The sequence below is a fragment of the Hymenobacter sp. B81 genome (assembly GCF_044628455.1).
GTDB lineage: Bacteria > Bacteroidota > Bacteroidia > Cytophagales > Hymenobacteraceae > Solirubrum.
On sequence record NZ_JBIYZW010000003.1, the window covers coordinates 534,072 to 591,742 of the forward strand.

Sequence of the window (57,671 nt, forward strand, 5' to 3'; positions counted from 1 at the left end):
CGGCTACCTGGCCTACACCAACGCCGGCACCGCGCTGACCTTGAGCGTAGCGGGCGGCGCCAACGGCACCACCAGCTCGACCTCGCTCACGGAGTTTCCGCCCAACGGCGCCACCCGCGGCAACAGCGGCCTGACCGACGTCATCAGCTTCGGTCTGCAGTGCGCCGCGACGGTCGACCTGGTGTCGACCATCAGCGGCCCCGCCACGGCCAACGCCGGCAGCACCATTACCTACACCGTAACGACCACCAACAACGGCCCGAACCCGGCCAGCGGTGTGGCGCAAACCGTGCAGCTGCCCACCGGCCTCACTTTCGTAACCCTGCCCACCAACGCCACCTACAATTCGGGCACGGGCGTGCTGACCCTGGAACCGGTAAGCACCCTGAACAGCGGCGCCAGCGTGGTGACCAGCTTCCAGTTTACGGCCCCCACTACCACGCCCATCAGCGGCGTAGTCAGCAGCACGACGACCAGCAACGAGTCGAACGCTGCCAACAACAACGGCACGGCCCCGGCCGCCACGGTAACGACGGTGATTAACCGCGCGCCGGTGGCCGCCAACGTAACTACCACAGCCCTGCCGGGCAGCAACGGCGCTACCCAGATTGCCAACTTCAACGTAACCGACCCCGACGGCAACGCCACCATTGCTACCTACACCTTCGTGTCGGTACCCACCGCGGCGCAGGGCCTGCTGTACGCCTACAACGCCACCTCCACGGCCTTCGTGCAGATTACCACGGCCGGGCAGACGGTTAACGCCGCTACCTACCCCAACCTGGTGTTTGACCCCTCGGGCACTTCGTCGGGCAACGTGGCCTTCCAGTACTCGGCCACCGACAACGGCGGGCTGAGTTCGAACACGGCTACCTACACCATCCCGGTCAACAACGTGGCCCCCACGGCCGCCAACCTGACGGCGCCCATTCTGCTCAGCAGCTACGGCCCCACGCTGCTCACCCCGGCCCTGGCCGGCGCCGACACCGACGGCACCATCACGGGCTTCACCATCACCAGCATTCCGAACACCACCACTCAGGGCGTACTGGCCCTGAACGGCAACGCGGTAACGGTGGGTCAGCCCATCAACCCGGCCCAGGCCGCGCAGCTGACCTTTGACCCCGTGGTCGGCTTCTTCGGCAACGCCACGTTCGGCTACACCGCCACCGACAACAGCGGCGCCGTGAGTGCGGCCGCTACCTACGCCATTCCGGTGAGCAAGGCCACCTGCGGCCAGGAAAACCTAGTGAACTTCGCCACCCGCAGCACCGGCGAGAACTGGGCTACCGGCCAGAGCGTAACGGTGCAGGGCGTAACCATCACCTCGAGCGGCTACACCGCCCCGGCCGGCACCAGCCTCGTCGTCGACGACCAGGCCGCCCTGCCCGGCAAAGGCCTGGTGTGGTCGACCGACTACGGCACCGGCACCACCAAAACCGCCACGGTCACGCTGACCTTCAGCCGCCCGCTCACCAACTTCTCGCTGAATGTGGGCGACATTGACCTGGGCACCGGCTACATCGACGAGCTGACCGTGGACGGCTACAACGCCTCCAACGCGCTCATTACCCTGGCGGCTGCCGACGTGGCCCTGGGCTCGAACAGCACCAACGTGTACAGCGGCAGCAACCGCATTACCGGCTCGGCCAGCAACACCAGCGCGGCCGGCAACGTGATTGTGACTTTCCCGCAGGCCGTGTCGCGCCTGGTGCTGACCTACCGCAACACCACCGCCGTCACCGACCCGGCCTTCCAGTTCCTGGATATCACCTCCCTGGCCTGGTGCGCCGAGGCCAACCTAGCCACCACCATCAGCGGCCCGACCCGGGCCCTGGCCGGCAGCACCGTGACCTACACCGCCACGACTACCAACGCTGGTCCTGATGCGGCCGACAACGTAGTAGCTACCATTCAGCTGGCCACGGGCCTGACGGTACCCGCCAGCCCCAACTACACCTACAGCAGCAGCACCGGTCTGGTGACGTTTACGGCCGTGAACGGCCTGGCCAGCGGCGCTACCCTCACCAACCAGGTGAGCTTCACCATGCCCGCCACCAACACCACCGGCCGGGCCGCCAGCACCACGCTGGCCATCGACGCGGTGCTGGCTAACAACAACGGCTCGGCTGCCAACGCCAACATCACCACGGTGGTGGACCAGGCGCCGGTAGCGGCCAACGTGACTACCTCCCCGGCTATTCCGAGCAGCGCGGCGGCCACGGCCATTCTGCCCCTGAGCGCCACCGACCCCGACGACGCGGCCAGCACGCTGACCTACACCCTGGTAACACTGCCCACGGGCGGCACCCTGGCGGTGAACGGTACGCCCGCCACGCTGGGCCAGACGCTGACGGCCACGCAGATTACCCAGCTGACCTTCGACCCCACGGGCACCAGCAACGGCAGCTTCACCTTCACCTACCGCGCGCAGGATCCGCTGGGCGCCGTATCGAACGTGGCTACCTACACCATTCCGGTGAGCAACACGCCCCCGGTAGCGGCCAACGTGACCAACACGCCGGTTATTCCGAGCAGCGCGGGCGCCACGGCCATTCTGCCCCTGAGCGCCACCGATGCCGATGGCAGCATCAGCTCGTACACCATCCTGAGCCTGCCCGCGGGCGGTACGCTGTTCGTGAACGGCGCCCAGGCGACGGTGGGCCAGCCGCTGAACGCCACGCAGATTACCCAGCTGACGTTTGACCCGGCGGGTACCAGCAACGGCAACTTCACCTTCACCTACACCGCCGTCGACAACCAGGGCGCCAGCGGCAACACGGCCACCTACACCATTCCGGTGGGCAACGTGGCTCCGGTAGCCCTGAACGTGACCAACGCCACGCTCTCCGACGCGGCCCCTGCCACCACGCTGTCGGCCCTGAACGCCACCGACGCCGACGGCAGCATTAGCTCGTACACCATCACCAACGTGCCCAACGCTACTACCCAAGGGGTGCTGGCACTGAACGGCAACCCGGTGACCAACGGTCAGGTAGTGCTGGCCGCTCAGGCCGGGCAGCTCACCTTTGACCCCGTAGCCGGCGCCGGCGGCGACTACCGCTTCACCTTCACCGCTACCGACAACAACGGCGCGGTGTCGGCCAACACGGCGGCCTTTACCATTCCGGTACGCGCCGCGGGTCCGGCGGGCTGCGGCACGCCCTACGCCGGCGGTGCGCCCACCAGCGGCCTGTACTCGCAGTACTACGCGGGCTACTACGCCGACAACCTGAGCTACTTCAATACCCGCACGCCGGGGCTGGTGCGCAACGACGCGCAGCTGAACTTCGCCAGCAACAACACCAACACGGTAACGGGTTGGGGCAGCATCATTCCGCCGGCCACGGCCGCCGCTACCGATGCCACCAACCCCGAGCAGTACACCGCCCGCATCCGCGGCAGCGTGTACTTGCCGGTGTCGGGCCAGTACACCTTCTACCTGACTTCGGACGACGCCACCTACCTCTGGCTCGACGGCGCAGCCCTGGCCACCACCCCGGTTGCCACCAACGCCACCATCAACGCCAGCGGTGCCCACGCCGTGCGCACCGACCAAGTGACGGTGGAGCTGTCGGCGGGCCTGCACAACCTGATGATTTTCTACGGCGAGCAGGCCGGTGAAAACCGCCTGGTGCTCGAATACAGCAACACCGCCGCGGGCATTGCCCGCCAGGTGATTCCGAACACGGCCTTCTGCGCCGGCGCCACCAACGTGCCCCCGCTGGCCAGCAACGTAACCACCGCCCCGGTAGCCAACACCAACGGTCCGACGCTGATTGCGGCCCTGGCCGGCACCGACCAGGACGGGACCGTGGACGGCTTTATCGTGGCCACGCTGCCCGCGGCTTCGGCCGGCGTGCTCTCGCTGAACGGCGTGAACGTAGTAGCCGGGCAGCAACTCACGGCCGCCCAAGCCGCGCAGCTGCGCTTCGATCCGGTGCTGGGCTTCAGCGGCTCGGCCACGTTCACCTTCTACGCCGTCGACAACACCCCGCAGCGTTCCAACACGGCCGCTACCTACACCATTCCGGTGGGCACGGCTCCGGTGGCCGTGAACGATGTGCTGACGACGCCGCTGAACACGGCGCTGACCTTCAATCCCACCCAGAACGACACCGGCAGCTTCGTGGCGGGCTCGGTGGACCTCGACCCGAATCAGGCTGGCCAGCAAACCAGCCGGACCCTCACGGGCCAGGGTACCTTCGTGGTGAACACCAGCACCGGGGCCGTAACCTTCACCCCCGTGACCGGCTTCGTGGGCACGGCTTCACTGCCCTACCAGATCAGCAGCGCGACGGGCGTGGTATCGAACCAGGCCAACATCGCCGTAACCGTGCAGGCCCCCACGACCGACGTAGCCACGAGCATCACGGCCCCGGCCGGCGGCTCGACGGTGGTAGCCGGCTCGCCGGTAACCTTTACGGTGGTGGCCACCAACAACAGCGCCACCGCCGCGGCCGACGTGGTGCAAACCCTGCAGTTGCCCGCAGGCCTGACGGGCCTCAGCTTCAGCAACGGCGGCAGCTACAACCCAACAACCGGGCTGGTGACCTTCCCGACCATTGCCTCGCTGGCCGGCAACGGCAGCGCCACGTTCGGCGTGACCTTCAACGCCCCGGCCTCGGGACCCTTCACCGGCGCGGCCAACATCCGCACTGCCACCAACGAGTCCGACGCTACCAACAACGCCGCTTCGGTGCTGGTGAACGTGAGCAACAGCTACGACCTGGCCACGGCCATCAACGGTCCGACCACTACCGTAGCCGGCCAGCTGGTGACCTTCGGGGTAGTGACGAGCAACAACGGCCCGTCGTCGGTCAGCAGCGTGGTGCAGACCGTGCAGCTGCCCATTGGCCTGACCAATGTGTACGTGACCAACAACGGCACTTACACCTCAAACAACGGCCGCGTAACCTTCCCGAACGTGACCCTAGCCGCTGGCCAGAGCGTGAACAACTCGGTGAGCTTTACGGCCCCGGCCACTGGCTTCACGGCCACGGCCAGCGTAACGCCCACCGCGGCTGATACCAACCTCGGCAACAACACCGCCTCGGCCCCGGCTACCACGGTGAGCCCGATGCCGACGCAGCAAGCCAACCTGTTCGTGGCCCTGGCGGCCTCGCAGGCCAACCCGGCTCCGGGTCAGCAGTACAGCTACACGGTAACCTTCGGCAACGATGGCCCGGCCGCCGCTACCAACGTTACGGCCCGCGTATTCCTACCCCCCGGTCTCACCGTGACGGGCCTGCCCTCGGGCAGCAGCTACAACCCCGCCACCGGTGAAATCACCAGCACGGCCCCGCTGCCCAGCCTGCCCAGCGGCAGCTCGCAGGCCTACACCTTCCAGGTGGTAGCACCCGAGTACGGCAGCGTGGTGGCTTCGGCCAGCATTGCCGCCGCCACGGCCGACCCCATGCCCGGCAACAACGTGGCCACTACCACGGTAACGGTAACCCCGCAGGCCGACGTGGCCACGACCATCAGCGGCCCGACCACGGCCGTGGCCGGCCAGCTGGTAACCTATACCGTGACGACCACCAACAACGGCGAGGCTTCGGCTACCGGCGTGGTGCAAACGGTGAGTTTGCCCGCCAACCTGGCCGTGGCGCCCACGCTTTCCTCGGGCACCTACAGCGCTACCTCGGGCCTGGTAACCTTTGGCAACATTACCTTGCTGAGCGGCGCCAGCCGCACCTACACCGTCACCTACGTGGCGCCGCCCGCCAGCTCGTTCGTAACCACGGCGGCGGTGCGCAGCACCAGCGTCGACGACGTGGCCAGCAACAACGCGGCTTCGGTGGTAACCACTACCAGCCGCACCTCCGACGTGGTCGTAACCCTGGCCGGCCCGAGCACGGTGGTCAACGGCAACACGGCCGTATACACCGTAACGACCGTGAACAACGGCCCCTCGCCGGCAGCTTCGGTGACGACGCAGGTACAGCTCGCCACCGGGCTGGCTGACGTGGTGGTTTCCGACGGCGGCAGCTACAACCCGGCTACCGGTCTGGTGACCTTCCCGGCCCGTACCGACGTGGCGGTGGGCATCCCGGGCGCTCAGACGAGCACTATCTCGCTGACGGCTCCCAACGCCACGAGCCTGAACGCCACGGCTACGGCCGTAACCAGCGCGGCTACCAACGACCAGCAGCTGGCCAACAACACGGCTACGCTGACGACGACGGTAAACCAGCCGACGACCAACGTAAGCGACCTGGCCGTAGCCATTACCTCGAACTTCGCCACGCGCCCCACCGCTCAGGTCATCAGCTACACCGTGACGCTGACCAACAACGGGCCGACGACGGCCGGCAACGTCACCTCGCAGGTGGCCCTGCGCCCCGGCCTGGTAGACTTTGCCCCTGGTACCAGCGGGGCTACCTACGACGCCGTCACCGGCATCGTGACGCTGCCCACGACTACCAGCCTGGCAGCCGCCAGCGGCTCAAACACGGTTAGCTTCACCTTCATGGTGGATGCGCCGGCCGAAGGCCCCCTGGTAGCCACGGCCAGCGTGAGCTCCGACAACTCGGACAACGTGCCCGCCAATAACGTGGCCCAGCGCACGGTGACCATTTCGCCCCGCGCCAACGCTGCCACGCGCATCAACGGTCCGGCTTCGGCCCTGCCCGGCGCCCCGGTAACCTACTCGGTGGTGACGCTCAACAGCGGGATTTCGGCCGCGGCCGACGTGGTGCAAACGGTGCAGCTGCCCACCGGCCTGACCGGCGTGACAGTATCGGGCGGTGGTAGCTACGACCCCGGCACGGGGCTGGTGACCTTCCCGACCATTGCCTCGCTGGCCCCGGGTACGGCCAGCCAGCTGACCAATACCATTACCTTCACCTTCGGCACGAGCAGCATCACGCCGGTGGCTTCGGTGACGACCACCACTACCGAAACCAGCACCAGCAACTCGGCTTCGGTAACGACCAGCGTGGCCAACCTGGCCCCGCAGGCCCTGGCCGTGACCAATAGCGTGACGGCCCCCGACGGCAACACGGCCGTGGAAGCCCAGGCGCTGTCGCCGCTGACCGGCCGCGACGCCGACGGTACGATAACCGCTTACACCATTGCCACGCTGCCGCCGGCAACCCGTGGCGTGCTGTACCTGAACGGGGTGGCCGTGGTAGATGACCAGGAGCTCACGCCCGCCGAGGCAGCGCAGCTGAGCTTCGTGCCGGCGGCCGGTTTCGTGGGCAATGCCTTCTTCACCTTCACGGTGACCGACAACAGCGGGGCAACCTCGGGCACGGCGTTCTACACCATTCCGGTGGGCCTCGACAACGCCTCGACGTACACCAACGCCCCGGTGCGCGGCGGTACCAACAACGCCTACCAGAACGGCGACCTGATCAGCAGCGTGTTTGACGTGAACGGCGGGGCCTACAACGCCTCGGCTCAGGTTACCGACAACGGCGTGCGCTCGGCCGTGCTGGCGGCCGGCAGCAACCCGCTGCCCCCCGGCACCAGCCTCAACCCGGTTACCGGAGCCATTACCGTGACCAACCGCCAGCTGCTGGTGGCCGGTACCTACACGGTGAACATCACCACCACCGACGAGTTTGGCGGCACCACCACCCAGCCCCTGACTGTGAGCATCGGGTTGCTGCCGCTGCCGGTGGAGCTGGTGACGTTCGAGGCCCGGGCCAAGGGCGTGGATGCGCTGCTGACCTGGGAAACGGCATCGGAGAAAAACAACGCCCGCTTCGAAGTGGAGCGCTCGACCGATGGCCGCAGCTTCGTGAAAGTAGGGGAGGTAGCCGGCAACGGCACCACCGCGGCCCGGCAGCGCTACAGCTTCGTCGATGCCAACGCGGCTGCCGTGGCTGCCACGGTGTACTACCGCCTCAAGCAGGTCGACTTCGACGGCACGAGCAGCACCTCGCAGCCGCGCACGGTCAGCTTTGAGGGCACGACCGCCCAGGCTGAGCTGCGGCTGTTCCCGAGCCCGGCAACCGACGTGCTGAACGTGCAGGTGCTGGCCCCGGCCCAGCAGGCTACCGTGACGGTGTACGCCACCACCGGGGCGCTGCTGCTGACCCAGGAGCTGGGCAGCTCGCTGCGCACGGTGCTCGACGTGAGCCAGCTGCCCACCGGCGCCTACGTGCTGAAAGTGCAAACCGCCAACGGGCTGCACTTTACCCGCCGCTTCGTGAAACAATAAGGGTGGATGGACCCCTCACGAACGGCAAACGGCCGCTACCTCCGGGTAGCGGCCGTTTTTTTTGCGGGGCCTTAATATTGGCTTAACTCCATATTCTTTCAGGCCGTACCTTAGGTAACGCCGGCCGCCAACATTCCGGCCGGCACCGCACCTTTATGGCTAACAACCAAAAATCCACCAACCAGAACACTCCCCAACCCGGCGACCCGCTTTTCAACCTGAAGCACGCCCAGGTCGAAGCCGAACTGCAGCAGCAAAACGGCGGCCTCGGGCCCATCACCAACGACTACATGAGCACCGACGAGGACGGAGAGCTGGACGAAGGCCCGCGCGACAGCCAGGGCCTGCGCCGCGGCGAACCGGATAACATTACGGGTAGCACGGCCGGCAAACACTAGTCGGCCCTGCACCCAATTCGGCCGCCTTCCCGCCACCACGGGGAGGCGGTTTTTTTTATGGCCGGGCCGGAGTGCGGTTGAAGCGGGCCGTACCTTTGCCGGCGCTATGCTCCTTGCCTCCTGCACCGACCAGCCCCACGAAGCCGGCCTCGACGAAGCCGGCCGCGGCTGCCTGGCCGGGCCCGTTTTCGCTGCCGCCGTCATCCTGCCGCCCGACTTCCACGCGCCCGGCCTCAACGACTCCAAGCTCATTCCGGCGCGCCGCCGGGCGCAGCTGCGCGAGCTGATTTGCCGCGAAGCCCTGCACTGGGCCGTGGCCCAGGCCTCGCCCGACGAAATTGCCGCTTACAACATTGCCCAGGCCAGCTACCTGGCCATGCACCGCGCCGTGGCCCAGCTGAGCGTAGCGCCCACCCACCTGGCCGTCGACGGCAACCGATTCAAGGCCTACCCCGGCATCGGGCACAGCTGCGTGGTGCGCGGCGACGCCACTTACCAGCACATTGCCGCGGCTTCGGTGCTGGCCAAAACCTTCCGCGACGAGCACATGCACGCCCTGGCCATCGAGTTTCCGGCCTACGGCTGGGTCCGCAATGCGGGCTACCCCACCGCCGAACACCGCGCCGCCATTCGTGCCCACGGCCCCACCCCGCACCACCGCCTGGGCTTCCGGCTGCTGTAAGTCAACCTGCTTTCAAAGTCGAACGGCCCCGGTAACCAGCGTTACCGGGGCCGTTTGGCGTTATCAGGCGAGGCGCGAGCCGAGTGTCAACCTACCACCTCACCACTAGGCCTGCTCTTGGTCTTTGAGCTTGAGCAGGTCGAGAAACAAGCTGAAGCCGTCGACGGTAGAGCCGCCCTCGCCGAAGCGGTCGAAGTTCAGGGGCTTGATGATGTAGCCGCTCACGGCCAGCTGCTGGGCTTTCAGGCGGTCCGACTCGAGGTCGGAGGTGGTCATGATGAACACATTCAGACCCACGAACTCGGGGTCGGAGCGCAGGATTTCGAGCAGCTCCAGGCCGTTCATGCGGGGCATGTTCAAATCGAGCATCACCACGCTGGGCTTGGGAATGGGCGTTTTACCGTTTTCACCCCGCAGCAAGCTCAGGGCCTCGCGGCCGTTGCGGGCAATGTGAAGCGGCACGTCGATGTTGTGCTTGCGCAGTTCGCGCTGCACATTCATGGTATCCATCTGGTCGTCCTCCACCAGCAAGATGCTGGCGGACGTCGGGGATTCTGTTGACATGGCGGCAGGAAGAGAGGCAGGAAAATGAGTAGGGAAGCCGGGGTTATACGACAGGGGGGGCACGACAAGTTATCCAACGGTCGGGCGGGCCACGCCGGCGGTTGGTTTTTTGGGCCAGGAGAGCGTGAAGGTGGCGCCAAAGCCCTCGGCCGAATCGAGGCGGATGGTACCGCCGTGGCGCTCCACGATCTTGCGCACGATGGCCAGCCCCACGCCGGTGCTTTCCACAGTGTCGCGCTCGTTGAGCGTCTGAAACAGCACGAACACCCGCTCGTGGTACTCGGGCGCGATGCCGGGGCCGTTGTCGCCCACCGTGAACACGTAGTCGTCGGCGGTTTCGCGGTAATTGATGCGCGCCAGGCCGTGGGCCGGGTCGTGGTGGTACTTGAGGGCGTTGCTGAGCAGGTTGCTGAATACCTGGTGCAGCTCCACGCGCGGGGCCAGCATCACCGGCAGGTAGGAGGGCAGCAGCACCTGGAAGCCCGCGGGCGGGGCCAGCACGTCCACAATTTCCGTCAGCAGCTCGCGCACGTCCACGCGCTCGTCGAGCTGCTCTACCCGCCCGATGCGGGCCAGCTCCAGAATGCCGCTGATCAGGTTTTCCATGCGGTGCACCCGCACGCGCATCAGCAGCAGAAACTCGCGGATGTGCGGCGGCAAATCCTGACCCATGTCTTCCTCAATCCAGCGCGAGGCGCTTTCGATGCCTCGCAGCGGCGCTTTCAGATCGTGCGACACCACGTAGGCAAACTGGTCGAGCTCCTGGTTGCGGCGCTCGAGCTGGGTGATGGTAGTGCCGATGGTGCCGGCCATGGAGTTCAGCGAGGCCGCCAGCTCACTCAGCTCGTCGTGGGCCGGGTCGGCCACGTTCACGTGGTAGTCGCCCTGGGTAATGCGGTGGGCCAACTGCACCATGGTGTTGATGCGGCGGGTGAGCAGGCGGGTGAGCAGCAGGGCGCTGAGCAAACCCAGGGCCAGGGCCACCAGCGTGAGCACGATGGACAGCACGCGGGTCTGGCGGATGCTGTCGGCGAGCTTTTCGCGCTGCTTCTCGCGCGAGGCCAGCTCCGTGCGGTCGAAGCCGCGGAACAGCACCCGGATCTGGTCCATCAGGCGCTTGCCGGTGAGGTCGGCGGCCAGGTTGCGGTGTTCCATGCCGTCGAGGCCTTCCTGCACGGGATTGCGCTGGCGGGCGGCCCGCTTTTCGGCCACCAGCAGGTGCGAGTAGGCCGACCACTGTTCGTAGAGGCGCTGGGCCCGCACCAGGCGCTGGTACTGCGGGTCGTTGGGCAGAAATTCGTTGCGCAGCAGCGAAAAGCTGCCCAGCAGCTGCCGCTCACCCTCGTAGTAAGAGTCCAGCAGCCGCTCGTTGCCCACCAGCAGGTAGCCGCGGAAACCCGCCTCCATGTCCACAATGCTGCGCAGCATGCGCGTCGACTGGGCCGTGCGGTTTTGGGACTGGGCCACCCGCTGCGAGTTGCGCAGCACCATGCGCGAGAGTTGGTAGTTGACGATGACCACCGCCAGAAACAGCAGCGCAATGGCCAGGAAACCGATGAAAATGCGGGTGGAGAGCTTGAGCTTCATGCAGCGGGAAAAGGCGCGGGGCGTTAGCGGCCTTCTCTACGCGAATTCTCCTCAATGATGTGCAGCAAGCTCATCATTTGTTCGGCAATGCGGTCAACCTCGCTCAAACCGGCCACCGCGGCCTCGGCTTGCCCGGCCTGGTGCAGGTCGAGCAGGCGGTTGGCGGTGGCGTGCATGGCCGTGTGCACGCGCTCGAGCTGCTGCATGGCGGGCAGGTGCCCGAGTTGGGGCAGGCCCACCTGCAGCAGCCACTGGCCAAACGAGCACACCTGCGCGTCGCGAATGGGCTGCTCGTCGGTGCCGCTGCCGTAGAGAAAGGAGCGGAGCTTGGCTTTGAACACGCGGTGCTTGAGCCGGGCCGTGTTGAATTCGCGCTGGAGGTCGTCGTGGGTCATGGGGTAGCCGGTCGGGGCGGGGCCGGGAGCCGGGGCCGGAAAACAGGGGCCGGAAAACAGGGGGCCGGGGCCAGGGAACCCGCGAAGATACGGTTGGGTGGCCGGCCGGCCGAATTGGCTACTTTTGCCCCGCCGCTCCGCCGCGGTGCGTTTTCCCCACTGTTCTTTCCGTATCCCGATTCCATGAGCGACCTGAAGACCGTTGTGCTCAACGACGTGCACCAGCAACTCGGCGCCAAGATGGTGCCCTTCGCCGGCTACAACATGCCCGTGCGTTACTCCTCCGACCTCGACGAGCACCACACCGTGCGCCGCGCCGTGGGCATCTTCGACGTGTCGCACATGGGCGAGTTCCGCGTGCGCGGCCCCAAGGCGCTCGACCTGATTCAGCGCGTGACCAGCAACGACGCCAGCAAGCTCGCCGACGGCAAGGCCCAGTACTCCTGCCTGCCCAACGAGCAGGGCGGCATCGTGGACGACTTGCTGGTTTACAAGCTGGCCGATGAGGACTACATGCTGGTGGTCAACGCCTCCAACATCGACAAGGACTGGAACTGGATCAGCCGCTTCAACGAGGAATTCGGCGCCGAGCTGGAAAACGTGTCGGACCAGCTGAGCCTGTTTGCCGTGCAGGGCCCCAAGACCGCCGACGCGCTGCAAAGCCTGACCGACGTGGACCTGAAGAGCATTCCCTACTACTCCTTCGTGCAGGGCACCTTCGCGGGCCAGCCCAACGTGATTATCTCGGCCACGGGCTACACCGGCGCCGGCGGCTTCGAGCTGTACATTCCCAACGAGTCGGCCGAGCAGGTGTGGAACAAGATTCTGGAAGCCGGCCAGCCCTACGGCCTCAAGCCCATCGGCCTGGGCGCCCGCGACACGCTGCGCCTGGAAATGGGCTTCTGCCTCTACGGCAACGACATCGACGATCAGACTTCCCCGCTGGAGGGCGGCCTGGGCTGGATTACCAAGTTCACCAAGGACTTCGTGAACTCGGCCGCACTCAAGCAGCAGAAGGAGCAGGGCGTGAGCCGCAAGCTGGTGGGCTTCCTGATGGACGGCCCCGGCATTCCGCGCGCCCACTACCCGCTGGTGAACGAGGCCGGCGAGGTTATCGGCGAGGTTACCTCGGGCACGCAGTCGCCGAGCCTGAGCAAGGGCATCGGCCTGGGCTACGTGAAAACCGAGCTGAGCGCGCCCGGTACCCCGATTTTCGTGCAGGTGCGCGGCAAAAACCTGCCCGCCACCGTCGCCAAGCTGCCCTTCGTGAAAGGCACGGAGGAATAATTCGGGTTGGCAGTTGCTAGTTGCCAGTTGTCGGGTCTTCGGGCCCACGGCTGGCAACTGCTTTTTACTACATGCTCAACCCTCCGCTGACAACTGGCAACTGACAACTTCAATCATGCCCTCCGTCGACATTTGCTTTTCGCCCGAGCTACTGCCACTCTATAGCCTGCAAGGCAAGGTGGCCGTCATCGTGGACATTCTGCGGGCCACCTCCAGCATCGTCACGGCCCTGGCCAACGGCGTAACCCACGTATTTGCGGTGGCCGAGCTGGCCGAGTGCCAGGCCCTGGGCCGCCAGCACAGCTGCCTGACCGCCGCCGAGCGCGACGGACGCCAGGCCGAGGGCTTCGACCTGGGCAACTCGCCCTTCGGCTACCTCGACGGCGCCCTCGACGTGCGCGGCCGGGCCGTGGTCATCAGCACCACCAACGGCACCCAGGCCCTGCGCCGCTCCTTGGCCGCCGATGAGGTGGTCATCGGGGCCTTCCTGAACCTGCAAGCCGTGGCCGACTTTGCCCGCCGCCAGCAGAAAGACGTGCTGGTGGTGTGCGCCGGCTGGAAGGGCATGTTCTGCCTCGAAGACACCGTTTTTGCCGGCGCCCTGGCCGAGGAACTGGCCGCCGACTTCGACGTGAGCAGTGCCGACGCTACCCTGGCCGCCCGCCACCTCTGGCAGCAGGCCCAGGCCGATTTGCCGGCCTACCTACTGCAGTCTTCGCACGTGCGCCGGCTCAACTCCCTGGAAGCCCACAAGGATTTCGAGTTCTGCTTGCGCCTCAACGAGTACCCCACCACGCTGCCCGTGTGGCGCGAAGACCGGCTGGTGTTGCTGGGTAACAGGTGATGAGGTGACAAGTAACACGTTGGGACGACCAACCTGTCACGTGTCACCTGTTACTTGTCACCCTTGCCAAACAGCTTCTCGTTCTGCTTGTGCCGATCGGCGTCGCGCTGGGTTTTCTTTGCCAGGTTGCGCTGCAGAGCCTCGGTCAGGTTCACGCCGGTCTGGTTGGCCAGGCAGATGACCACGAACAGCACGTCGGCCAGCTCGTCGGCCAGCACCTTGTCGCGGTCCGAAGCTTTAAACGACTGCTCGCCGTACTGCCGCGCGATAATGCGGGCCACTTCGCCCACTTCCTCGGTGAGCATGGCCATGTTGGTCAGCTCGTTGAAATAGCGCACCCCGGTGGTCTGAATCCACTGGTCCACGGTCTGCTGGGCTTCTTCGATAGTCATTTTTTCAATGAGTGAATGACTGAATGGGTGAATGACTGAATGAGTGAATGAGTGAGCGAATGGGGGACATGGCCGAACGACGCTCGATCATTCAGTCATTCCTGCATTCAGGCCTTGTTGCGGTCGAGCACGATGGTCACCGGGCCGTCGTTGAGCAGGCGCACTTTCATGTCGGCCCCGAAGCGGCCGGTGGCCACGGGTCTGCCCAGCAGGGCCTGAAGCTGGCGCACGAACTCCTCGTAGAGCGGAATGGCAATGGGGGGTGGGGCGGCCTGCACGTAGCTGGGGCGGGTGCCCTTGCGGGCGTCGGCCAGCAAGGTAAACTGGCTGACCACGAGCAGCTCGCCGCCCACGTCCTGCACCGAGAGGTTCATCTTGTCGTCGGCGTCGGCGAAGATGCGCAGCTGCACCAGCTTGCGGGCCATCCAGTCCAGCTCGGCGGCGGAGTCGGTGGGGGTGAAGCCGGCCAGCACCAGCAGGCCCGGCCCGATCTGGCCGGTGATTTCGCCGTCGACGGTAACCGAAGCTTCCGTGACGCGCTGCACAACTACGCGCATGGCGGGGGAATGGGTGAATGAGTGATTGAGCAAATGAGTGAATGGGCAGACGGAGGAACGAGCATCACTCATTCACCCATTCGCTCAATCACTCATTGGCAAAGAAACGGCACAAATGCCCATCTTCGCCGCCCTGCCCGGGTGAAGCACGCCCCGCTCACTAAGTCGCCGAGTCACTCATTCACTCATTCACTGCTTCGTGTCGCTGCGCCCCGTACCGTTTGAGCTGCCCGCCGCTGCGCCCGCCGCCCCGCTGCGCTGGCTGCTGCCCGCGCTGCTGGCCGTGGCCGGGCTGCGGCTCTGGCGCCTGCCCCCGGCCGCCCTGCCCGACTACGACTCGGTGCGCAACTGGCAGATTGTGCAGGAGGTGGCCCGCTTCGACTTCACCCACCTGTTTCACCACGGCAGCCCCGGCTTCTACCTGCTCTATGCGCCCGTGGCGGCCCTCAGCGCCGACCACCGCGTGCTGTTGGTGCTCAATGCCCTGGTGGCCGTGGCGGCGCTGGGTCTGCTCCTCGACTGGGTGGCCCGCGCCGCCCGCCTCCCCGGTCCCGAAACCGCCCTGCTCACCTTGCTGGCCGGCACGTCGGTGTTTCTCACCTTCTCGGGCCGCGACTTCACCATGAGCTCCTGGAGTTTGCTGGCGCTGGCCGGCCTGCTGCGGGCGCACTGGCGGCGGCTGCACCAGCCCACGCCCGGGCAGCTGCTGCGGGTGGCCGCCTGGCTGGCGTTCGGGCTCAGCATCAACTACAAGTTTCTGCTCACCGTGCCCATCCTGGCCGTGCTCGAGTGGCAGCGGGCCGACGCGCTGGCCTGGCGCGGCAACGGGTGGCGGGTAGTGCTGGTGCTGGCCGCCCCGTTCGCGGTGCTGGGCGCGCTGGCCTGGCTGGTGTCAGGCGTGCCGCTGTACCGCTGGCCGGCCGTGTACGTCGTCATTCTATTCCCCGCCGCCGCCAACGCCGCCGGCCGCCAGGGCACCCTGCAAATCGATTTCGACTACTACCTGCGCTACCTCACCGAGTTCGAGTCGCCCCTGCTGCTGCCGGCGCTGGCGGCGGCGCTGGTGTGGGTTGGCCCGGCGCTGCGGCAGCGGCCCCTGCCGGTGGCTACCTACCTGCTGGTGTGGGCTGCCTGCACGCTGGCGGGCATGTCGCTGCTGGTGAAGGCGCCGCGCGGGCTGCTGTTTGCCTACGTACCGCTCTACGCCCTGCCGGTGCTGCTGCTGCAAAAGTGGCCGCGCCCGGTGGCGCTGGCTTTGCTGCTGGCGGCCGTGGGCTACAACGGCTGGCAGGTGCAGCGGCAGGTGCTGGCCTACGCGCCCTCCAGCTACCCGCAGGTGGCCCGCTGGCTGCAGCAGCGCCGCATTCCGGCCGTGGCTACCTCAGTGGGCCTGAGTTTGGCGCCGGCCGCGCAGGAGCGGGGCGTGGTGGTGGCTTCGGCCAAAAGCCTGCAGGAGCTGGCCGCGCTGCGCCGCCGGGGTTTCCGCTACCTGCTGCTCGACGACTACTACCGCGTAGCCGGGGTGCCGGCCTTCGATTCGCTGCGCCGCCAACCCTACCTGGCCGCCTGGCCCGAGCCGGTGCTGGCCTCGCCGCTGCTCTACCTCGAGCACTCCGAGTTCACCGGCCTGGGCTACCGCGAAACCCGGCGCCGCCAGCAGCAGGCCGCCCACGATTCGCTGCAATTGCGCCTGATTCGCCTGCCATAACTGCCCGACTGCGGCAGAAAACGCTGAAAAGTCCGGGGTCTGGTTTCAGTCGTTCCGGCACTGGACTCAATCGTTCCGGTACCGGATTCAATTGTTCCGGCACTGGATTCAATCGTTCCGGGTCCGGACGCAGTCGTTCCGGGTCCCGCCTCGGTCGTTCCGGTATCGGACGCAATCGTTCCGGCCTTCGCCCCAGCCCTTCCGGTACTCGCCGCAATCGTTCCGGCACCCGCCCCAGTTATTCCGGCATACGCCGCAACCGTTCCGGGCCTGGATTCACTGCTTCCGGCAATGGAATCAGTGGTTCCGGCATCCGCCGCAGTCGTTCCGCCTACGGATTCAGTATGCCCGACCTAAGCACCAATCAACCATTAACCAATCACCGCTTGATGTTCAGGCTGTCGAGCCAGCGCTGGTAGCGGCGGGCGTTGCGCTTGTGCTCGGCAAAGGTCACGGCGAAGTCGGAGTAGCCCGAGCCGCCGGCCTGGGCGCAGAAAAACAAATAGTCGTGGGCCGCCGGCTTCAGCACCGCGTCTAGGCTCGAGCGGTTGGCCGAGGTGATGGGGCCGGGCGGCAGGCCCTTGTGTTTGTAAGTGTTGTAGGGCGAGTCCACCAGCTTGTCGCGGTTCAGCACCCGCTTCACCCCAAAGTTGCCGATGGCCCAGAGCAGCGTGGGGTCGGCCTGCAGGCGCATGCCGCGGCGCAGGCGGTTGAGGTACACGCCCGCAATCAGGGGCTTGTCTTCGGGCTTGGCCGTTTCGCGCTGCACAATGCTGGCCAGCACGTGCACCTCGGTAGGAGAGAGGCCCAGCGAATCGGCCCGCTCGCGGCGCTTTGCCGTCCAGAACCGGCGGTGCTGCGCAGCCATGGAGTCGACGAACTGCCCGGCCGAGGTGTTCCACAGCAGCCGGTAGCGGCCGGGAATAAACAGCGTGAGCACGGCCGTGGTGTCGGTGGCGTAGCGCTGCCGCAGCCAGGCCGGGCGGTTGAGCAGGCGGCGCAGCTCGGTGCTGTCGGCCTCCAGCTGCCGCGCGGCCTGGCGCACCAGCTGGGGCTTGTACTTGAAGGCGTCGAGCACGAACTCCAGCGTGTCCTGCTCGCCGCGCAGCAGCCGCTCGAGCAAAGCCTGGTTGCCCAAATCGAAATCGAGGCGGTAGCGGCCGGGCTTTACCTGCTGCGGGTAGCCGCGCTGCTCGGCCAGCCAGGCAAAGGTGGCCGGCTCCTTGAGCAGCTCGTGGCGCCGCAGCGAGTCGAGCACATCCTGGTACGTGCCGCCAGTGCGGATGAATAAGTAGGCCGGCCCGTAGGCCGAGGGCGTCACGTTGAGCCGCCACAGCACCCGCCACGCGCCGTACAGGCCCGCACCGCCCAGCACCAGCAAGGTCAGCAGCACAATGGTCAGGATGCGCGGCCAGCGGCGGCGCGAAGCAGGGGAGGAAGCGGCAGACAAGCAGGCGGCGCGGGTGGTGGAAAGGCGAAGATACGGCCGCGCCGTGGTGCCCCGGCCGTAGTGCGCTAAGGCAGCGGCGCGTGGCGGCGGGATACGGGCATCCAACTCCAAAAGAAAGGCAGCATCTTGCCGCAATTCCACCTGCATTATGCTCCGCATACTGCATTCACTGTTGCTGCTCGGCTGTAGCAGCTGTTTTATGGGCAAAACTGCCAGATGTCTGCCACCCGCGCAGCTTCAACTCAATCCCATTGAACGGGTCCGGATTATGCGGTTCGTAGCCCGGCAGGAGGCAATGACGGCAGACAAGCGGCGCTCCAACATCTGGGGCACCTATTGCTTCCGGATGGTCGCCGCCGATGGCCGCAACAAAGGGTTGATTGAGCTGAGCAGCCTCGGCAGCCACCAGCCCACGCACTACTTCATCAACGGCCGGTATCGGCTCACGCCGCTACGGTTTTCGACGCCGCCTTATCCGGCGTATTACTCCCCATCTCCGACAGCCGCCGAACGGCAGGCCCAGCGCGCAGTACTGGAACGCGCCCTTACGCGGCACGCCGCCGAGCTGCCAGATACCCTCCAGCAGCGCATCCGGCGCTACTTCCCGTTTAACCGGTAATAATTACTGCCCCTGCACCAGCGCGGCCACCGCCGCGGCCAGCTCCCGGCGGCGGGCTTTGCGCTCGATTTCCACCGGCGGGGCGGCACGCACTTCGCAGTCGGGAATGGAGCACCGCTCGCAGGTTTCGTTTACCCAGCGCACCGGAATGGTGTCGTCGTCGAGGAACTTCACCTGCTGGCGCAGCTTGTCGTCCACGGGCAGCCCCACCGTAACGCTGGTGGCGTGGCCCGAGGCGTCGAAGCGGGCCACCGTCAGGCACAGGTACTCGTCGGGCGTTTGCCAGTAGCGCGAGCGTTGCGCGGCCACCCGCAGGCCGGGGCTGCCCGCCTGCCGCGACTGTTCCATCAGCCACAAACTCACCCAGCGGCGGCAGTAGTGCTCCTGCAGCTCGTTGGCGTGGGGGTTGTGCAGGCGCGAGAGGTGCAGCTCCTTGGTTAGTTCGAAGCGCGTTTCGCCGGCGGCCTGGTCGAAGCGTAGGAAAAACAAGCTGCCGATGCCGAAGTGCCGGGCCAGCAGGTTGGTCACCCGCTGCAGCAGCATCTCCGGCGACACCTCGTAGCGGGTCAGGAGGCCCAGCAGCAAAGCCGCGTTCCAGCGCGGGTACGAGAAAAACGCCTGCAGATCGGCCACCAGCTGGCTTTCCTCCATCAGCAAGGCCACCGCGAAGTACGAGGCCCGAAAGTGATTGAGCACCTGCTCAAACGAGCCCGGCGTGGCGGCCGGCACGTTGGTGTAGGGCCGGTCCTTCAGGCCCAGGTAGTTGAAGGCCACCTCGCGGCCCAGCACAAACGCCTCCTGGGCCCGCGTGAGGCCCGGGCGCAGCAGCAGCCGCTGGGCCGCGGGCTGGTACACCGCGCGCAGCCCCGCCAGCTCGGGCCGCTCACCCAGCGTGTGCCGGTCGATGAGGTAGCCGTATTCCTGGCCCAGCACCTCCTCCAGCTGGTGCAAATCGAAGGGCGCGTCGGTGCGCAGCCGGAAGCGCGCCACGCAGCTGCGCACCGCATCCTCCAGGTCGTCGAAGTAGTTGTCGTGCATCTCCTGGTAGGAGCGCAGCGCGGCCAGGTAAAAGTGCTCCTGGCGCATCTCGTAGTTGCGCGCCAGTTCCCAGAGCGTGCTGATGAAGGCCATCACCCGCGTGGGCGCGTCCGAAATCAGCTCCACGAGCCGGCTGGGGTCGAGCCCGAACATGTCCAGCGGAAACTCCCGCAGCACGCTCGACTGTAGCAGCTCCGAAATCGGGGCCAGCCGCTTGCCCAGGTTCAGCGAAATCAGCTCGTCGTAACTCACCCCCAGCACCCGCGCAAAGGCCAGAATCTTGTCGGCCTTGGGGTACTTCTTGCCCTTCTCAATCTCGTTGAGGTACGACACTGACACGTCGACCGCCTGGGCCAGGGCCGCTGGCGTGAAGCTCTGTTCCTGCCGCAACTGCCGCAGCTTAAGGCCAAAGATTAAGCGAACGACCTGGGTTTGGGTGAGCATAGGGCGAAAAGAAAGCAGCTGCCGCGCCTCGGGCCAAAAACGGCCCGGGCAGTCAGTAGCGCAAAGAAAACAAACCCGGTGGGAAGCCGAGAATAAACCGCTTTCAGCTAAATTTTTACTATTAGCGAAAATTCGCTTGACAAAAGTCTTTCGCTCCCGTATGTTTGGGCACGCTTCTTACCCGCTGACCCTCAACCAAACCATCTGATGGAAACCCTAGACCGCCGTCCGTCCACGGTCCCCGCCGCGTATCGCTGCCCGCAGCGCGTGAAAGTGCTGGGCAGCTACCAGCCCGCCCACGCCGAAATCCTGACGCCCTCGGCCCTGTCGTTCGTGGCGGCGCTGCACCGCCGCTTCGAGGCCACGCGCCAGCAGTTGCTGGCCCGCCGCCGGCAGCGCCGCGCCGATTTTGCCGCCGGCCGCTTCCCCGACTTCTTGCCCGAAACCGAACAGCTGCGCCGCAGCGACTGGCAGGTAGCCCTGTTGCCCGCCGACCTGCTCGACCGGCGGGTGGAAATCACCGGCCCCACCGAGCGGAAGATGATCATCAACGCCCTGAACTCGGGGGCGAAGGTGTTCATGGCCGACTGCGAGGACTCGCTCGCGCCCACCTGGGCCAACGTGGTGCAGGGCCAGGTAAACCTGCGCGACGCCGTGCGCCGCACCATCAGCCTGGAAACGCCCCAGAAAACCTACCGCCTGCACGAGCGCCCCGCCACCCTGATGGTGCGCCCCCGCGGCTGGCACCTCGACGAAAAGCACCTGCTGGTCGACGGCGAGGAAGTGAGCGGCGCCCTGTTCGACTTCGGCCTGTACTTTTTCCACAATGCCCACGAGCTGCTGGCCCGCGGCTCGGGGCCCTATTTCTATCTGCCCAAGCTGGAAAGCCACCTCGAGGCCCGGCTCTGGAACGAGGTGTTCGAGTTTGCCCAGTGGGAGCTGAAAATTCCCAAGGGCAGCATCAAGGCCACGGTGCTGATTGAAACCCTGCCCGCCGCCTTCGAAACCCACGAAATTCTCTGGGAGCTGCGCCAGCACTCGGCCGGCCTGAACTGCGGCCGCTGGGACTACATCTTCTCCTACATCAAAACCCTGGGCGCCCGCCCTGAATACCGCCTGCCCGACCGCGCCCAGGTAACCATGACGGTGCCCAACATGGCCGCTTACGTGCGCCTGGTCATCGACACCTGCCACCGCCGCGGGGTACACGCGATGGGCGGCATGGCCGCGCAGATTCCCATCAAGGACAACCTCGCCGAAAACGCCCTGGCCCTCGACAAAGTGCACACCGACAAAGTGCGCGAAGCCCGGCTGGGCCACGATGGGACCTGGGTGGCCCACCCCGCGCTGGTGCCCATTGCCCTGGGCGTGTTCAACGAGCTGATGCCGCAAGCCAACCAGCTCGACAAGCCGCGCTCCGCCGAGCCGCTGCCCACGGCCGCCGAGCTGCTGCAGGCGCCGCCGGGCAGCATCAGCGAAGCCGGCCTGCGCCAGAACATCGACGTGGCGCTGCGCTACCTGGGGGCCTGGCTGGGCGGCAACGGCTGCGTGCCGCTCTACCACCTGATGGAAGACGCCGCCACTGCCGAAATTTCCCGGGTGCAGCTCTGGCAGTGGCTGCACACCCCCGGCACCGTGCTGGCCGACGGCCGCCCGGTAACCCCGGAGCTGTACCGCGAGCTGCTGGCCGGCGTAACTGAGCAGCTGCGCCGGGAAGTGGGCGAGGAGCTGTACGCCGAACACTACCGCCCCGCCCTGCACCTGCTCGACCAGCTGGTGCTGGCCGACGACTGCGCCGAGTTTCTTACCCTGGCCGCCTACGAGCTGCTGCCCTGACGTAGCGCGCCGCCAAACACGCATTGTCCCAGCTATTACCGGATTTTGCCGACGCCCGAAAAGCGCCGTCCGGCCTCGCCTTGTCCTTTCAATCCTCTTTTCCACAACCCAAACTCCCACAACTATGAACCGCACCGAGCGCGCCGCCGCCCTGGCCCAGGACTGGGCTACCAATCCCCGCTGGCAGGGCATCCAGCGCCCGTATTCACCCGAAGACGTGGTGAAGCTGCAGGGCACCGTACGCATCGAATATTCCCTGGCCCGGCAGGGCGCCGAGCGGCTCTGGCAGCTGCTGCACACCCAGGAGTACGTGGCCGGCCTGGGTGCCCTCACCGGCAACCAGGCGGTACAGGAAGTACAGGCTGGCCTCAACGCCATTTACCTCTCGGGCTGGCAGGTGGCCGCCGACGCCAACGGCGCCGGCCACATGTACCCCGACCAAAGCCTGTACCCCGCCGACTCGGTCCCCGCCGTGGTGCGCCGCATCAACAACGCCCTGCTGCGCGCCGACCAGATTCAGCACCTCGAAAACCCCAATGGTGGCGAGGGCCCGGTGCACTGGCTGGTGCCCATCGTGGCCGATGCGGAGGCCGGGTTCGGGGGCAACCTGAACGCCTTCGAGCTGATGAAAATGATGATTGAGGCCGGGGCTGCGGGCGTGCACTTCGAGGACCAGCTTTCCTCGGCCAAGAAGTGCGGGCACCTGGGCGGCAAGGTACTGGTGCCCACCCAGGAGGCCGTGCAGAAGCTGGTCTCGGCCCGCCTGGCCGCCGATGTGCTGGGCGTGCCCACCCTGGTGGTGGCCCGCACCGATGCCGACGCGGCCGACTTGCTGACCGCCGACGTGGACCCGCGCGACAAGCCCTTCGTGCTGCAGGAGGCCGAGCGCACCTCCGAGGGCTTCTACCGCGTGCGCTGCGGCGTGGAAGCCTGCATTGCCCGCGGCTTGGCCTACGCGCCCTACGCCGACCTGCTGTGGATGGAAACCTCGCACCCCGATTTGGAGCAGGCCCGGCAGTTTGCCCAGGCCATTCACGCTTGCTACCCCGGCAAGCTGCTGGCCTACAACTGCTCGCCCTCGTTCAACTGGGCCGCCAAGCTGAGCGTGGAGCAGATGGAAACGTTCCGCGAGGAGCTGGCCGCGTTGGGCTACAAGTTTCAGTTTATCACCCTGGCTGGCTTCCACGCCCTCAACACCAGCATGTTTGAGCTGGCCCGGGCCTACCGCGAACGGGGCATGGCGGGCTACTCCGAGCTGCAGCAGCGCGAGTTTGCCCTCCAGCAGCACGGCTTCCGGGCCGTCAAGCACCAGTCGTTCGTGGGCACGGGTTACTTCGACGCGGTGCAGAACGTGGTGACCAGCGGGCAAGCCAGCACCGCCGCCCTGGTGGGCTCCACCGAAGAAGCCCAGTTTCACGGGCATTAACTTCCGCTAGCCAAACAACAAAAGGCCGCTCTGCGCTAGCAGGGCGGCCTTTTTCGTTGGTGGTCGGGCGGCAGTTAGCGGCCCGAAACGTCGAGGGGCTGACTCAGGCTGTTGTACTCGATGCCCTGGCGTTGGCAGGCTTCGTGCAGCAGCTTTTGCTGCCAGGGCCGCAGCACGTTGCGGGCACCCTGCTCCACAATGTCGGCAATGATGCGGTTGGAGAGGACCAGGTTGGCTACGTAGGTGTTGAAGTCCTCGGCCAGCTGGCTTTTCAGCGTCATTAGCTGCTGCTCGCGCTGGTCGGCGCGGGCGGCGGCGGCCCCGGTAAGGCGACGGCGCGAGGGAAAGCGGCGCTCGGAGTGCTGCACCGGTGCATCGGGCTTGGGCGTGTAGTGGCCGGGCGAGAAAGAGGCCAGGCGCTCGAGGTAGGGGCTGCGTTTGAGTTCGGGGTGCAGACCGCGGGCGTTGCGCCAGGCCCCCGCGTCGGTGGGCGTGTCGCGCACCAGCTCAGAGAGCCGGTCGTTGGCAAACACCATGTAGGGCGGGCGGTCGATTTGCCGGGCTACTTCCTCGCGCAACTGGTACAGGTCGCGGAACAGGGGCATCTCGCCGGGGGCAATGCGGTAGCGGCCAGCAATCTTCATCCAGGGCCGCTCGTCGCGCTGGTAGCGCACGTCTTCCAGGGCGGCGCTTTCCTCGGCGGCCCACTGGCTGCGGCCCAGGGCTTCGAGGCGGGCGGTGAGGCGCTCGGCCAGCTCAAACAGGTAGATGACGTCGTTGGCGGCGTACTCCAGCTGAGCGGGCGTAAGGGGCCGCTTCAGCCAATTCGACTTCTGCTCACCCTTGTCCAGCTCCAGGCCCAGCTCCTGCTGCACCAGGCGGCCCAGGGAGATGTTGTTGTCGGCCTCGCCCAGCAGCTGGTACTGCACGCTGGTGTCGGTGATGCGGCGCACGTGCACGCCGTAGAGCTCGTCGAGCAGCAGGATGTCGGAGCGGCAGCTGTGAAAAATTTTCTCGACGTCGGGCGAGCTGAACACGTCCCACAGCGGCTGCAAATCCTGCGCGGGCTGGGGCAGGGGCAGCGGGTCGATCAGGTACACGCGCTGGCCGTCGAACACCTGGATTAAAGCCAGGTTGCGGCCGTAGCGGTGACGCATATCGTCAAATTCGAGGTCGACGGCGATGCGCGGGGCAGTGCGCAACAGGGCCACGGCCTCGTCGATGGACGCGGGAGTGGTCAGATAGAGGAGTTCGGGGACAGACATTCCCAGCAAAAATAGGATGATCGGCAGCTATACCAAGCGGGCCGGCCGGCAAGGTAAACCCCAAAACCGTGGCAGCGGGCCCAGGCAACGCCGGGGCGGGCCGCCGCGAGTAGCAAAGAAGCCGGGGCAATTTCGCTAGTCAAGCCAACCGGCGGTGTGGAATTCGGCGGGCCGCGGCATCCATATCAGATGGAAACCAACCGAATTTCTGGCGATGCAACATAAAAAGATAAATTAACCCCGGTAAAAGCCTGTCGGCCCATCACTGGTAAGGGTGGGCTGCCGCCGCAGCGGGCCTACCAGCTTCCGCCTGACTTCCACGCTCTTTGCTTTTTTTCACCCTAATCCAGCCGCAAGGCACTACTATGAAGCACAGACTTTTACTTTTCCTGGTGCTCTACCTGCTCCTGGGAGCGGGAGCGTGGGCACAGTCGCGCACGGTGAGCGGGCGGGTTACCGCGGCCGGCGACGGTACCGGCCTGCCGGGCGTAACCGTGCTGGAGCGCGGCACCACCAACGGTACCAGCACCGACGCCAGCGGCAACTTCACGCTGACGGTGCAGCCCGGGGCGGCGCTGGTGTTCAGCTCCATTGGCTTTGCCACCCAGACCGTGCCGGTGGGCGAGCAGACTTCCCTGGCCATTAAGCTGCAGGGCAACGAGACCCTGCTGGGCGAAACCGTGGTGGTGGGCTACGGCACCCAGACCAAGCGCGAGCTGACCGGGGCCGTCACCCAGCTGGGCAGCAAGGAAGTGGAAAACGTGCCCACCGTGAGCTTCGAGCAGGCCATTCAGGGGCGCACGCCGGGCGTGCAGATCAACCAAAGCTCGGGCAAACTAGGCGCCGGCGTGCAGATTCGCGTGCGCGGCTCCTCGTCCATTACGGCCTCAAACCAGCCGCTGTACGTCATCGACGGCATCGTGGTGACCTCGCAGGACTTTTCCGACCAAGCCTTCGCCGCCAACACCGAGCCCATCAACCCGCTGGCCGACCTGAACCCCAACGACATCGAGAGCATCTCGATTCTGAAAGACGCCGCCGCCGCCGCTATTTATGGTTCGCGCGCTTCCAACGGGGTAATTCTGGTGACCACCAAAAAAGGGCGCCAGGGGGCTACGCGCGTCAACGTGGGCTTCTACGCGGGCCGCAGCGAGCGGACGCGCATCCGTGAGTTTCTGAACGCGGCCGAGTACAAGGAACTGTTCACGGAGGCCGCCATCAACGGCGGGCTGGTCGACCCCAACGACCCGGACCTGTACCCCACCGCCGCCGCGGCTTTGCTAGGCGAGGCGGGACTGGATTTGAACTCGCCCTACGACACGCCCTGGAACGAGCTGGCCTTTCGTAAGGGCAGCGTGATGCAGTACGACGCCAACGTGAGCGGCGGCGACGCCAAAACCCGCTTTTACCTCAGCGCCAACTACAACGACCAGAAGGGCATCATCGTGGGCAACCGCTACCGCCGCGGCTCCCTGCGCACCAACTTCGACCACACCATTTCCGACAAGTGGAAGCTGGGGCTGAACCTCTCGCTCACCCGCTCGGTGAACGACCGCGTGCCCGACGACAACGCCTTCTCCAACCCCATTCAGCTGAACGCCCTGCCGCCCATCCAGACGCCCTACGACGCCGAGGACCCCACGGGCTTCAACCGCAGCACGCTCTACTACAACGCTCTGGTGGAGGTGGATAACGCCACCAACCGGGGCGGCACCTTCCGCTCGTTCAGCAGCGCCTTCGTCACCTTCGAGCCCATCCGCGGGCTGGTGCTGCGCTCCGAAATCGGGGGGGACTTCCTGAACGTGCGCGAGGAAATCTACCGTGGCCGCTACACCGAGGACGGCGCCCCCGACGGCTATGGCTACAGCAACCAGCTGCAGGCGGTGAACTGGACCAACAACAACACGGCTACCTGGTTCCGCACCTTCGGCGAAGACCACGGCCTGGAGGTGCTGGGCGGCTTCACCTTCCAGCGCTTCGATCAGGAGCAGACCTCGGTGGAAGCCCGCGGCTTTCCCAACGACCAGTTTCGCAAAATTGCCTCGGCGGCCCGCATCACCACCGGCAGCACTGCCGGTACGGCCTACACCTTCGTGTCTCTGCTGAGCCGGGTGAACTACACCTTCCGCGACAAATACCTGCTCTCGGGCACCCTGCGCGGCGATGCGTCCTCACGCTTCGGCCGCGACAACCAATGGGGCCGGTTCCCCGGGGTGTCGGCCGGCTGGGTGATTTCCGAGGAAAGCTTCCTGCAGGACAACGCAACGCTAAATATGCTGAAGCTGCGCGCCGGCTACGGCCTGACCGGCAACGCCGAAATCGACAACTTCGCCGCCCGCACGGTGTACAACGTGAACCCCTACGGCACGGCCCCGGGCATCATTCCCTTCACTACCCTAGGCAACGAGCGGCTGGGCTGGGAAACCACCAAGCAAGCCAACATCGGTCTGGAATTCGGGTTGTTTACCAACCGAATCAGCGGCGAGATAGACGTGTACCAGAAGCAGACCAAGGACAACGACCTGCTGCTGCTCGACCAGCTGCCCTACACCGGGGGCTACTTCAACTTCTACAACAACATCGGCACGCTGCGCAACCGCGGCCTGGAAGTGGTGCTGAACACCCGCAACCTGGTGGGCGAGTTCAACTGGTCCACCAACTTCAACATCTCCTTCAACCGCAACGAAATCCTGGACCTGAACGGGCAGGAGCTGATTGCCGGGGGCCGCAACCTGGGCCGCGTGCGCGAGGGTGAGCCCATCGGGGTGTTCTGGGGCAAGAAGTACGCCGGCGTCGATCCGCAGAACGGCGACGCGCTTTACTACACGGCCGAGGGCGGCAAAACCAGCAACTACAACGCCGCCTCCGACCAGAAGCTGGGCAACCCCAACCCCGACTTCACCGGCGGCTTCACCAACACCTTTTCCTTCAAGGGCTTCGAGCTGAGTTTGCTTAACCAGTTCAGCTACGGCAACGACATCTACAACATCGGCGGCGTGTTCCAGTCGGTAAACGGGGACTTCTTCGACAACCAAACCCGCGACCAGCTGGAGCGCTGGCGCACCCCCGGCCAGATAACCGATGTGCCCCAGGCCCGCCTCTACGGGGCCAACGGCACCTCGCCCTCGTCGCGTTGGATTCAGGACGGTTCGTTTCTGCGCTTCAAGAACCTGACCCTGGCCTACAACCTGCCCAAGGCCTGGGCCGAGAAAGGCCACCTGCAAAACGCTCGCATCTACGTAACGGGCCAGAACCTGATTACCATCACCGACTACGATGGCTACGACCCCGAGGTGAACACCACCGCCTTCGGCCTGCCCACCTACCTGCTGGGCCACGACTTCTACACGCCGCCGCTGGCCAAAACCTGGCTGGTGGGCGTCAACCTGGGCTTTTAATCGTTGACCGCTGTCTGCCTTATGAAACTTTCCTTTCTCCGCGCCGCTACGGTGGCGCTGCTGCTGGGGGCCGGCCTGCTGACTTCGGCCTGCGAAAAGCAACTTGAAATCGAACCCGAGCAGTCCATCGACGCGGCCACGGCCCTGACCGACGCGCAAGCCGTGGAAAGCGCCGTGGTGGGGGCCTACTCGCGCCTCTACGACCCGGGCCTCTACGGCACCAACCTGCTGCTGGTGCCCGAGCTGCTGGCCAACGCCGGCTACATCAACTGGCAGGGCACCTTCCAGAGCTACCGCGAAATTCAACTTAAGCAGCCCATTCCGCAGATCAACGTGGAAGCCGAGCGCACCTGGCGCCAGGCCTACCGGCTCATCAACATCACCAACCTGATTGTGGACGCGCTGCCGGTGGTGCGCGACGCCGACCAGCGCAACCAGTACGAGGGCGAAGCCCGGCTGCTGCGCGGGCTGATGTACTTTGAGCTGGTGCGCCTCTACGGGCAAAACGATGCGGCCAGTCCGCTGGGCGTGCCCATCGTGCTGTCGGGCAACACCACCGTGGCCGAATCAAGCCAGCGCGTGGCCCGCTCAACGGTGCAGCAGGTGTACACCCAGATTCTGGCCGACATGGAAGCGGCCGAGGCCAAGCTGCCCGAGAGCAACGAAACCGGCCGCTTCGACCTCTACGACGCCAAGGCTCTGCTGGCCCGGGTGCACCTGCAGCGCGGCAACTACGCCCAGGCCCGCGACCTGGCCGATGAGGTCATCGAAAACAGCGGCGCGGCCCTCAACGGCTCCGTGCTCGACGCCTTCACCAGCCGCGGCACGGCCGAGGTGCTCTTTGAAGTGGTGCAGAACGACCAGAACAATGCCGGTGCTTCCAACGACGGCCTGGCCACCTTCTTTTCCAGCAATGCCGAGGGCTTCGGCGGCCGCGGCGACGTGGAAGTAATTCAGGCGTTTGCCAACCAGTACGACGCTACCGACGAGCGGGGCCTGGCCGGCCAGGCCGGCATTGGCACTAGCGGCCTGTACATCGGCGACGGGCGCCGCGTGGGCGGCATTCACACCTACAAGTGGAACGAGCCGGGCCAGAACATTCCGCTGATTCGCCTGGCCGAGATGCTGCTGATCCGGGCCGAAACCAACCTGCGCCTAGGCACCAGCGTGGGGGCTACGCCCCTGGCCGACGTCAACGCCATCCGGCAGCGGGCCGGCGCCACGCCACGGCCCGCCGTTACCCTGCCCCTGGTGCTGCTGGAGCGCGAGCTGGAGCTGGCCTTCGAGGGCTTCCGCCTGCACGATTACCGGCGCACGGGGCGGGCCCTGGGCACGTTTGCCGCCAACGACCCCAAACTGGTGCTGCCCGTTCCGCGCTACGAAATCAACCTGGGCAACGCCCTGCCGCAGAACCCGGGCTACAACTAAGCCGCTGGCGGTAGCCGTGAAAAAAGCCGTTCCGGGGCACTCGGAACGGCTTTTTCATGCTTAGTAGTGGTTTTGGCGGGCTCTAGGCCTCGTCGTCTTCGTCGTCGGCGGGGGCGCTGAAGTCCAGATCGGCAATGAGGTCGGTGGCCTGCTCAATGGTCTGCATCATGCCCGACTCGGTATCGGCGTCGAGGGTTTGCTCGAACAGCTGCAGCAACTGCTCGCCCTCGTCGTTGACGTAGAGGTTGGTGTAAAGCTTCTCGAAGCGGTGGGCTTCTTTGGTGATGACGGCGTCAATCTCGTCGGTGGAGCGGGCCTGCAGAGCCCGGTGCAGCACGTTGAGCACCTGCCGGCTGTCGTCGTGGTCGCCCAAGTCCGACAAAGCTTTAAGCAAACTCATGGCCACCAGCAGGCGCACCCGCTCGAAGCGGAACGCCTGCTCGGCGGGTCGGGCGCGCTCGAAGGCAGCGTAGGCGGTGTAGTCGGCGTCGGTGAGGTACTGCGGGTTTTCGGGGCCGAAAGCCAGTTGAAGCAGCTGCTGAAGGGGACGGGCAGGCATCGGAATCGAAGGAATAAAAGCGGGAAGGAAACGGCCGCGGCCGGGGCCGGGCGCAAAGGTAGCGGGGCCGGACCAGTAGCCGGGCGGGCCGGGGCGGATAGGCTGGCCGGTTCGGGGCCATCCTTCGGGCGGCTTCGGCCGTTTAGGGCGAGTACTTTTCCTCTTTTTCAGCTATGACTTCGCACAAAACCAAGTGGCTCACCTTCGCCCCCGCCGGGCTCGTGGTAATCGGCTTTGGCACCTGCCTGGTGCAGTGGGCCACGGCCCTCAAGCAGCAGGGCGCCCCCACCGGGCAGTGGGTGGCGGCCGGCACCGTAGCCCTGGGCGTGTTCAACGCAGGCCTCAGCCTGTTTGGCCGCGGCGTGGCCGAGAGCGTGCTCTACCAGCTGCGCGAAAAGCCCGGCCGCCCCGCCGCGGAGCCTGCCGACCGTCGCCAGCCGCTGCCACTGGATTGAGGCAGACCGCCCGGCCAGCAGGCGTTCTGGCTTAACCCTCGGCCGCCGCGTCGGTATTTTCCGCGGCCCGGGTCTGCCGGCGCTGCTGCTCGTCTTCCTGCAGGTCGTCGAGCTCGATGTTGAGCGCGTCGACCGAAATCTGGATTTCCCACAGCGACATGCCCAGCGACACCAGCAAAGCCAGCAAACTCGCCCCGAACACCAGCTGGGCGGCGGCGGCCAGGCCCGCGTAGAGCAGAAACATGCACAGCACGCAGCCAAACATGCTGGCAATGCCTACGGCCTGCATGTTGCGCACGATGAGCAGGCGCCGGCGCAGGTTCTGAATCTGGCGCATGTGCGGCTCGCGGTGGCTTTCCTGGTACTGGCTTTTGAGGGCCCGCACGCGGTTGGCCAAAGCCATGAAGCGGTTGGTGTAGGCCAGCAGCAGCAGCGACAGGGCCGGAAACAGCAGGGCCGGGGTGGTCAGGGTAATGTCCATGACGAAGAGCCGGGGCAGGAGGGCGCTCCGGCTGGGGCAACGGATTGGTTGAACGGAGGGTCCGCGAACGGGTCCGCAGGCAATTTCACTTTATTTGGGTATGATAAACCTTTTCCCGCGTCTGTTGCGCGGGGCGCTAGTGCTCGGGGGCCTGCTCGCGGCTACCCTCGGCCGCGCCCAGCAGGCCCCGCTCACGCCCGCGCAGTTTCTGGGCTACCCGCTGGGCAGCCGCTTTACACCCCACGAAGCCCTGCTGCGCTACGTGCAGCACCTGGCCGCGCAGGCCCCCGACCGCCTGCGGATTCAGCCCTACGGGCAGTCCTACGAGGGGCGGCCGCTGGAAGTGGTGCAAGTGGCTTCGGCCCGCAACCTGGCCCGCCTCGACGACATTCGACGCCGCAACCTGCAGTTCACGGGCCTGGAAAAGGGCGGGAGCGGCCCGGCTCCGGCCGACCAGCCCGCGCTGGTGTGGCTTAGCTACAACATCCACGGCAACGAGGCTGTGTCGAGCGAGGCCGTGATGCAGGTGCTCTACGACGTGAGCAACCCCCAGAACCAGGAAGCCCAGCAGTGGCTCGAGCGGGTGGTGCTGCTCATCGACCCCTGCGTGAATCCCGACGGCCACGAGCGGTACGTGCAGTGGTACGGCCAGAAAGCCGCCGCGCCCACCAACGCCTCGGCCCTGAGCTGGGAGCACCGGGAGCCCTGGCCCGGCGGGCGCTTCAACCATTATCTGTTCGATTTGAACCGCGACTGGGCCTGGCAAACCCAGCAGGAAAGCCGCCAGCGCGTGGCCCTCTACAACCAGTGGCTGCCCCAGGTGCACGCCGATTTCCACGAGATGGGCGTCAACGACCCGTACTACTTCTCGCCGGCGGCCAAGCCCTACCACGAGGACATCACCACCTGGCAGCGCCGTTTTCAGGGCACTATCGGCGAGTACAACCGCCGGGTGTTCGACCAAAACAACTGGCTGTACTTCACCCGCGAAACCTACGACCTGTTTTACCCCAGCTACGGCGACACCTGGCCCTCCTTCAACGGCGCCATCGGCATGACCTACGAGCAGGGCGGCTCGGGCCGGGCCGGCGTGCGCGTGGTGAAGGACGACGGCGACACGCTCACGCTGGCCCAGCGCATTGCCCACCACCACGCCGCCAGTTTGGCTACCATCCGCGCCGCGGCCGACAACCAAGCCCAGCTGCTGCGCGAGTTTGGCCAGTACTACGCCGATGCGCGCACCAAGCCCCGGGGCCGCTACAAAACCTTCGTAGTGAGCGGCTCGCCCGACCAGCTGCGCCCCCTCACCGAGTATTTGCAGCGCCAGCAGATCGAGTTCGGCTACGCCGGCACCGGCCGCAAGCTGCGCGGCTACAACTACGCCACCGGCAAAGACGAGGCGCTGACCATCAAGCCCGCCGACGTGGTGGTGAGCATGTACCAGCCCAAATCCACGCTGGTGAAGGTGCTCTTCGAGCCCAGCCCCGCCCTGGAAGACTCGCTCACCTACGACATCACCGCCTGGGCCCTGCCCTATGCCTACGGCCTGCAGGGCTACGCGCTGACGAGCAAGTTGTCAGTTGCCAGTGCTCAGTTGCCAGTTGGCAAGAGTCTAACCCCTAACAACGAAAAGCCAAAAACCAACAACGAACAACCAAAAACCGATAAGCCCTACGCCTACTTGGCCCGCTGGAACTCCCCGCGCGATGCGCGGCTACTGGCCGCTTTGCTGCAACGTAAAGTGCGCCTGCGGGTGGCGCACAAGGCTTTCGAGGCCGGGCAGCAGCAGTACCAGCCCGGCACCCTGGTGATTCCGCGCACCGGCAACGAGGCCCTGGGTGCCCGCTTCGACGCCCTGGTGCGCGCCCTGGCCGACTCGGTGGGGGCCGAGCTGACGGCGGTGCAGTCGGGCTTTGCCACCCAGGGCGCCGACATCGGCTCGGGCTTCGTGCACCCGGTGGGCAAGCCCAACGTGGCGGTGCTGGCCGGCGCGGGCATCTCACCCACGGCCTTCGGCGAGGTGTGGCACTTCTTCGAGCAGCAACTGGGCTACCCCATCAGCGTCATCGGTACCGACTACTTCGCCTCGGTGCCGCTGAATAAGTTTGACGTGCTCATTCTGCCCGACGGCGACTACGCGGGCATATTGCCGGCCAAACAGCTCGACCTGGTGAAGGACTGGGTGCGGGCCGGCGGGCGGCTCATTGCCCTGGAAGGCGCCATGGCTTACCTGGCCGGCAAAAAGGACTTCGCCCTAAAGGAAAAAGCCGCCGACACTGCCAAAACCAAAAAAGCCGACCCCTACCGCCTGCTGCGCCGCTACGCCGACGCCGAGCGCGAGGCCCTGGGCGAAAGCGTGCAGGGCAGCATCTACCGCGTGCAGCTCGACAACTCCCACCCGCTGGCCTTCGGCTACGGGCCCGTGTACCACGCCCTGGTGCGTGACCCGCTCAACTACCAGTTTCTGGGGGCCGGCAGCTGGAACGTGGGCGTGCTGCGCCGCAACGAGTACACCGCCGGTTTTGCCGGCAGCCGCGCCCGCCGCAAACTCAACGACACGGTGGTGCTGGGCCACCAGGAAATGGGTCGCGGCCAGGTCATCTACCTGGGCGACAATCCTCTGTTCCGTGGCTTCTGGCAGGCCGGCAAGCTCATGTTCACCAACGCCGTGTTTTTCGTGGGGCAGTAGCCGACCGATTTTTGCGCGCCAGGCCCATGAAAAAGCCCCGCCGGACGATTCCGGCGGGGCTTTTTGCTGATTGTGCTAAGGCCAGCTTAGTCCACGATGTCCTCGGCTTTGTTGCCGACTTTCTTGGCGCCCTTCTTAATAGCTTTACCGGTTTTCTTGCCGGCGTGCTTCACGTCCTGGCCGGTATTGCTGATTTTCTGGCCGGCCTTGGTGCGGCCGGTGCGGGTGGTGGTTTCGGTTTCGGTTTTCACCGTGCCGTTCTCACGCACGTTCACCTCGGTTTCGGTGCGCTGGGTAGGTGTGGTTTGCGTGGGGGTAGTCTGGGTGGGCGTGGTCTGGGCCAGGGCCGGGAAGGCAAAGGCGGCGGCCAGCAACATCAGGCTTATCTTTTTCATGGTCGTAGTCAGGTTGAAACTGGGCCTTCTACGTCAAACCACCCGGGAAGGGTACCGCGGCCGGGGCTAGGGCAGCAGCAGCGAACTGTCGCCGTAGCTTAGAAAGCGGTAGTCGTGGCTGAGGGCGTGGTCGTACACCCGGCGCCAATCGGGACCCAGCAGGGCGGCTACCAGCAGCAAAAGCGTGCTTTCGGGCTGGTGGAAGTTGGTGATGAGGCCCTGCACCACCCGGAAGCGGTAACCCGGCGCGATGAGCAGGCGGGTGCTGGCCTGGATGGCATCGGAGCCGCGCGCGTCGAGGTAGCGCAGCAGGGCGCCCAGGGCCTCGGCGGCGGGCACCGGGGCGGGCTCGGGCTGGTAGGGCGTCCACTGGTCGAGCACGGCAGGCAGCTCCCCGTCGCGCAGCAAGCCCACGCCCAGCCAGTACAAACTTTCGAGGCTGCGCAAGCTGGTGGTGCCCACGGCCAACACCGGCCGGGGCGGGTGGGCCAGCAGCTGGCGCAGCAGCCCGGCGTCGGCGCTGATGGGCTCGGCGTGCATCAGGTGGTCATCCATCACGTCGGCCTTCACGGGCTGGAAGGTGCCCGCGCCCACGTGCAGGGTCAGCTGGGCCGTTTCGAGGCCGCGGGCCTGCAGGGCCTGCATCACGGCCTCGGTGAAGTGCAGCCCGGCGGTGGGCGCGGCCACGGCGCCCTCGTGGCGGGCGTACACCGTCTGGTAGCGCAGGTCGTCCTGGGCCGAGGGCTGGCGGTTGAGGTAGGGGGGCAGCGGCAGCTGGCCCGCGCCGCTCAGCACCTGGGCAAAGGTGAGGCTGGCCGGCTGCCAGCGGAAGCGAATCAGCGCGCTACCGCTTTCGGCGCCGGCGCGCTCGGCTTCCAGCTGCGCGGGCAGGCCGTCGGGGCCGGTGAAGGCTACGCTGATGGGGCCGGTTTTCCAGCGTTTGCCGTTGCCCACCAAGCAGCGCCACACGCACTCGTAGGTTTGCTGCATGGCCGGCTCCAGGGCAGTATGCGGGGCCACCGGCTCGAGGCAGAACAGCTCGATCTGCCCGCCGCTGGGCTTGTGCAGGTGCAGGCGGGCGCGCACTACCTTGGTGTTGTTGAACACCAGCAGGGCCCCGGCCGGCAGCTCGGCCGGCAGCTCGTGGAAGCGCCGGTCGGTGATGGTGCCGCCGCGGTACACCAGCAGGCGCGAGGCGTCGCGGTCGGCCAGGGGCTCGGGGGCAATGCGCCCGGCGGGCAGCAGGTAGGTGAAGTCCTGAATGGAAAGCTGGCGGGGGTCGGTGGGCTGCATAAGCCGCAAAAATACGCACGCCGACCGACCGGGGCAGGGGCTGAGGGGTATCGGGAGCGAACAACGTGTTGGGCCGCAGCGCAGGGGGCGTGGGGCCTTGATTAGTCGTTGCGGGCAGGGCACGCCGGCCTGGGGGTGGGCGCTGGAGCGTTGCCTCAAAAAAATACCGGCAACGCTCCAAGCTTGGAGCGTTGCTCCAAAAAAATCTGGCCAACGCTCCAGCTACTCCTCGCTGCAACGCACTGCCCCCAACTCCACTCCGCGCGGCGGCGCTGCGACCCTGCCAAGAGCAACAAAAGCGGCGCCCCGGGGAGGGCGCCGCGCGGCGTTTCCGGGACGGAACCGGCGCTTACTGGGGCTTGCGGAAGATGAGCAGGTGCTGCTGGGGCAGCGCCTGGTTGTTGCGCACGAACTCGAAGCCCAGGGCCGTCAGCTCGCGGCGGGCCTGCTCCTCGCTCATGCGGTGAATGCGCTTGATGGGCACCTTCTGATCTTCGGCGCGGTACTCCACCAGGGCCACCCGGCCGCCGGGCTTCAGCGACTGGCGAATGGCGCGCATCATCTCGCGGGGATGGTCGAACTCGTGGTAGGCATCCACAATCAGCGCCAGGTCGACGGTGCCGGCGGGCAGATTGGGGTTTTGGGTGGTACCCAGCACCGGTTCCACGTTGGGCGCGTTTAGGCGGGTTTTCTTCTGGCTGAGCGCCTCCACCATCTCGGGCTGAATGTCCACGGCCAGCACCCGGCCCTGGGGCACCAGGGCGCTGATGCGGAAGCTGAAGTAGCCGGTGCCCGCGCCGATGTCGGCCACCACGTCGTCGGGCTTGAGCTGTAGCTCGCGCAGCAGCACGTCGGTGCCTTCCTGCTGCTGGCGGTCGGCGCGCTCCAGCCAGCCCGCGCCCTCGTGGCCCATCACGTGGGCAATCTGCCGGCCCATGTAGTACTTGCCGATGCCGTTGGGGTCGCGCGGGGCGCGGCGCTGGTAGCCGGCCGTGTCGGGCACGCTTTCGGGGCGGCGCAGGGCGGCGGCGGCGGCGCGGCTCTCCACCGGCGGCTGGGTACACGACATGGCCAGGAGCTGGGCCAGCAGCAGGCCCGGCAAGGCCGTCCGCAAAGTGGGTCGAAGGGGAATGAACATACGTAGCTGCAAAGAAAATCGCATTGCGCTAACAACGCCCGCGCCGCCCGCGTTCGACCTGAGGCTCAAGGCCGCCCAAGCGGGCCGGGACATAGGGCGGCGCAAATAATTGCTACTGCCGATATTAATTGTTCAGACGTTTCTAATTTGCCGCCGTAGAAACTGCACTTTTCACCAACTCCTACCCTCTATGAAGCACCTTGCCAAACTGCTGAACAAGCTCGCGGTTGCGGCGGCATTCACCGCCACGCTGGCCAGCTGCGGCCGCAGCGAGTACGCCATGCTGCCCAAGACCAGCTCGTACCACGGGCAGGCCCAGCGCGTAGTAGCCGCCCAGCCCGCCCCCGCGGCCGACGCTACCCCGGCTACTCCCGAAGCCGCCCCCGCCACTGCGGCGCCGGCCCTGGCTACGGCCCCCGTTACGGCGCCTGCCGCTGCCCCGGCTCCGGCCGCGACGCCCGCTGCTCCCGCGCCGGCCGCCGCCCGCAAGCTGAACCCGGTGCAGCGCATGGCCGTCAACAAAATCCTGAAGAAGGCCGACAAGCTGGCCTCGCAGGCCCAGGTGAAAAAGCACCGCGACGCCGCCTCGGCCGACGACGCCAATGCCCTCAACCGCTACATCAAGCTGGGCATCATCTTCCTGCTGATTGGCCTGGTAGTAGGCATCGTGTTCGGCCTGCTGGGCTACATCCTGGCCCTGGTAGGCGTGGTATTCCTGATTCTGGGCCTGCTCGAAGAAGTATAGGTCGCGGCGAAACCCCGTTAATGCAAAAAGGCCCTGCCAGTACTGGCAGGGCCTTTTTCGTTGGCGTTGAACAACTCGGTTAGAGCGTTTTCTCGTACTCGCCATCCTTGGGTTTCAGGCTACCGGTCAGAATACGCACGAGGTCGATCAGATTCCAGATCAGGCCAGCCAGCCAAGCAATGCCGAAGGTGACAAAACCCAGCACGAACAGGCCGATGAATACCAATCCGATGCCCGTGTAGCCCAGGTAGAAGCGGTGCACGCCGAAGAAACCCAGGAAAAAGCTCAGCAGAGCAGCGGCAATTTGGCTTTTGCCCGAGGCCTGCGGTGCCGTGGCTTTGGCTTGCTTGGCAGCCTTGTGCATGGCCTTCAGGGTCGCTTTAGCCTCTTTCACCTCGGCCTTGGTAGGCGCGGCCTTGGCCACGGCCGGGGCAGCTTTGCTCGTCTTGGCCGGGGCGGTGTAGGCGCGTTTGGCCGGGGTTTTGGCCGGCGCGGCTACCGGGGCGGCCGAGGCCGTCAGCTCGGGGGCAGGGGCGGCGGGCGCTTCAGCGGCGGGGGCCACGGGGGCTTTGGGCTGCGCGGCCGTGTAAGTGGCGCCGTAGGGCGACGAGTTGCGGAACGTGTAGCTTTCCTTGCTGCACGAGGCCAGGGTTACCACGGCCAGAGCGGTGGTCAAAAGGGAGGTGAGCTTGCCCATAACGGTTTGATGGGTAGAAGAAAAAAAAGGGGAAGGAGGAGCTTACTGGATTACGGGGCAATTTCAGAGGAGAATCTTACCGTAATACCGCCGCAAGGTAGGAGGAATATCGACGCAGAAGCATCCCCCGAAAATGCCTGCAGCATCACATAATCGGGTGATGGAATTGCGCGGAAAGCGGCATATATACTCGCCCCTGAGAGCTTAAAAGCCCGCGGCCCCGGCCCATGCTACTGGAGCACGAACCGGGGCCGCGGGTTATCGAAACCGCTACGCCCTACATGGGGTCCACGTCGGCGGCAATGCGCGCGCCCTTGTGGTCCTTGTCGGCCTTGATGAGGTTGATGCTTTCCAGAATCTGGGCCTTGGCGTGCTTGAGCACGGTATGCTCGCGGCTGAGCTTGATGGTGATTTCCTGCAAATAGAAATTGCGGATGCGGAAGATGTAGGGCGCCTCGGGGCCCAGCACCGCTTCCCGGCCCAGGCGCTCGACCAGCTCCACGACCAGCTTGATGGCCGCTTCCTGCGCCCCGCGCTCCTCCACGTGCTTCACCGTAATCTTGATGACGCGGGCAAACGGCGGGTACAGGTGCTCGCGCCGCTGCTCCAGCTCGTACTCGTAAAACGACACGTAGTCGTTGCGCATCACCTTCTCGAAGATGGCCTGCTGCGGGTCGCCGGTCTGAATGATGACCTTGCCCTTCTTGCCCTTGCGCCCCGCCCGGCCGCTGACCTGCACAAACATCTGGTAGGCGCGCTCGTGGGCCCGGAAGTCGGGGTAGTGGATGATGGAGTCAGCGTTGATGATGCCCACCAGGCTCACGTTGCCGAAGTCCAGGCCCTTGGTGACCATCTGGGTGCCCACCAGCACGTTGGTGCGCTGCTGCTCAAAGTCGCTGATAATTTGCTGGTAGGCGTTCTTGGCGCGGGTTGTGTCCAGGTCCATGCGCTGCACCATGGCCTGCGGGAGCATAATCTTGAGGTCGTCTTCGATGCGCTCGGTGCCGAAGCCCATCATGCGCAAAGCCATCGAGCCGCAGGCCGGGCACTCGCGCGGCATCGGGTCGTGGTGGCCGCAGTAGTGGCAGCGCAGCTCGTGGGCGTGCTTGTGGTAGCTCAAACTCACCGCGCAGCTCTTGCACTTGGGCACCCAGCCGCAGTCGAGGCAGGTGATGAAGGGCGAGTAGCCGCGGCGGTTCTGAAACAGAATCACCTGCTCTTTCTGCTCCAGCCGGCCCTCGATGGCGGCGGTCAGCTCGGGCGTGAAGTTGTGGGTGGGGCGCTTCACCTGCCCGTTCGGGCCCGGCGAGAGGTTGCGGCGGGTGTCAATCAGCTCGATGTCGGGCAGGCCGGCTTCGCCGAAGCGCTTGGTGAGCGTGACCAGGCCCCAGCGGCCGGCGCGGCACTGGTAGTAGGTTTCCACCGAGGGCGTGGCCGAGCCCAGCAGAATCTTGGCGCCCTGGAAAGTGCCCATCATCAGGGCCACCTCGCGGGCGTTGTAGCGCGGAGCCGGGTCGTACTGCTTGTAGCTCGACTCGTGTTCCTCGTCGACCACGATGAGCGAGAGGTTGTCGAAGGGCAGGAACACGGCCGAGCGCACGCCCACCACCACTTGGAAGCGGCCCGAGAGCACGCCGTTCCACACTTCCACCCGCTCGTTGTCGGAGAACTTGCTGTGGTACACGCCCAGGCGGGTGCCAAACACGCGCATCAGGCGGGTCACGATCTGGGCCGTGAGGGCAATTTCGGGCAGCAAATACAACACCTGCCCGCCGCCTTCCAGCGCGTTCTTGATCAGGTCGATGTAAATCTCCGTCTTGCCCGAGCCCGTCACGCCGTGCAGCAGTACGATGTCTTTCTGCTGAAAGTGGTCGAGCACCTCGTTGCGGGCCGTGAGCTGGCCTTCACTCAGGGCAAAGGGCATCTGCTGCTCGGCGCCCTCGTCCAGCGGGAAGCGCGACACAATCTGGTCGAACTGCTCGAGCACGCCGTTTTTGATGAGCGTGTTCACCGCCGAGGGCGACAGGTGCGGGCTGCTGGTGAGGGCCGCCTTTTCGAGGCCGCGGTGGTTGAGGTGCTCGTTCTGGTACACCGGCACGCGCTGCACGTAGCGCAGCAGCACGTCGAGCTGCTTGGGCTTGCCGGCCAGCTGCTCCATCAGGCCTTCCAAGGCGGCCTCGCGCACGAAATGGTGGGCTAGGCGCACTTTCTTCACCACCTTGGGGGCGTACTTGTCGGCAATGTGCTCGAAGAGAAAGATGACGTCCTTCTGCATCAGGCTCTTGATGACCTTATGGAAGGAGCTGATGCCCAGTACCTCGCCTACTTCCGAGAAAGTCAGCGCCTTGCCGTCTTCGGTGCTCAGGGCCGCTACGATTTTCTCTTCCTGCTCGCTGAGCGGGTAGGGCGTGCCTTCCGACAGAAACGAGGGGTGCAGCTGCACCCGCGACTCGGAGCTGAGCTTGAGGGCCGAGGGCAGGGCTGCGTTGATGACCTCGCCCAGGGTGCAGAGGTAGTACTCGGCAATCCAGCGGAACAGCTTGAGCTGGGGCTGGGTGACTACCGGCGCGTCGTCGATGAACTCCAGGATGTACTTGGCCTGGTAGTCCTTGGGCGCGGTTTCGTGCACGGCCGCCACAATGCAGCTCAGCGTTTTCTTGGCCCCAAACTGCACCAGCACCCGGCCGCCCACCACCACCTGGTCGTTCAGCTCGAAGGGCACGCGGTAGGTATAGAGCCGGGGCAGCGGCAGGGGCAGCACCACATCGGCAAACAGGGTAACGCGGTCCGCCGCCGGGGTGGGCTCGGAGTCGGGAAGAATAAACAGCTGGGTCTGCGACACGGATTCTGAAGCGGCGAACTACAAAGGTAGCCCGCGCAGGGGTGGGATGGAAGCATAACCGCCCCGACGGCCGTTGGGTTGGCCCACCCCGCGCCGAAGCTACTGGGCAGGCCTAGGGCGAGGGTACTGCCCAGGCGGCCTGCAGCTGGACCAGGGCCTCGGCCACCGAATGCACGGGCTGATGGCAGGCGTGCCGGTAGCACACGTAAATCGTGGTTTGGTCGGGCCGAAAGCGACCCTGCAGCAGCGGCAGCTCGCTTGCGGCCGGGCTGCCGCTGAGCACCGCGTTGGGCAGCGGATGACGGCTCAGCTGCCGGCGCAGCGCCTCGGCGTCGGGGCCGACGATGGCCACTTCGGCCAGCGGGCAGAGCAAGCTCAGGTACAGCGCGGCCCAGTGGGCCAGGTGCTGGGGCTCTTTCACGGCCAGGGGCTGCACCTGCGCCAGCATGGCCGCCGCCCGCTCGCGCCAGGCCGGCACGTCGAGCAGGGTGCCCAGACGCAGCAGGTTGTGGGCCATTACGGAGTTGGAGCTGGGAATCACGTTATCAAACAGCTCCTTCTTGCGGGCAATGAGCGCCTCTCCGGCCGCGTCGGTGTAAAACAGGTGCGGATCGGCGGCGTCGGAGAAGTGCGCCAGCGCGTATTCCGTCAGCTCCCCGGCCCGGCGCAGCCACCGTTCCTCGAAGGTCACCTCGTAGAGGCTGACGTAGGCGTCGATGAGCAGGGAGTAGTCTTCGAGAAAAGCCACCACGCGGCCGTGGCCGGCTTTCCAGCTGCGCCAGAGGCCGCCGGTATCAGCCCGTACCAGGTTGGCTTCGATGAAAGCCGCGTTTTGCCGGGCCAGCGCGAGGTACTCGGCGTCGGCAAAGGCGCGGTAGGCGTCGCAGAGCCCGCGCAGCATTAGGGCGTTCCAGCCGGTCAGGATCTTGTCATCGAGGCTGGGGCGCACGCGCCGGCTGCGGTAGGCCAGCAGCCGCTGCTGCCAGCCCCGCACCAGCTCGGCCACCACGCCGGGCGCGAGCTGATGAGCGGCGGCAAAGTCGGTGTCGGACTGGCGGCGGTGCAGCACGTTGCGGCCGTGCTCCCAGTTGCCCAGGGCAGTGCACTGGTAGTAGTCGGCGGCCAGCGAGGCCTCGTCGCCCAGCACGTCGTAGAGCTCGGCCAGGGTGAACACGTAGAAGCGGCCTTCCTCGCCTTCGCTGTCGGCGTCGAGCGAGGCGTAGAAGCCGCCTTCGGGGCTCAGCAGCTCGCGTTGCACGAAGGCCACGGTTTGCTGCACCACGGCGCGGTAATGCTCGTCCTGGGTTACTTGGTAGGCTTCGGCGTAGAGACTCACGAGCTGGCCGTTGTCGTAGAGCATCTTCTCGAAGTGCGGCACCCGCCACTGCTCATCCACCGAGTAGCGGGCAAAGCCGCCGCCTACCTGGTCGTAGATGCCGCCCCAGGCCATTTCGGTGAGGGTAAGCGCGGTTTGCTGTAGGGCCGACGGCTGCCCCGTGAGCTGCTGGGCGCGCAGCAGCAGGCGCCAGATGGCAGGCATGGGAAACTTGGGCGCCCCGCCGGTGCCGCCACGGGCGCGGTCGAAGCTTTTTTCGAGCCTGCCCAGCAGCTTCCGCAGCTCCGGGCGGCGCAGGCCCGCGGTGGCGGGCTGCACGCCGTACTTCTCCAGCTCGGTGGCCCGCAGCACCCGCGCAAAGTCCTCGGCCGACTGGTCGAGGGCGGGGCGGTTTGCGCTCTGGTAGGCGTTGGCCACCTGTTGCAGCAGCTCAAACCACTGGCGCGGCGGGAAGTAGGTGCCGCCGTAAAAGGGCTTGGCTTCGGGCGTCAGAAACACGTTCAGTGGCCAGCCGCCGCCCACGCCCATGGCCTGCACCGCGTCCAGGTACACCTGGTCCACGTCGGGCCGCTCTTCGCGGTCGACCTTGATGCACACGAACCGCTCGTTCATGACCCGCGCAATCTGCTCGTGCTCGAACGACTCGCGCTCCATCACGTGGCACCAGTGGCAGGCCGCGTACCCGATGCTAACCAGGATGGGCTTTTGCTCGGTGCGGGCGCGGCCGAGGGCCTCCTCGCCCCAGGGAAACCAGTCGACGGGGTTGTGGGCGTGCTGCAGCAGGTAGGGACTGGTTTCGTGAATCAGCCGATTGGGGTGGGAGGGAGGCACGGGCATAGCAACGAAGCAGTAGAGTCAGCAAACATTACGGGCAGGGCCCTGAAAAAGGCAAACCCGGCCTTAGGGGGCCGGGTTTGCGCTTAAGAAGGCTCTGAAGCGTCGGGCTTGCGCCGGGGCGGTCGGGTCCGGCGCTTGGGCGCCGCCGGCGCAGAGTCGGCGGGTGCGGCCGGGGCCGGCTCTGCGCCGGACGCCGCGGGCTTACGACGGGTTTTGCGTGCCGGAGCAGCCGCTTCGGCGGCCACGGCTGGCGCCGCCGGTGGGGCTGCGGGAGCTGCAGCGGGCGCGGCTTGGCGGCGCGGGGCCGCCCGGCGCCGGGGAGCTGGGGCGACTTCCGGCGTTGGGACAGTTTCCTGGGGGGCAGTGGGCAACGCTACGGGTTCGGGAGCCGGGGCGGGGGCTGCCAGCGCCGCGGTGGCCTGCCGGTTGGGGCGCGGGCGAGGCGGAACCGGCGTGCGCGCGGGCTTCCGCTTGCTGGCGGCACGCTTGGGCGGCGCGGCAGGCTCATCGGCAGCCGTTGGGCCCGCCTCCGACTCAACTAGCGGTGTCGGCGCGGCCGAAGCTGGCTCGGGCGCCACGGTGGGCTGCTCCGGCGAACCCGACGGCGCGGCCGGTGCGGAATCGGCAGGAACCGAGTCGGTGAGCGGGGGAACAGCGACTTCGGGCAGCGCGGCTTCGGCTACAGCAGCGGCGGTTTTACGGCCGCGGCCGCGACGCGAGCGGGAAGATCTGGGTTCAGCTGCTTCTTCGGGCTGGGGAAGCTCGGCCGCCAGCGGCTGTTCGGGGGCAGGAGCTTCGGCCAGCGCAGCAGCGGCGGGTGCCGAATCCAGAGCCGCCAGGGGTTGCGGTGTTTCCGCGCCGGCTGGCACGGCCGTTGCGTCCCCGGCGTCTTCGCCGACGGCCAGTGCACCCTCGGCCGGGCGGTTGCCGCGCTTGTGCTTGCGGCCGCCGCGCTTGCGCTTGCGCCGCTTCGAGGGGAGGGCCCCATCAACCGCTTCTTCCGAGTGTTCGGTCGCTTCAACGTCATCGGTTTCCTCGGCTGTAGACTCGTCGAGCGAGGCGCCGGCTACCATGGCGAAGTAGCTGTTTTCCTCGTCGAACTCGTCGTCGGCCGGCTCGTCGAGGTCAACAACTGCTTCTTCCGGCGTTTCCTGCGCCAAGGGGGCAGCTTCAACAGGTGCCACCGCGGGCGGCTCGGGGCGACGTGGCGCCGGGCTCAGCACGGGCGCCGAACCTTCGCCGATGTCGATGCGCTCCTCGTCATCTTCCTCGGGGAGGGCCACGGGCTTGGGCGCGGGCAGGGCCACAATGCGCTTGTGCAGCTCGCGCAGCTCCTGGCGCACGTTCACCACGTCGGCCAGCCGTTGCAGGCGGGCTTCGGTTTGCTCCAGGAAATGGCGGTGCTCCGGGGCACCCTCGTGCAGGGGGCGGTGGGCCAGGGAGCGTTGAATGGCGTCCCACTCGAACACGAAGTCGCGGAAGCTCTCGTCGAAGTAGGCCCCCGTGAACTTCTCCCAGATGTAATCCTCCGCCACTTCGGAGGGGTGCAGCATGTCGGCCCCGTAGAAGCGGTAGTCGCGCAAGTCGTCGAGCAGCAGCTCGTAGGCCGGGAAGTAGGTGGTAGCGGGCAGCAGCTCGGCCAGATAGTGGCAGGCCACGCGCAGCACCGACTTGCTCACCGCGTTCAGCGGCAGCGTGTCGCGCAGGTGGCGCACGGGGCTCACGGTGAGCACCAGTCGGATTTTGGGGTTCAGGCGGCGCAGCAAAGCGTGGGTTTCGGCCACCGCCGTCACGATTTCCTCGGCCGAGAGCAGCTCTTTCTCGAAGCGCTCGGACGGCAGCTTGTGCAGGTTGTTGACCAGCTCGCCGGTGTCGCGCAGGCGGTAGCTGAAGGCCGTGCCCAGCGTCCACACCACCACGTCGGCGGTGCGCAGAAAGTCGGTGGCCTCGCGCACGGTCTGCTCGATGCGCTGCCCCAGCTCGGCGGGCGAGTCGGCCCCGAAGCTGGCGTGCAAATCGTAGCTCTGCCAGCGGCCGCGGGCTTCTACCAGGTGCTGCTGCCAATCCACGTCTTCGCCCGCGGCGGCGCGCAGCAGCTTGGCGGCGGCCAGCGGGTTGAACACGGTGCCGAAGGGGTTGACCTGCGTGGCAACCTTGTGGGCCGCCAGTCGTCCGCCGATGACGTCGGAGAAGCAGGAGCCAATGGTGAACACCCGCGCTCCAAGGGAAAGCGGCTGCGGGTCGGGTTTTATAGCTAATTCAGTCCGAAACATTCGCAAATGCGGCTGTGGCGCCGCGCAATGGACAAGCAACCTACGCATCCCCGGGCGTTTAGCCAAAAGCAACGCCGATTTGTCCAGTTAGCAGGGAAACTCAATGGCAAATATCGCCTGAAACACGAAAGCCCCGCCGCGGGGGCAGGGCTTTCGGAAATCGAGCTGACGGGCAGCTTACTCGGCTACTACGTTTACGCGCAGCTTGTGCTTCACCTCGCGGTGCAGGTCAATCGTGGCGCTGTACTCGCCCACCGAAGCGGGGTCCGAGTCCAGGCTGATGCGCTTGCGGTCCACATCGAAGCCTTTGGCTTTCAGCGCGTCGGCAATCTGCAGCGTGGTTACGCGGCCGAAGATGCGGCCCGATTCGCCCACCTTGGCCGGAACCTCGATGGTCAAATCGCCGATGCGGTCGGCCAGGGCCTGGGCATCGCCTTTGATTTTATCGGCCTTGTGTGCGGCTTGGCGCACGTTCTCGGCTACGATTTTCTTGTTGGTCTTGTCGGCCAGCACTGCAATGCCCTGGGGCAGCAGGTAGTTGCGGCCGTAACCGGGCTTCACACTAACGATGTCGTTCTTGTAGCCCAGACCTTTTACGTCGTCTTTCAGGATTACTTCCATGATTTTCAGAGTATTAGGTATTAGGTATTAGGTATTAGGAATACTGCGGGTGCAACGGTCCAATTACCAACTACCCAATACTGACTACAATTTATTTCAGCTGGTCAGCCACGTAGGGCATGATGGCCAGGTGACGGGCTTTAGCCACGGCCTGGGCCACTTTGCGCTGGAATTTCAGGCTGGTGCCCGTGATGCGGCGGGGCAGAATGCGGCCCTGCTCGTTCACGAACTTCAGCAGGAAGTCCGGGTTTTTGTAGTCGACGTAGCGAATGCCGGCTTTCTTGAAGCGGCAGTACTTGGTGCGCTGCTCCTGCTTGTGGATGCGTTCGTTGGCGAGGCTCATCTTACTGGGCTACGGCTTCGGTTTGCGTATTGGCCTTCTGGCCTTTCAGTTCGCCCTTGCGGCGACGCTCGTTGTAAGCCACGGCGTGCTTGTCGAGGGCCGTGGTCAGGAAGCGGATAACGCGCTCGTCGCGACGGTAAGCCAGTTCCAGCACGTCGATAGCCGTGGTGGGAGCGGTAAATTCCACCAGGTAGTAGTACCCGGTCGATTTTTTCTGAATCGGGTAGGCGAGCTTGCGCAGGCCCCAGTTTTCCGTGTTCAGAAGGTCGGCGCCATTTTCCTTAAGCACCTGCGTGAACTTCTCGATCGTCTCTTGCACCTGCGCGTCGTTCAGAACGGGCGTCAGAATAAAGACGGTCTCATAGTTTCTGTTGTCCATGTTGGAACAGAGATTTGTAAGTGAGACGATGAATGAGCCGGCAAAGGTAAGGGTTTTTCGCGCTGCTGCTGCCGGTAGCCGGTAAATATTTTATACCACGGGGCTGATAAGCGCTTGATTGCCAACCGGCAGGAGCGGCTGGGCGCCGGGCGCCGGAGCGGCAATAGCCGGCCGCAGGGCCGAAATTGCACTGCCGGGGCGCTGGCGCTGCACCCATATATATAAGGTGTCATTCGGGCCTCTTAGAATCATTCTAAGCAGCCCGTATAGGCCAAAAATTAGCAATTCCCGGTTTGTTGTCTGGCTGCCGTGGGCTACATTTGTGGCCCTAAAGCGCCCTGCTTTTACGTTTTCTCAGCACGTTTTGCAATGAGTAGCTACCGACTACGTTCCCTTTCACACTGGCTTCTGGCTCTGTTTCTGACGTTTACTACCGCCGGTCAACTGGCGGCTCAGGAAGCGGCAACCGTGAGCAAAGAGGGTGTGACGCCCGGAGACGCGCCCGCCGCCGCTGCCCCCGCTGCCGCCGGTACCGCCGCCCCCGCTGGTGACGCCGCCGCTATTGCGGCCGGCGACGCCCTGTTCAAAGGCAACTGCGCCCAGTGCCACGCCGTCAAAGACGTAGTGGTAGGCCCGGCCCTGGCCGGCATCGACAAGCGCCGCCCCATGCCCTGGCTGATTAGCTGGGTGAAGAACTCCAGCAAGATGGTGGCTTCGGGCGACGAGTACTCGGTGAAGATCTTCAACGAGTACCAGAAGCAGCAGATGCCCAGCTTCGCCCTGAGCGACGCCGAAATCACCTCCATCTTCGCCTGGGTAAAGGCTGAAGAAAGTAAGGGTGGGGATACGCCTACTCAGACTGATCCGAAGGGTGCCCCCGCTGGTGATACCACCTCGGCCGATTCCGGCGCCGGTCAGTACATGAACGCCGTGCTGATGGTGCTGGTGGTGGTGCTGATCGTGCTGGTGGTGACGCTGGTGATTATCGCCAACATCATGAAGGACGTGCTGCGGGGCCGCAAGGACCTCGACGGCCGTGATGTGGAGCTGCTGGAGCAGAAGACTGACTGGATGGCCATCCTCAAGTCGGGCTGGTTCAAGGGCATCGTGGGCACGCTGTTCGTGCTGGTGATTCTCTACGAATCCATCCAGGGCCTGATGGCCATCGGCCTGACCCAGGGCTACCAGCCCGCCCAACCCATTGCCTTCTCGCACAAGCTGCACGCCGGCGAGCATCAGATCAACTGCGCGTACTGCCACACCTCGGTGTACAAGAGCAAGAACGCCAACATTCCCTCGGCCAACATCTGCATGAACTGCCACTCGCAGATCAAGACGACCTCGCCGGAAATCAAGAAAATCTACCGCGCCGTGCAGCGCCAGCAGCCCATTCAGTGGGTGCGGGTTCACAACCTGCCCGACCTGGCCTACTTCAACCACGCCCAGCACACCCAGGTAGGTGGCATCGAATGCCAGACCTGCCACGGCCCCATCGAGAACATGGACGTGGTGTACCAGTACTCGGCCCTGACCATGGGCTGGTGCATCAACTGCCACCGCGAGACGCCGCTCAACACCAAGGGCAACGGCTACTACGACAACCTGGTGAAACTGCACGACAGCAAAAACGCCGCCGCGCCCTTCACCGTGTCGTCGAACGGCGGCACCGAATGCTCGAAGTGCCACTACTAATAGCTTGATGGGGTCTTGGGAGCTTCTGGTCTGAATACCTGGCAGCTCCCAAGCCCGCTACTGCTGAAACAGAAAAAATACTAGGGCACGGGTGAGGATTGGTCCCGAACAGCCAAGACCCCAAGACCCCAAGTCCCCAAGTCCCCATACAAATGCAAGAGTCGCCTAAGTACTGGAAGGGAATCGAGGAGCTCGAGAACTCGCCGGAGTTTGTGCACAATGCCCTGAGCGAATTCGGTTCGTTCATGCCGGTGAAGGAAAGCCACGCCTCGTCGGATGCCACCGTGGCACCGCGCCGCGACTTTCTGAAGCTCATGGGCTTTGGCCTGGCGGCGGCCACGCTGGCCAGCTGCGAAGCCCCGGTTCGGAAAGCTATTCCGTACCTGAACAAGCCCGAGGAAGTGGATCCGGGCATTGCCAACTTCTACGCTTCCACTTACTTCACCGGCCAGGACTACAACGCCGTGCTGGTGAAAACGCGCGAAGGCCGGCCGATCAAGCTGGAGGGCAACCCCGAGTCGCCCATCACGCGCGGCGGCCTCTCGGCCCGCGCCCAGGCCTCAGTGCTGAGCCTCTACGACTCGGCCCGGCTGAAGGGCTTCAGCAAGGGCGGCAAGGTTGATAATCTCATCGACCGCGACCAGATCGACCAGGAAATCCGCACCAAGCTGGCCTCGGCCGGCCGCATTGCCATCGTCTCGCCGACCATCATCAGCCCGACGACCAAGCGTGCCATCGGCGAGTTCATCGGCCGCTACCCCGGCGCCGAGCACGTGATGTACGACGCGCACTCGAGCTCGGCCCTGCTGCGCGCCAACGGCGGCGTGGTACCCGGTTACGACTTCAGCCAGGCCGCGGTTATCGTGAGCTTCGGCGCCGACTTCCTCGGTACCTGGATTTCGCCCGTCGAGTACGCCCACCAGTACATTCAGAACCGCAAGGTGTCGAGCGACAAGAAGAGCATGTCGCGGCACTTCCAGTTCGAAACCAACATGTCGCTGACCGGCTCCAACGCCGACGTGCGGGTGGCCATCAAGCCCTCGGAGCACGGCGCAGCGGTGCTGGCCCTCTACAACAAAATCGTGGGCGGTGGCGCGGCCCCGGCCCTGAAAAACCCGGCCGCGGCCAAGGCCATCGAAAAGGCCGCTGCTGAGCTGCGCGCCGCCGGCAGCCGCGCCCTGGTGGTGTGCGGCTCCAACGACGTAGCCGAGCAAGCCCTGGTGGCCGCCATCAACGCGGCTCTGGGCAACGCCGGTACGACCATCAACCCAAACGCGCCGTCGATGGTACGCCAGGGCGACGACCAGCGCATGCTGAACCTCGTCAACGCCATGGGCCAGGGCCAGGTGGGCGCCGTGATTTTCTACCACGCCAACCCGGCCTATGACCACCCGATGGCCGCCGAGGTGAAGAAGGCGCTGCAGAGCACCTCGCTGCTGAGCATCTCGCTCAACAGCACCCTCGACGAAACCACCGCCCTGTGCCAGTACCAGTGCCCCGACCACCACTGGATGGAGTCGTGGAACGACTACGAGCCTAAGCGCGGTTTCCTGAGCCTCGCGCAGCCGGTGATTACGCCGCTGTACAAAACCCGCCAGGCGCAGGAAACCCTGCTGAACTGGGCCGGTAACCCCAACAGCTACTACAACTACCTGCGCAGCAGCTGGCGCGGTATCCTGGGCGCAAACTTCCAGGGTGGCTGGGACAAGGCCGTGCACGACGGCGTAGCTACCGGCACGCTGAGCGCTGCGCCGGCCGCGCAGCTGGCCCCGGCCATGTCGGCCGACGCCGCGGCCTCGGCCATTGCCGCGCAGCCCGCCGTGAGTGGCATCGAGCTGATGGTTTACGAGAAAGTAGGCCTGGGCAACGGCTGCGAAGCCAACAACCCCTGGCTGCAGGAGCTGCCCGACCCGGTGTCGAAGGCTACCTGGGGCAACTACATCACGGTGCCGCGCGCCATGGCCGTGGAGCAGAAGTGGGAGCAGGGCGACGTGGTGCGCGTAACCACCGCCAAAGGCAAAATCGTGGAGCTGCCCGTGCTGATTCAGCCGGGTCAGGCCCAGGGCACCATCGGCATCGCGCTGGGCTACGGCCGCGAGAAAGCCGGCCTGGTGGGCAACCAGGTAGGGGAGAACGTATTCCCAATGCTGGTGCTGCGCAACGGCTCGTTGGTGGGCGCTACCACCGTGCAGCTGGCCAAGACCGACGCCAAGCAGGCCATTGCCCAGACGCAGACCCACCACACGGTGATGGACCGCAAGCCGGTAGTGCAGGAAGCTACCCTGGCGGCCTACATCAAGAACCCGAAGGAAGTAACCGAGTACGACAAGATTTCCACGCCCGACGGCCTGGAGAAACCCAGCAAGGTTTCGCTGTGGCAGGACTACGAGTACAAGAACCACCACTGGGGCATGGCCATCGACCTCAACTCGTGCATCGGCTGCGGCTCGTGCGTGATTGGGTGCCAGGTGGAAAACAACGTGGCCGTGGTGGGCAAGCAGGAGGTTATCAACCGCCGCGAGATGCACTGGATGCGTATCGACCGCTACTACAGCTCGGATACGACCAAGGCTGACTTCGCCACCAAGGGCAAGCTCGACACCTACGCGGCGATGGAAGACCCTTCCGACAACCCATCGGTGATTTTCCAGCCCATGCTCTGCCAGCACTGCAACCACGCGCCCTGCGAAACGGTGTGCCCGGTACTGGCTACCACCCACAGCACCGAAGGTCTGAACCAGATGACCTACAACCGCTGCGTGGGTACGCGCTACTGCGCCAACAACTGCCCCTACAAGGTGCGCCGCTTCAACTGGTTCTCGTACTACTCCAACGAGAAGTTCGAAACCGTCAACGGCCACATGTTCACCGATCTGGGCCGCATGGTGCTGAACCCGGATGTGACGGTGCGCGCCCGCGGCGTGATGGAGAAGTGCTCGATGTGCGTGCAGCGCATTCAGCTCGGCAAGCTCGAAGCCAAGAAGGAAAAGCGTCGTCCGAAAGACGGCGAAGTGGTAACGGCCTGCGCCCAGTCCTGCCCCACCCAGGCCATCGTGTTCGGCGACATGCGCGACCCGGAGTCGCGCATTGCCAAGCTGCTGCGCCGCGAAGACGGCGAGCGGGCTTTCCACGCCCTGGATGCCATCAACGTGCAGCCCAACATCACGTACCTGACGAAGATCCGCAACGTCGAAGCCCGCGAGGAGCGCGCCAACGCCTAACCTAGAGACTTAACCGGACGCGGCCCCGCGGGTCGCAACGCCTGCGGGCCGCGTCCTTTACTTTTTTCTAAAACATATGCAGCACGTTTCGCCAGTACGCATACCACTCGTTACGAATGGTAAAACGTACCACGACGTCACCCAGGACGTGTGCCGGCAGGTGGAGGCCAAGCCGAACATCCGCTGGATGGCGGCCCTGGCCGTGGCCCTGTTCTTTCTGGGCATCTTCTTCTACTCGGTGTACCGGACCTTGTGGTACGGCATCGGGGAGTGGGGCCTGAACAAGACGGTGGGCTGGGCCTGGGACATCACCAACTTCGTGTGGTGGGTGGGCATCGGCCACGCCGGCACGCTCATCTCGGCCGTGCTGCTGCTGTTCCGCCAGAAGTGGCGCTCCTCCATCAACCGCGCCGCCGAGGCCATGACCATCTTCGCGGTTATCTGCGCGGCCATGTTCCCGGTACTGCACATGGGCCGTCCGTGGCTGGCTATCTGGGTACTGCCGCTGCAAAATACCTACGGCTCGCTGTGGGCGAACTTCAACTCGCCCTTGCTCTGGGACGTGTTTGCCATTTCGACCTACTTCTCCGTGTCGCTCGTGTTCTGGTACACGGGCCTGGTACCGGACTTCGCCACGATTCGTGACCGGGCCACGGGCCCGATTGCGCGCCGCGCCTACGCCCTGTTGAGCTTCGGCTGGAAGGGCGGGGCCAAGCACTGGTCGCGCTACGAGACCGTGTCCTTGATCCTGGCCGGCGTGTCGACCCCGCTGGTGCTGTCGGTGCACACGATCGTGTCGATGGACTTCGCCACCTCGGTCGTGCCGGGCTGGCACACGACCATCTTCCCGCCCTACTTCGTGGCCGGGGCCATCTTCTCGGGCTTCGCCATGGTGCTGACCCTGATGCTCATCACCCGCGTGGTGTTCCGCCTCGAGGACTACATCACCCTGGAGCACATCGCCCTGATGAACAAGATCATGATGATTACCGGCTCCATCGTGGGCGTGGCCTACATCACGGAGTTCTTCATCGCCTGGTACTCGCAGGTGGAGTTCGAGCAGTACGCCTTCATCAACCGGGCCACGGGCCCCTACTGGTGGGCCTACTGGGCCATGATGACCTGCAACGTGATTTCGCCCCAGCTGGTGTGGATCCGCCGCGTGCGCTACTCCATCCCGGCCACGTTCGTTCTCTCGATCATCGTCAACATCGGCATGTGGTTCGAGCGCTTCGTGATTATCGTCACCTCGCTGCACCGCGACTACATCCCGTCCTCCTGGGCCATGTTCTCGCCCTCCTGGATCGACATCGGCATCTACGTGGGCACCTTGGGCCTGTTCTTCACCCTGTTCCTGCTCTTTGCCAAGTTCTTCCCCGTCATCAACATGGCCGAGGTCAAAACCATCCTCAAGTACGGCGTCGACAACGGCCCCACCTACGGCGGACCCAACCACGGGGCGGGTGCCCACGTGGGTCAGCGCTCGGCTGGTGTTCCTGCCTCTGCTCCAGTAAACTACCACAAGCATGACTAAGCGTTTCGCGCTCGGCATTTTCGAGGACGAGGACGTGCTGCTGCACGCCATTGAGAACATTCGTGCCGCCGGCGTCAAAATCTACGACGTCTTCACGCCCTACCCGATCCACGGTATCGACGACGCCCTGGGTATCGAACGCTCCCGCCTGCCCATCGCCGCGTTTTTCTACGGCCTGTGCGGATTGTCGTTTGCCCTCTGGCTGCAGATCTACACCCTGGGTTTCGACTGGCCGATGATCATTGGCGGCAAGCCCCACATTGCCCTACCCGCCTTCATCCCGGTTTCCTTCGAGTTGACGGTGCTGTTCTGCTGCCACGGGATGGTCATCACCTTCTACACCATCAGCGGACTGTATCCGCGCCTGAAAGTGCCCGTCATGGACGTGCGCTCTACTGACGACAAGTTCGTCATGGCCATTGAGCTGAAGGAAGGTTCCGACCTGGGTCAGCTCAGCCAGTTGCTCCGTGCCAACGGCGCATCCGAAGTGAACGAGAAAGAAATGACCAAAGAATAATGACGCCTTTCTTCAAACACGGCGTACGGGCTTCGGCTGTTCTGTTTGCTGCGGTGCTGGCTACGGCTTGCAACGACGCCAACGACCCCGGTCTGGAATATGCGCCGGAGATGTACGAATCCATCCCGTACGATCCGCTGCGGCAGGTTGACGCCAACACGATCAACCCCATGGGCATTAACTCGCGCACGCCGGCTACCGGCACCGTGCCGCGGGGCAAGCTCAGCTACTACAACCACATCGGTAAGGACAGCGTGGCCATTGCTGAGCGCCGCCTGCGCAACCCGCTGGCTTACTCGCGCCAGAACCTGGAAGAAGGCAAGGTGCTCTACACCCGCGCCTGCGCCCACTGCCACGGCGAGCAAGGCGACGGTCAGGGCCTGGTAGGGCAGAAGTTCAAGGGCGTACCCAACTACGCCACGGGGGCCTACGCCACCATGAACGAGGGCCACATCTACCACGTGATTCAGTGGGGCAAGGGCCGCATGATGCCGCACGGCTCGCAGGTCAACCCCGAGGAACGCTGGAAGATTGCCATGTACGTGCGGGTGCTGCAGAAGGGCAAGGGCCCGGACGGCCTGGCCGATATGGTAAACGACCAACTCGAAACGAGTCAGAAAACGAATCAGCAAAACACGGCCCCTTACGGCCAGGCTCAAGCCAACGACATGTCGGAGGAGCCGGGTCAGGGTGAAGCGGCCCGTAACGGCTCGGCGAACTAACTATGGCAACAACGACGCATCATCACGAAACCGCTACGGCTGAGTTTCTGGAGCTGGCACCGTCGGCTCGCCGCCGGTTTACCATGTTCATCATTGCGGGCGTAATCCTGCTGGGCGTGGGCTTGTTTCTGGCCTTCACGGGCATCGGCTCGGGGCACCACGAAGCCGCCGCGGGGGCTCACCACGCCGGCGCCGGCGCCGGCGCCTCGGCCGAGCACCACGGCAGCCCCACCTGGCTCAAGCGCCTGATCGTAAGCCTCTGGCACAGCAACGTGTTCTTCACCGGCATTGCCGCCGTGGGCACGGTGTTCGTTGCCATCAACTACGTAGCCTATGCGGGCTGGTCGGTTATCGTCAAGCGCATTGCCGAGGCCTTCAGCGCCTGGCTGCTGCCCGGCGCCGTTATCATGCTACTGACCTTCGGCGCGGGTTTGATCAACCACGACATCTTCCACTGGACGATGCCGGGCATCACGGACCCCAAGTCGGAAAACTACGACGCGCTCATCGCCGGCAAGTCGGGCTTCCTGAACCTGCCGTTCTACGTGATTCGCATGGTGGTTTACCTGTTCATCTGGTGGTTCTTCTCCGAGCGCCTGCGTAAACTCTCGCTGGAGGAAGATCAACTGGGCGGCACCGGTTTCTGGGACAAGAGCATCAACGTTTCGGCTCTGTTTCTGGTGTTCTACGCCGTGACTTCGTCGATGGCCGCCTGGGACTGGGTGATGTCGATTGACACCCACTGGTTCTCGACCATGTTCGGCTGGTACGTATTCGCCTCGTGGTGGGTATCGGGCATTGCCGCCATCACCCTGTGCGCCATCTACCTCAAGCAAGCCGGTTACCTGCGTTTCCTGAACGCCAACCACCTGCACGACCTGGGCAAGCTGATGTTCGGTTTCAGCATCTTCTGGACCTACGTGTGGTTCTCGCAGTTTATGCTGATCTGGTACGCCAACCTGCCCGAGGAAGCCGTGTACTTCAACCAGCGCTTGGGTGGGTTCGACGGCAAGTACACCTGGCTGTTCTTCTTCAACCTGATCATCAACTTCGTCTTCCCCTTCCTGGTGCTGATGACCCGCGACGCCAAGCGGCAGATGATCATGCTTAAGCTGGTGACCATCGGAATTCTCATCGGCCACTGGTTCGACTTCTACCTGATGATCATGCCCGGAACGATGAAGGCTGACAGCGGGTTTATGATCGAGATTGGCGTGGCCCTGATTTTCCTGGGCGCCTGGCTGACGCTGATGACCCGCCGCCTTTCGCAAGCTTCGCTCATTCCGGTGAACCACCCGTTCGTGGAGGAGAGCATGCACCATACCACCTGATTTTTAGAACTGAGATAGTAGAGCTTAGAATGGCGAGCCGCAGTGGTTCCTTTTCCCGGCTCTCAGCTCTAAGTTCTCGCTTCTAACTTCTCCCTCATGATTGCTCTCGGTATTCTCTTGGCGCTGGTGCTGCTGCTGGTCGTGTTCGGCCTGTTGTTCCGGCTCCAGGTTCTGACCTCCATTTTCTCGGGCAGCTACTCGCGCGAAATCGGCCTTAGCAACCGGGTGAATGCCATCCTGATGCTGGTGTTCCTGATTGTGGGTGGTGCCGCCTTCGCGTACTCCTTCGTCGACAACTGGGACAAGATGAACCCGCCCATTGCCTCGGTGCACGGTGCGTTCCTCGACCGCATGTTCTGGACCACCATGCTGATCATCGGCATCGTGTTCGTCATCACCCAGGTGGCCCTGTTCGTGTACTCCTACAAGTACCAGTACCGCGAAGGCCGCCGGGCGTTTTTCTTCTCGCACAACAACAAGATCGAAATCATCTGGACCGTCATTCCGGCCATCGTGATGTCGGGTCTGATCTTCGGCGGCTGGAAGCAGTGGACCAACATCACCGGTCCGGCTCCCAAAGAGTCCATCGTGCTGGAAGTGGTGGCCAAGCAGTTCAACTGGCTGGTGCGCTACCCCGGTCGCGACCAGAAGCTGGGCGACGTAAACTTCCGCCTGATTGACGCCACCAACGAGCTGGGCATGGACTTCACCGACCAGAAGAACATGGATGACTTCACCGCCGGTGAAATCCACGTTCCCAAGGGCCACCCCGTGCTGCTGAAAATTCGCTCGCGCGATGTGCTGCACGCCGTGTACATGCCGCACTTCCGGGTGCAGATGTACGCCGTGCCGGGCATGCCCACCAAATTCTGGTTTACGCCCACCAAGACGACCGACGAAATGCGGGCCGAAACGGGCAACCCGAACTTCAACTACGAGCTGGCCTGCAACCAGATCTGCGGCCGCGGCCACTTCGCCATGAAGCTCAACATCATTGTGGATGAGCCCGACGACTACGTAGCCTGGTACGGCCAGCAGAAAGCCTTTGTGGAGCAAAACCCCGATGTGCTGACCGACCTGAAACAGAAACAGATGGAAGCGGTTAAGGGAGCATCGGCAGCTACGTCTGCTTCGGCTGTTCCGGCCGCTCCGGCTGCGCCGGCACCCGCAGAAGCCAAGGCTTCGCTGTAACGAGTAACTACTAAAGCAAGCTTTTCTGATGGCTGCTACGAATATTCCGACGAACGCACATGCGCAGGAAGCTCCGCACGTGCAGCATCACGCCACCGGCGACCACCACGACGAGCACGAACACGAGCACCACGACCAGCATTGGCTGTTCCAGTACGTGTTCAGCACCGACCACAAGACGATTGCCAAGCAGTTCCTGATTTCGGGGATTTTCTGGGCTTTCATCGGCGCTACGCTCTCCACCATCTTCCGCCTGCAACTGGGCTGGCCCGAGGCTACCATGGAGTGGCTGGAGCCGGTGCTGGGCCGCTGGGTGGAAGGCGGCAAGCTCAACGCCGAGTTCTATTTGGCCCTGGTGACCATGCACGGCACCATCATGGTGTTCTTCGTGCTCACCGCCGGCCTCTCGGGTACCTTCTCCAACCTGCTGATTCCCCTGCAGATTGGCGCCCGCGACATGGCTTCGGGCTTCCTGAACATGCTCTCGTACTGGTTCTTCTTCCTGTCGAGCGTTATCATGTTCCTGTCGCTGTTCCTCGAAACCGGCCCCGCTTCGGCTGGCTGGACGATTTACCCGCCGCTGTCGGCACTGCCGCAGGCCATTCCCGGCTCGGGCATGGGCCAGACGATGTGGCTGGTATCGATGGCGCTATTCATCGTGTCGTCGCTGCTGGGGAGCCTGAACTACATCACGACCATCATCAACCTGCGCACCGCGGGCATGTCGATGTCCAAGCTGCCGCTGACTATCTGGTCGTTTTTCCTGACGGCAATTCTGGGCGTGCTCTCGTTCCCGGTACTGTTCTCGGCCGCCCTGCTGCTGATCTTTGACCGCTCGTTCGGTACCTCGTTCTTCCTCTCCGACATCTACATCGCCGGGGAAGCCCTCAAC

The 57,671-nt window shown here is 65.1% G+C and carries 42 protein-coding genes (2 of these 42 cut by a window edge); 22 read left to right on the top strand and 20 right to left on the bottom strand.

What is annotated here, in order from left to right:
* The 3 genes from ACE191_RS19055 to ACE191_RS19065 all read left to right on the top strand — a co-directional run.
* On the top strand, window positions 1-8,170 hold the 3' portion of the coding sequence (locus ACE191_RS19055; RefSeq protein ID WP_400193833.1) for an Ig-like domain-containing protein. It extends 1,478 nt beyond the left edge of the window; only the last 8,170 of its 9,648 coding nucleotides appear in the window; the start codon falls outside the window, past its left edge; it ends in the stop codon at window positions 8,168-8,170.
* A gap of 155 nt (window positions 8,171-8,325) precedes the next feature.
* Window positions 8,326-8,568, top strand: coding sequence for a hypothetical protein (locus ACE191_RS19060; RefSeq protein WP_400193834.1), 243 nt, complete (start codon window positions 8,326-8,328; stop codon window positions 8,566-8,568).
* 106 nt (window positions 8,569-8,674) lie between these two features.
* On the top strand, window positions 8,675-9,250 hold the full coding sequence (locus ACE191_RS19065) for a ribonuclease HII (RefSeq protein ID WP_400193835.1): 576 nt from the start codon (window positions 8,675-8,677) through the stop codon (window positions 9,248-9,250).
* A gap of 105 nt (window positions 9,251-9,355) precedes the next feature.
* Here ACE191_RS19065 and ACE191_RS19070 read toward each other — a convergent pair whose 3' ends face one another.
* The 3 genes from ACE191_RS19070 to ACE191_RS19080 all read right to left on the bottom strand — a co-directional run bounded on the left by ACE191_RS19070 (window position 9,356) and on the right by ACE191_RS19080 (window position 11,796).
* On the bottom strand, window positions 9,356-9,814 hold the full coding sequence (locus ACE191_RS19070; protein ID WP_400193836.1) for a response regulator: 459 nt from the start codon (window positions 9,812-9,814) through the stop codon (window positions 9,356-9,358).
* A 69-nt stretch (window positions 9,815-9,883) separates the two neighbouring features.
* Window positions 9,884-11,401, bottom strand: a complete 1,518-nt coding sequence (locus ACE191_RS19075; protein ID WP_400193837.1) for an ATP-binding protein — start codon at window positions 11,399-11,401, stop codon at window positions 9,884-9,886.
* Window positions 11,402-11,424: 23 nt separating this feature from the next.
* Complete coding sequence (locus ACE191_RS19080) at window positions 11,425-11,796, bottom strand: CZB domain-containing protein (protein WP_400193838.1); 372 nt, start codon at window positions 11,794-11,796, stop codon at window positions 11,425-11,427.
* A gap of 183 nt (window positions 11,797-11,979) precedes the next feature.
* Between ACE191_RS19080 and gcvT the strand changes: the two genes are divergently transcribed.
* Window positions 11,980-13,083: a glycine cleavage system aminomethyltransferase GcvT gene (gene gcvT / locus ACE191_RS19085; RefSeq protein WP_400193839.1), complete on the top strand. Its 1,104-nt coding sequence runs from the start codon at window positions 11,980-11,982 to the stop codon at window positions 13,081-13,083.
* A 115-nt stretch (window positions 13,084-13,198) separates the two neighbouring features.
* Window positions 13,199-13,927, top strand: a complete 729-nt coding sequence (locus tag ACE191_RS19090) for a 2-phosphosulfolactate phosphatase (protein WP_400193840.1) — start codon at window positions 13,199-13,201, stop codon at window positions 13,925-13,927.
* Between the two features lie 50 nt (window positions 13,928-13,977).
* Here ACE191_RS19090 and ACE191_RS19095 read toward each other — a convergent pair whose 3' ends face one another.
* On the bottom strand, window positions 13,978-14,319 hold the full coding sequence (locus tag ACE191_RS19095) for a nucleotide pyrophosphohydrolase (protein WP_400193841.1): 342 nt from the start codon (window positions 14,317-14,319) through the stop codon (window positions 13,978-13,980).
* 107 nt (window positions 14,320-14,426) lie between these two features.
* On the bottom strand, window positions 14,427-14,876 hold the full coding sequence (dtd, locus tag ACE191_RS19100; protein WP_400193842.1) for a D-aminoacyl-tRNA deacylase: 450 nt from the start codon (window positions 14,874-14,876) through the stop codon (window positions 14,427-14,429).
* Window positions 14,877-15,075: 199 nt separating this feature from the next.
* Here dtd and ACE191_RS19105 point away from each other — a divergent pair, with 199 nt between their 5' ends.
* A complete protein-coding gene (locus ACE191_RS19105; RefSeq protein ID WP_400193843.1) occupies window positions 15,076-16,584 on the top strand; it encodes a hypothetical protein in 1,509 nt (502 codons plus the stop codon).
* Between the two features lie 379 nt (window positions 16,585-16,963).
* Here ACE191_RS19105 and mltG read toward each other — a convergent pair whose 3' ends face one another.
* Complete coding sequence (gene mltG / locus ACE191_RS19110; protein WP_400193844.1) at window positions 16,964-18,034, bottom strand: endolytic transglycosylase MltG; 1,071 nt, start codon at window positions 18,032-18,034, stop codon at window positions 16,964-16,966.
* 148 nt (window positions 18,035-18,182) lie between these two features.
* On the opposite strand from mltG, the gene ACE191_RS19115 reads away from it, so the two are divergent.
* The gene (locus tag ACE191_RS19115; protein ID WP_400193845.1) at window positions 18,183-18,653 is read left to right on the top strand and encodes a hypothetical protein; all 471 of its coding nucleotides are present in this window, start codon (window positions 18,183-18,185) and stop codon (window positions 18,651-18,653) included.
* A gap of 3 nt (window positions 18,654-18,656) precedes the next feature.
* On the opposite strand, the gene ACE191_RS19120 is transcribed toward ACE191_RS19115, so the two are convergent.
* The gene (locus ACE191_RS19120) at window positions 18,657-20,135 is read right to left on the bottom strand and encodes a helix-turn-helix domain-containing protein (RefSeq protein ID WP_400193846.1); all 1,479 of its coding nucleotides are present in this window, start codon (window positions 20,133-20,135) and stop codon (window positions 18,657-18,659) included.
* A gap of 207 nt (window positions 20,136-20,342) precedes the next feature.
* Between ACE191_RS19120 and aceB the strand changes: the two genes are divergently transcribed.
* Both aceB and aceA read left to right on the top strand, forming a co-directional pair.
* Window positions 20,343-21,971, top strand: a complete 1,629-nt coding sequence (aceB, locus tag ACE191_RS19125; RefSeq protein ID WP_400193847.1) for a malate synthase A — start codon at window positions 20,343-20,345, stop codon at window positions 21,969-21,971.
* Between the two features lie 124 nt (window positions 21,972-22,095).
* Window positions 22,096-23,397 carry an isocitrate lyase gene (gene aceA, locus ACE191_RS19130; protein ID WP_400193848.1) on the top strand — a complete coding sequence of 434 codons (1,302 nt, stop codon included), beginning with the start codon at window positions 22,096-22,098 and terminating at the stop codon, window positions 23,395-23,397.
* A gap of 74 nt (window positions 23,398-23,471) precedes the next feature.
* On the opposite strand, the gene ACE191_RS19135 is transcribed toward aceA, so the two are convergent.
* Window positions 23,472-24,662, bottom strand: a complete 1,191-nt coding sequence (locus ACE191_RS19135) for a ribonuclease D (protein WP_400193849.1) — start codon at window positions 24,660-24,662, stop codon at window positions 23,472-23,474.
* 365 nt (window positions 24,663-25,027) lie between these two features.
* On the opposite strand from ACE191_RS19135, the gene ACE191_RS19140 reads away from it, so the two are divergent.
* Window positions 25,028-28,060 (top strand): SusC/RagA family TonB-linked outer membrane protein, encoded by a 3,033-nt coding sequence (locus ACE191_RS19140; RefSeq protein WP_400193850.1) that lies wholly within the window; start codon window positions 25,028-25,030, stop codon window positions 28,058-28,060.
* Window positions 28,061-28,081: 21 nt separating this feature from the next.
* A complete protein-coding gene (locus ACE191_RS19145; RefSeq protein ID WP_400193851.1) occupies window positions 28,082-29,488 on the top strand; it encodes a RagB/SusD family nutrient uptake outer membrane protein in 1,407 nt (468 codons plus the stop codon).
* 82 nt (window positions 29,489-29,570) lie between these two features.
* Here the strand turns inward: ACE191_RS19145 and ACE191_RS19150 are convergent, their stop codons facing one another.
* Window positions 29,571-30,047, bottom strand: coding sequence for a hypothetical protein (locus ACE191_RS19150; RefSeq protein ID WP_400193852.1), 477 nt, complete (start codon window positions 30,045-30,047; stop codon window positions 29,571-29,573).
* A 173-nt stretch (window positions 30,048-30,220) separates the two neighbouring features.
* Here ACE191_RS19150 and ACE191_RS19155 point away from each other — a divergent pair, with 173 nt between their 5' ends.
* The gene (locus ACE191_RS19155) at window positions 30,221-30,502 is read left to right on the top strand and encodes a hypothetical protein (protein WP_400193853.1); all 282 of its coding nucleotides are present in this window, start codon (window positions 30,221-30,223) and stop codon (window positions 30,500-30,502) included.
* Window positions 30,503-30,533: 31 nt separating this feature from the next.
* On the opposite strand, the gene ACE191_RS19160 is transcribed toward ACE191_RS19155, so the two are convergent.
* Window positions 30,534-30,983 carry a DUF2721 domain-containing protein gene (locus ACE191_RS19160; protein WP_400193854.1) on the bottom strand — a complete coding sequence of 150 codons (450 nt, stop codon included), beginning with the start codon at window positions 30,981-30,983 and terminating at the stop codon, window positions 30,534-30,536.
* Between the two features lie 100 nt (window positions 30,984-31,083).
* On the opposite strand from ACE191_RS19160, the gene ACE191_RS19165 reads away from it, so the two are divergent.
* Window positions 31,084-33,672 carry a M14 family metallopeptidase gene (locus ACE191_RS19165; RefSeq protein WP_400193855.1) on the top strand — a complete coding sequence of 863 codons (2,589 nt, stop codon included), beginning with the start codon at window positions 31,084-31,086 and terminating at the stop codon, window positions 33,670-33,672.
* An 86-nt stretch (window positions 33,673-33,758) separates the two neighbouring features.
* On the opposite strand, the gene ACE191_RS19170 is transcribed toward ACE191_RS19165, so the two are convergent.
* The 3 genes from ACE191_RS19170 to ACE191_RS19180 form a co-directional block, all read right to left on the bottom strand.
* Window positions 33,759-34,067, bottom strand: a complete 309-nt coding sequence (locus ACE191_RS19170) for a hypothetical protein (protein WP_400193856.1) — start codon at window positions 34,065-34,067, stop codon at window positions 33,759-33,761.
* 66 nt (window positions 34,068-34,133) lie between these two features.
* Window positions 34,134-35,360, bottom strand: a complete 1,227-nt coding sequence (locus tag ACE191_RS19175; RefSeq protein ID WP_400193857.1) for an S-adenosylmethionine:tRNA ribosyltransferase-isomerase — start codon at window positions 35,358-35,360, stop codon at window positions 34,134-34,136.
* 349 nt (window positions 35,361-35,709) lie between these two features.
* Window positions 35,710-36,498, bottom strand: a complete 789-nt coding sequence (locus ACE191_RS19180; RefSeq protein ID WP_400193858.1) for a class I SAM-dependent methyltransferase — start codon at window positions 36,496-36,498, stop codon at window positions 35,710-35,712.
* Window positions 36,499-36,688: 190 nt separating this feature from the next.
* Between ACE191_RS19180 and ACE191_RS19185 the strand changes: the two genes are divergently transcribed.
* The gene (locus ACE191_RS19185; RefSeq protein WP_400193859.1) at window positions 36,689-37,243 is read left to right on the top strand and encodes a hypothetical protein; all 555 of its coding nucleotides are present in this window, start codon (window positions 36,689-36,691) and stop codon (window positions 37,241-37,243) included.
* Window positions 37,244-37,322: 79 nt separating this feature from the next.
* Here ACE191_RS19185 and ACE191_RS19190 read toward each other — a convergent pair whose 3' ends face one another.
* From ACE191_RS19190 to rpsF, 7 genes are all read right to left on the bottom strand, one after another.
* The gene (locus ACE191_RS19190) at window positions 37,323-37,940 is read right to left on the bottom strand and encodes a TM2 domain-containing protein (protein ID WP_400193860.1); all 618 of its coding nucleotides are present in this window, start codon (window positions 37,938-37,940) and stop codon (window positions 37,323-37,325) included.
* Between the two features lie 277 nt (window positions 37,941-38,217).
* Window positions 38,218-40,782 (bottom strand): primosomal protein N', encoded by a 2,565-nt coding sequence (gene priA / locus ACE191_RS19195; protein WP_400193861.1) that lies wholly within the window; start codon window positions 40,780-40,782, stop codon window positions 38,218-38,220.
* A gap of 112 nt (window positions 40,783-40,894) precedes the next feature.
* Entirely contained in the window at window positions 40,895-42,955 is a 2,061-nt protein-coding gene (locus ACE191_RS19200; protein ID WP_400193862.1) for a thioredoxin domain-containing protein, read from the bottom strand.
* An 83-nt stretch (window positions 42,956-43,038) separates the two neighbouring features.
* A complete protein-coding gene (locus ACE191_RS19205; protein WP_400193863.1) occupies window positions 43,039-45,228 on the bottom strand; it encodes a GSCFA domain-containing protein in 2,190 nt (729 codons plus the stop codon).
* A gap of 177 nt (window positions 45,229-45,405) precedes the next feature.
* Window positions 45,406-45,849, bottom strand: coding sequence for a 50S ribosomal protein L9 (rplI, locus tag ACE191_RS19210; RefSeq protein WP_400193864.1), 444 nt, complete (start codon window positions 45,847-45,849; stop codon window positions 45,406-45,408).
* 91 nt (window positions 45,850-45,940) lie between these two features.
* Window positions 45,941-46,192: a 30S ribosomal protein S18 gene (gene rpsR, locus ACE191_RS19215; RefSeq protein WP_151077796.1), complete on the bottom strand. Its 252-nt coding sequence runs from the start codon at window positions 46,190-46,192 to the stop codon at window positions 45,941-45,943.
* 1 nt (window position 46,193) lies between these two features.
* Window positions 46,194-46,571 (bottom strand): 30S ribosomal protein S6, encoded by a 378-nt coding sequence (gene rpsF, locus ACE191_RS19220; protein WP_151077795.1) that lies wholly within the window; start codon window positions 46,569-46,571, stop codon window positions 46,194-46,196.
* Between the two features lie 468 nt (window positions 46,572-47,039).
* Between rpsF and ACE191_RS19225 the strand changes: the two genes are divergently transcribed.
* The 8 genes from ACE191_RS19225 to ACE191_RS19260 all read left to right on the top strand — a co-directional run.
* Entirely contained in the window at window positions 47,040-48,263 is a 1,224-nt protein-coding gene (locus tag ACE191_RS19225; RefSeq protein ID WP_400193865.1) for a cytochrome c3 family protein, read from the top strand.
* 152 nt (window positions 48,264-48,415) lie between these two features.
* Entirely contained in the window at window positions 48,416-51,484 is a 3,069-nt protein-coding gene (locus tag ACE191_RS19230; protein ID WP_400193866.1) for a TAT-variant-translocated molybdopterin oxidoreductase, read from the top strand.
* Between the two features lie 76 nt (window positions 51,485-51,560).
* Complete coding sequence (gene nrfD / locus ACE191_RS19235) at window positions 51,561-53,018, top strand: NrfD/PsrC family molybdoenzyme membrane anchor subunit (RefSeq protein WP_400193867.1); 1,458 nt, start codon at window positions 51,561-51,563, stop codon at window positions 53,016-53,018.
* Window positions 53,011-53,535: a DUF3341 domain-containing protein gene (locus tag ACE191_RS19240; RefSeq protein ID WP_400193868.1), complete on the top strand. Its 525-nt coding sequence runs from the start codon at window positions 53,011-53,013 to the stop codon at window positions 53,533-53,535. The genes nrfD and ACE191_RS19240 overlap by 8 nt, the downstream gene beginning before the upstream one ends.
* A 53-nt stretch (window positions 53,536-53,588) precedes the next feature.
* Window positions 53,589-54,257 carry a c-type cytochrome gene (locus ACE191_RS19245; protein ID WP_400193869.1) on the top strand — a complete coding sequence of 223 codons (669 nt, stop codon included), beginning with the start codon at window positions 53,589-53,591 and terminating at the stop codon, window positions 54,255-54,257.
* Window positions 54,258-54,259: 2 nt separating this feature from the next.
* Window positions 54,260-55,588, top strand: coding sequence for a quinol:cytochrome C oxidoreductase (locus ACE191_RS19250; protein ID WP_400193870.1), 1,329 nt, complete (start codon window positions 54,260-54,262; stop codon window positions 55,586-55,588).
* A gap of 96 nt (window positions 55,589-55,684) precedes the next feature.
* Entirely contained in the window at window positions 55,685-56,779 is a 1,095-nt protein-coding gene (locus tag ACE191_RS19255) for a cytochrome c oxidase subunit II (RefSeq protein WP_400193871.1), read from the top strand.
* Window positions 56,780-56,807: 28 nt separating this feature from the next.
* A protein-coding gene (locus ACE191_RS19260; RefSeq protein ID WP_400193872.1) for a cbb3-type cytochrome c oxidase subunit I crosses the window boundary here: on the top strand, window positions 56,808-57,671 show its beginning. Its footprint extends 999 nt past the window's final position; 864 of the gene's 1,863 nt are visible here — the first part of the coding sequence; the start codon lies at window positions 56,808-56,810; its stop codon lies off the right edge, out of view.

Excerpts from the sequence above, each read along its gene's own strand:
- ACE191_RS19060 (WP_400193834.1), top strand. The coding sequence starts at position 8,326 with ATGGCTAACAACCAAAAATCCACCAACCAGAACACTCCCCAACCCGGC.
- ACE191_RS19065 (WP_400193835.1), top strand. The coding sequence starts at position 8,675 with ATGCTCCTTGCCTCCTGCACCGACCAGCCCCACGAAGCCGGCCTCGAC.
- ACE191_RS19070 (WP_400193836.1), bottom strand. The coding sequence starts at position 9,814 with ATGTCAACAGAATCCCCGACGTCCGCCAGCATCTTGCTGGTGGAGGAC.
- ACE191_RS19075 (WP_400193837.1), bottom strand. The coding sequence starts at position 11,401 with ATGAAGCTCAAGCTCTCCACCCGCATTTTCATCGGTTTCCTGGCCATT.
- ACE191_RS19080 (WP_400193838.1), bottom strand. The coding sequence starts at position 11,796 with ATGACCCACGACGACCTCCAGCGCGAATTCAACACGGCCCGGCTCAAG.
- gcvT (WP_400193839.1), top strand. The coding sequence starts at position 11,980 with ATGAGCGACCTGAAGACCGTTGTGCTCAACGACGTGCACCAGCAACTC.
- ACE191_RS19090 (WP_400193840.1), top strand. The coding sequence starts at position 13,199 with ATGCCCTCCGTCGACATTTGCTTTTCGCCCGAGCTACTGCCACTCTAT.
- ACE191_RS19095 (WP_400193841.1), bottom strand. The coding sequence starts at position 14,319 with ATGACTATCGAAGAAGCCCAGCAGACCGTGGACCAGTGGATTCAGACC.
- dtd (WP_400193842.1), bottom strand. The coding sequence starts at position 14,876 with ATGCGCGTAGTTGTGCAGCGCGTCACGGAAGCTTCGGTTACCGTCGAC.
- ACE191_RS19115 (WP_400193845.1), top strand. The coding sequence starts at position 18,183 with ATGCTCCGCATACTGCATTCACTGTTGCTGCTCGGCTGTAGCAGCTGT.
- ACE191_RS19120 (WP_400193846.1), bottom strand. The coding sequence starts at position 20,135 with ATGCTCACCCAAACCCAGGTCGTTCGCTTAATCTTTGGCCTTAAGCTG.
- aceB (WP_400193847.1), top strand. The coding sequence starts at position 20,343 with ATGGAAACCCTAGACCGCCGTCCGTCCACGGTCCCCGCCGCGTATCGC.
- aceA (WP_400193848.1), top strand. The coding sequence starts at position 22,096 with ATGAACCGCACCGAGCGCGCCGCCGCCCTGGCCCAGGACTGGGCTACC.
- ACE191_RS19135 (WP_400193849.1), bottom strand. The coding sequence starts at position 24,662 with ATGTCTGTCCCCGAACTCCTCTATCTGACCACTCCCGCGTCCATCGAC.
- ACE191_RS19140 (WP_400193850.1), top strand. The coding sequence starts at position 25,028 with ATGAAGCACAGACTTTTACTTTTCCTGGTGCTCTACCTGCTCCTGGGA.
- ACE191_RS19145 (WP_400193851.1), top strand. The coding sequence starts at position 28,082 with ATGAAACTTTCCTTTCTCCGCGCCGCTACGGTGGCGCTGCTGCTGGGG.
- ACE191_RS19150 (WP_400193852.1), bottom strand. The coding sequence starts at position 30,047 with ATGCCTGCCCGTCCCCTTCAGCAGCTGCTTCAACTGGCTTTCGGCCCC.
- ACE191_RS19155 (WP_400193853.1), top strand. The coding sequence starts at position 30,221 with ATGACTTCGCACAAAACCAAGTGGCTCACCTTCGCCCCCGCCGGGCTC.
- ACE191_RS19160 (WP_400193854.1), bottom strand. The coding sequence starts at position 30,983 with ATGGACATTACCCTGACCACCCCGGCCCTGCTGTTTCCGGCCCTGTCG.
- ACE191_RS19165 (WP_400193855.1), top strand. The coding sequence starts at position 31,084 with ATGATAAACCTTTTCCCGCGTCTGTTGCGCGGGGCGCTAGTGCTCGGG.
- ACE191_RS19170 (WP_400193856.1), bottom strand. The coding sequence starts at position 34,067 with ATGAAAAAGATAAGCCTGATGTTGCTGGCCGCCGCCTTTGCCTTCCCG.
- ACE191_RS19175 (WP_400193857.1), bottom strand. The coding sequence starts at position 35,360 with ATGCAGCCCACCGACCCCCGCCAGCTTTCCATTCAGGACTTCACCTAC.
- ACE191_RS19180 (WP_400193858.1), bottom strand. The coding sequence starts at position 36,498 with ATGTTCATTCCCCTTCGACCCACTTTGCGGACGGCCTTGCCGGGCCTG.
- ACE191_RS19185 (WP_400193859.1), top strand. The coding sequence starts at position 36,689 with ATGAAGCACCTTGCCAAACTGCTGAACAAGCTCGCGGTTGCGGCGGCA.
- ACE191_RS19190 (WP_400193860.1), bottom strand. The coding sequence starts at position 37,940 with ATGGGCAAGCTCACCTCCCTTTTGACCACCGCTCTGGCCGTGGTAACC.
- ACE191_RS19200 (WP_400193862.1), bottom strand. The coding sequence starts at position 42,955 with ATGCCCGTGCCTCCCTCCCACCCCAATCGGCTGATTCACGAAACCAGT.
- ACE191_RS19205 (WP_400193863.1), bottom strand. The coding sequence starts at position 45,228 with ATGTTTCGGACTGAATTAGCTATAAAACCCGACCCGCAGCCGCTTTCC.
- rplI (WP_400193864.1), bottom strand. The coding sequence starts at position 45,849 with ATGGAAGTAATCCTGAAAGACGACGTAAAAGGTCTGGGCTACAAGAAC.
- rpsR (WP_151077796.1), bottom strand. The coding sequence starts at position 46,192 with ATGAGCCTCGCCAACGAACGCATCCACAAGCAGGAGCAGCGCACCAAG.
- rpsF (WP_151077795.1), bottom strand. The coding sequence starts at position 46,571 with ATGGACAACAGAAACTATGAGACCGTCTTTATTCTGACGCCCGTTCTG.
- ACE191_RS19230 (WP_400193866.1), top strand. The coding sequence starts at position 48,416 with ATGCAAGAGTCGCCTAAGTACTGGAAGGGAATCGAGGAGCTCGAGAAC.
- nrfD (WP_400193867.1), top strand. The coding sequence starts at position 51,561 with ATGCAGCACGTTTCGCCAGTACGCATACCACTCGTTACGAATGGTAAA.
- ACE191_RS19240 (WP_400193868.1), top strand. The coding sequence starts at position 53,011 with ATGACTAAGCGTTTCGCGCTCGGCATTTTCGAGGACGAGGACGTGCTG.
- ACE191_RS19250 (WP_400193870.1), top strand. The coding sequence starts at position 54,260 with ATGGCAACAACGACGCATCATCACGAAACCGCTACGGCTGAGTTTCTG.
- ACE191_RS19255 (WP_400193871.1), top strand. The coding sequence starts at position 55,685 with ATGATTGCTCTCGGTATTCTCTTGGCGCTGGTGCTGCTGCTGGTCGTG.